This is a genomic window from Acinetobacter johnsonii CIP 64.6 (assembly GCF_000368045.1).
GTDB classification, from domain to species: Bacteria; Pseudomonadota; Gammaproteobacteria; order Pseudomonadales; family Moraxellaceae; genus Acinetobacter; species Acinetobacter johnsonii.
In genome coordinates, this window is the sequence record NZ_KB849236.1 from 22,066 (window position 1) to 79,736 (window position 57,671).

Genomic DNA, 57,671 nt, shown 5'->3' on the forward strand with positions numbered 1-57,671 from the left:
ACGGTGAATGGCTTATACAAAACAGAGGTGATTGAATATTTAAAAGCAGATTGGCAAGGTTTAGCAGATGTACAACTTGCGACACTAAACTGGGTGGATTGGTTCAATAAAGAACGTGTACATAGTGCGCTAGATTATGTATCACCTTTTGATTTTGAAGCAATGTACTATGATAAAATTAACCAGTTAGGTCAGGTGGCCTAACTTAAATAAAAAGTCTCCGACAAACCCGGTACGGTTCAATTTGATTATTTACATCATCATTTTTGGTTTCACGAATCATTAAGAACGCACATAAAGACAGAAGCGATGCCGCTGTGAGGTAGTAACCTACTGCGTGTAAACCATAGGTGGTTGCAAGCTTGGTGGCAATGAGAGGTGCAAATGAAGCCCCAAAGATCCCCGCAAGGTTAAAGGTTAGTGCTGAACCTGTATAACGAACGGATATTGGAAAAATTTCAGAGAGCACAGTACCAATTGGTCCATAGGTTAAACCCATGATGGATAAACCAATACACAGGAACAAGAACACAACAAGGGTATTGCCTGATTCCAACATGCTTGAGAATACTAAACCAAATAATGCCGCAGCAATACAGACTGCAATAGAGGTGGTTTTACGACCAAATTTTTCCGCAAAAACCGCCGACAAGGGGATGAATGCAGCAAAGCAGAGGGTTGCGACCAGTTGAAGTTGTAAGAACTGTTCACGGGTGTAACCGAGCTGTTTGGTACCCCATTGTAAAGCGAATACGGTTGTGAGGTAGAACACCACAAAAGTGCAGATGGCTGCAATGGTACCTAAAATCAACATGCCCCAGTGCTTGGTGATCACTTCTTTAAATGGAATGTTAACTTCTTTTTGCTTGTCTAAAACTTTCTGGAACGCGGGGGTTTCATGGAGTTGTAAACGAATCCACAGACCTACAATCACCAGTAAAGCACTTGAGATAAAGGGAATACGCCAGCCCCAAGTCATGAACGCTTCTTCAGTCATAAAATGACCCAGCGTTAAGAATGAACCAGTTGCTAAGATAAAGCCAATCGGCGCGCCCAGTTGGGGAAACATGCCATACCAAGCACGTTTACCTTCAGGTGCATTTTCCGTGGCAAGCAATACAGCACCCGACCATTCACCACCTAAGCCGAGTCCTTGACCTAAACGACACAGCGCAAGCAGTAATGGCGCGGCAATTCCAATTTGTGCATAGGTGGGTAATAAGCCGATACACACGGTTGAAAGTCCCATGGTCAGCAAAGCTGCAACCAAGGTCGCCTTTCGGCCGATACGATCACCTAAATGTCCAAACAGTGCAGCACCAATCGGGCGTGCAATAAAGGCAATCGCAAAGGTTGCTAATGACTGAATTGTAGCGGTCATCGGGTCGGTACTTGCTGGAAAGAACAAATACGGAAAAATGATGACTGCAGCAGTCGCATAAATATAAAAATCGAAGAATTCGATTGTGGTACCTACGAGACTGGCTGTAAGTACGCGAAATTTTGAGTTTACAGGCTGCTGTTTTTCAGCAACAGCAGTATTTAATGACGCCATGGTAGACCTTACACTTAAAAAATAGTCGAACTGAGTTTTAAAAGCGTCATCTTTTTAAAAAAGGCGTAATTTTTTAAAAAAATACGAATGTTCCTCGGGCAGACTGCGGAATTAGGGTTACTAAAAAATGTAGTGTGCGCGGGTTATATCACGTAAAGATAGATGGACAGGAAATGTGATCCTGCACCAATCAATACAAAAATATGCCAGATAGCGTGCGTATATCTTACCTTTTTTAGCGCATAAAACAATGCACCGATGGTATAGGAAAGTCCACCAATGATTAAAAAAGTCAAAGCAGGTTTAGATAAAAAGCGTTGCATATCATCCATTACCAGCACAGCCAGCCATCCCATGAGCAGATAAGCAATCAGTGAAATTTTTTCAAAGCGATGAATGAAAACTAACTTGAATAGTGTACCAATGATTGCAATCACCCAAAGTGCAATGAGTAGGTAATGGGCTTTTTGTGTGGGCAGTGCAATAGACAAAAATGGAGTGTAGGTGCCCGCAATCAGATAATAAATGGCAGTGTGATCTAATTTTTTATACCAGCCGCGACGCTCTGGAGATTCGGCAAAATGATACAAGCTTGATGCGGCAAATAATAAAAATAGGCTCAAAGCATAGACCCACAGCCCGATCCACTGCGCTGTTTCTAAGTAAGATCCTTTGATAATCAATAAAATACCCGCTATGAGTGCAAGACCTGCACCAATAGCATGGCTAATAAAGTTGATTTTTTCTTCAACTGGATCGTAGTTTACAACAGGGCGAGCGCTCATAAGTCATGTGCATTTTTATAAAATATACAACTGTATCGTAATTCAAATTTGCATTTAGCGTAAGACGCTTTAAAATTTAATCGCAATTCTTTTTTTGGTTTCTATTATGACCGTTTCGGTATCGTCCTCTGCACAAGAGCAGCAATTCCTTCAAGCCTTTCAGCAAGCGCTTGAATCTCAAAGTTTTGATCGGATGATTCTGAGTCAATATCAGGGTGAACTTGAGCAACTCGAGAAGATGACTTTTCGAGTCGTCATGTTACAAGGACAGCCTGTATTGAGCTGTTTATATCGCCATAAAACCCAAGATGTCACCAAAAATTATTCATTAGACACAGCACTTGATACGGTAACTGCACTTTTGGCGCAGTGTAAACAAGCCAATCTGCTGACAACTGAACAAGAGTTGCAACTGAAGAAGAACAAGAAGAAAGCTATGCTGACGCAAAGTAAAAATAAAACGGTAACCAAAGCTGTTGAGCAGCAAGGTCATGACCGTGTCAAACAGCGTTTTGTCGATCAAGACAGTTATTTCTTACAGCCGCTTGGTATTACCGATGCAAAAGCGCACATCATTCCCAGTATGGCGCGTAAGTGGAAGCAGATTAATAAGTTTGTCGAAATTTTCTCAGGGGCATTAAGTCATATTCAACTGCCTGAACAACTGCGCGTGGTCGATTTTGGCTCAGGAAAGGGCTACTTAACCTTCGCTTTGTATGATTATTTGCTGAAGCAAGATATCAATCCTTTTGTGACTGGGGTTGAGCTAAACAGCAAGATGGTACAATTCTGTCAGGAGGTTGCGAACAAGTCAGATTTTCAGCAACTTGATTTTTTTCAGGGTGATGTTCGGACGTACCAACCTGAACGTCTCGATGTGATGATTGCGCTGCATGCATGTGATGTCGCGACTGACTTTGCGATTCATACCGGCATTCGTTTAAATGCCGAAATGATCATGTGCGCGCCGTGTTGTCATAAAGAATTACGCCCGCAACTGAAAGCTCCACTCGTGTTGCAACCGATGTTGCAGTTTGGCATTCATGCAGGACAGCAAGCTGAAATGCTGACGGATACTATTCGTGCCTTATTACTCAAAGCCTATGGCTATGAAACCAAAGTGTTTGAGTTTGTAGCACTTGAGCATACCAGTAAGAATAAAATGATTTTGGCAACCAAGCGTAAGGATTATCAAGCGCCCGATGTTGCAGTCTTGGCACAAATTCAAGCCTTGAAAGAGATGTATGGTATTCAAAAACACTCACTGGAATTGCTGTTGAATAATCAATGGGATCAGCAAGATGTAGGCTGTAAATGCTGATCTGAACATCACTTTTTAGTGCAATGACCAATATAGAGATGATTTATAGGGAAATGAAAATGCCAAGCTTGAGAATTACGCACGGAACATGGGATGAGTTGCAACAGGCTGCGAAAATGATTCGTGAGCAAGTCTTTATTCAAGAGCAAAACATTGCTGCTGAAGATGAATGGGATGAGCAAGATGAAATCGCAGTTCATTTTGTGGTCTATGAACAAGATCAAGCCATTGCAACTGGACGACTTTTGCAAAATCATAGTATTGGTCGTGTTGCAGTTTTGAAGTCACATCGTGGTTTGGGCGTAGGCAAAGTTCTGATGCAGGCGGTAATTGCATATGCTCAACAGCAACAGCATCCATTTTTAGTCTTATCCTCTCAAGTGCATGCGCAAGCGTTTTATCAGGCTTTGGGCTTTATGCAAGAGGGTGAGGAGTATTTGGATTGTGGTATTCCGCATATCCATATGCGTTTATCATCCATAAAAAAGCCCTGATCTTTCAGGGCTTTTTTATTAGTCACAGCATATTAGTGACCATGTTCAGTTGACATTTTCGCATGTTCATCGGCACTCATGTCGTGCTCATCAGCGGTTGCATGTTCTGTGGTATCTTCAGAAGCTGCTTGAGCTCTTGCTTCGCGCGCATCTTTATCCGCTTGTGCTTTGGCCATCGCTTCTTCAGACATTGCAGGCGCATTTTTAAAAGTATGTTGCTGAGAGTTTTGCTGCGTTTGCTGACTTGGCATATAGTCAGGCTCATTGGTAATCGCAAGGTAGAAGATACCTAAGAAAATTCCACTTAAAATGAAAGCAATAATCAGTGCTTTCCAACCCCATGGTGATTTTTCAGGAGAAGTATTGTCAGTCATGTGCAACAGCCCAATTGAATAAAAATAAATCTAAAACTATGTAACTTTATAACACAAAAAACTGCATCGGGCTTGAAAAGAATGCACTAAAATAAGTCAAAATTAGATGCTGAATCAGCAGGTTAATTTTGTTGTGTGCTGCGAGCGCAAAAAAGGATCTGCTGATCCCTTTTTTAAGATTGAAGTTTTAGCGAATCTGACCCGATGGCACCGATTCAACCAGACGTTGCGGTGCTTTGAAACGCTCACCGTATTTCGCTTCAAGTTCATTGGCACGTTGTACAGCTTGGTCTAAACCATATTGATTTAAGAACTGAATTGCACCACCTGTCCATGGCGCAAAACCAATCCCAAAAATCGAGCCTATATTGGCGTCAATCACAGACTCTAGGACGTTCTCTTCATAACAACGTAAAGTATCTAGCGCTTGCACAAACAGGAAACGGTCAATCATTTCTTGTTCAGAAATATCTACATCTTTTTTCCAATGACTCAAACCCTCCCAAAGATGCTTTTTACCACCTTCTGGATAATCATAGAACCCTGCACCAGCAGCTTTGCCTTTACGATCAAAAGTATGAATCATGGTTTGAATCACATCATCTGCACCTGAACGAGGTAAATCTTTACCCTCAGCCTGAAGTGCCTTACGGGTTTCATTGGCAACATGCTCAGAAAGCGTCAACGCAACTTCATCTTGAATGGCTAATGGGCCAACGGGCATACCTGCTTTGAGTGCTGCCATTTCAATACGAGCTGGATGTACACCTTCATGCAGTAAACGTAAACCTTCTTGAACAAAAGTACCAAATACACGACTGGTGAAGAAGCCACGGCTGTCATTGACAACAATCGGAATTTTGCCAATTTGCTGTACATAATCATATGCTTTTGCCAGAGTTTCAGTAGAGGTGTTTTTACCTTTAATGATTTCAACCAATTGCATTTTATCGACTGGACTAAAGAAATGCAGACCAATGAAGTTTGCTTGATCTTTCGATGCATTTGCCAAACCTGTGATCGGTAATGTCGAGGTGTTTGAAGCCATCACACCACCATTAACAAGGAATGCTTCAGCTTCTTGGGTGACTTTCGCTTTGAGTTCTTGATTTTCGAATACAGCTTCAATCATTAAATCACAGCCTTTCAGATCTTCCGCAGATGCTGTTGCAGTAATCAAGCTTAAAACCTGATCACGCTTTTCAGCGGTCATACGTCCTTGTGAAACACGCTTATCTAAAAGTTTTTGGCTATATGCCTTACCTTTTTCAGCATTTTCAACAGAGGTATCTTTCAGGATAACTTGAACACCTTTGATCGCTGTTGAATAAGCAATCCCTGCACCCATCATCCCCGCACCGAGCACACCGACTTTGGTCGCTTGCCATTTTGCAACATCTTTAGGACGGCTTGCACCAGCTTTAATGGCATTCAGCCCATGCCAAAAAGTACCGATCATATTTTTGGAAATTTGACCTGTCGCCAGATAAGTAAAATAGCGTGATTCAATAGTCAGTGCCGTGTCCACATCGACTTGCGCACCTTCAACCGCAGCCGCCATGATCGCTTCAGGTGCTGGATAACATCCTTTGGTTTTATCACGGAGCATTGCAGGAGCAAACGCCAGCATTTGCGCAACTGCAGGTGTTTTAGGATCACCACCCGGAATTTTATAGCCTTTAACATCAAACGGTTGTTGTGACTTTGGATTAGCTTTTACCCAAGCGATGGCCTTATCCATCAACTCTTCAGGTGTTCCCGCAGTATCTTGGATTAAACCAAGCGATTTTGCTTTATCCACCCCAAATTGCTTACCTTCCATTAAGAATGGAAAAGCATTTTGTAGACCTAAAAGGCGTACCATACGCACGATACCACCACCACCCGGCAGTAGACCTAAAGTGACTTCTGGAAGTCCAAATTTAGTCTTAGGATCATTCAATGCAATACGTGCATGACAACCTAAGGCGATTTCCCAACCGCCACCTAAAGCTGTACCGTTCAATGCTGCAACCACAGGAACACCTAAAGTTTCGATATAACGAAACTCTGCTTTCATTTTCTGAATCATTTCAAAAAATGGTGTGGCATCTTCCAAACGTGCTTGGATCAATTCATCCAAATCACCGCCTGCAAAAAAGGTTTTTTTCGCTGAACGGAAAATAATTCCCGTAATAGAAGTTTCAGATTTCAATTTAGAAACAATATTTTCTAAAGCTACACGGAAATCCGCATTCATGGTATTTGCAGATTGATTCGGTGAATCCAAGGTCAGAATAATAATGCCATCATCATTTTTTAGATATTGAATTGCGCTCATTGTTATTCTCCTTATACCAACTCAATAATGGTCGCAATACCCATGCCACCACCAACACACAATGTTGCCAAACCACGCTTTTTGCCCTGACGCTCTAATTCATCCAGTAATGTTCCGAGAATCATTGCACCTGTCGCACCCAATGGATGCCCCATCGCAATTGCACCACCATTCACATTCACCTTCTCAGCAGGCACTTTCAATTCCGTCATAAAGCGCATGACTACAGATGCAAAGGCTTCATTGACTTCAAATAGATCAATATCGTCAATGCTTAAACCCGCTTTTGCCAATGCTTTACGTGCGGCAGGTGCAGGCCCAGTGAGCATAATGGTTGGATCAGAACCCACCAATGCGGTCGCCAATACTTTGGCGCGTGGTTTTAAACCTTGTTCTTTGACCGCTTTCTCGGAAGCAAGTAATACAAGCGCTGCACCATCGACAATACCCGATGAATTACCTGCATGATGCACATGATTAATTTTTTGCGCTTCTGGATATTGTTGTAATGCAATCGCATCAAAACCCATTGCACCCATCATTTCAAAACTTGGATTGAGTTTTGCCAAACCTTCCGCTGTTGTTGACGGTTTGATAAATTCATCTTGATCTAAAATGGTCACTCCTGCTTTGTCTTTAATAGCAACCACTGATTGATTGAAATAACCCGCAGCTTGCGCAGCTGCTGCTTTGCGTTGCGAATTTGCTGCAAAGGCATCGACATCTGAACGTGTATAACCATCCAATGTTGCAATTAAATCTGCACCAATCCCTTGCGGAACAAAGTGTGATTTTAAATTTGTTTCAGGGTCTAATGCCCATGGCCCACCATCTGAACCCATTGCAATACGTGACATCGACTCGACACCACCTGCAACAACAATGTCTTCCCAACCTGAACGTACTTTTTGCGCAGCCATATTGACCGCTTCTAAACCTGATGCACAAAAACGGTTAATTTGCACACCTGCAACATCATTATCCCAACCCGCTGCGATTGCCGCAGTTTTAGCAATATCACCACCTTGGTCTGCAATAGGCGTGACACAACCCAAGACAATATCATCTACTTTAGAAGTATCTAAATGATGACGATCTTTCAATTCATTCAACAATGTGGTCAATAGCGTAATCGGTTTCACTTCATGCAGTGAACCATCTTTCTTTCCTTTTCCGCGTGGTGTGCGAATGGCGTCAATGATATAAGCCTCGCTCATAGCTGTTCCTTTTTATGACTTTTAAGTTGTTATGCATTTGAGTGTACAAATTAATGGCCGTGATGCAATGACTAGAACGGGTCAGGTCAGATGAGTCTTTTTGCCAATAGACTGAAGATTGGGGCATAAAAAACCCAAGATCGAAATCTTGGGTTTAGCAATGTGCCGAACCGTCGTCAAACTAAAAAATTAGTGATAGCCGTGTAGTTGGCGATATAAACCAGGTGTAACCCCAGTCCATTTTTTAAAGGCACGGTGGAATGTACTGGTTTCACTAAAGCCCACTTGTTGTGCCACATCTTCTAAAGTCAAACCTGGGTTCAATAGTAGGTGGATCGCGGCATCACGACGTAATGCATCTTTCACGCCTTGGTAACTTTTACCTTCAGCGGCTAAGCGGCGACGCAACGTTTGTGGAGATAAATACAGCATAGAAGCCACATCATTCAGAGTTGGCATTTCCTCACCAATTTGACTCTTCAATACATCACGAATACGTGAAGTGAGTGAGTTGGTGTTTTTAAATTTCACCAACAACTGTGCAGGCGCGGCTTTTAAGAACTCTTCTAATGTTTCTTCATTCTGACGAATTGGTAAGTCCAAATAATCTGCGGCAAAAGTGATTTCGGTACGCGGCATGTCGAACTGCATCACAGGTGCGAAGAATAGGGCATCATACTCATCTGCATGAGTCGGACGTTCATAACCAAAGTGTACACGTTCCAGTGGTAAACGACGTTCAATCAACCAAGATGCGAGACCATGCCAAATCATCAGCATACTTTCGGTAATGAAGTGATCTGGGTCCATCGATTTCGGAATCTGAGGAACAAGACGAGCTTCATGCTTGTCGCGTTCTAAGGTCACCGACCACTCATCACCAAACAATTTATAAAACTGTGAAGACAGTTCTAAAGCATCACCTAAGGTTTTGGCATGAATAATCAGCTGACACATGATGGCAAACGTACCTAAACGACGTGGTTGCTTATCGAAGCCAACATGTTCGTCTTGGGTCACCATCCATAACATTTTAACGAAGCGAGTATATTGTTCTGGAGAAATACGGGCTTTAGGTTGACGCAGCAGTTCTGCCTCAATCCCTACGTGAGAAAGTAATGTTTCGACATCCATGCCGAGACGTTTTACGCCAGTTAAAGCCGCATTGACGAAATGGATACTAATGGTATCGCGGCTCATATTTAATCCTTCAGTCTCTTTTATATTCACTTGCGTTTGACCTAAATGACGCTAAAAAAAGTATTTTAGGCAATTTACACTAAAGTTTTTTGCCTTTTTACATGTTAAATTGCCGAAATGATCAAGGTAAATGGCTGAACATGACATTGTTTTGTTGCTTTTATATTTCTAAAATAGCTAAAAAATCAACATAAAAAGAGAAAATAAACATGGATATGGCATTGAAAGGATTGAAAGTTCTCGATTTTTCTACACTTTTACCCGGACCTTTTGCAACAATGTACTTAGCAGACCTAGGTGCAGAAGTGATCCACATCGAGTCTCCAACCCGCCCCGATCTGATCCGTTTAATGCCACCTTATGCCAATGGACAGGCCACTGCACATAGTTATCTCAACCGAAATAAGCATGCAGTGGCATTGGATTTGAAAGATCCTGCCAATATTGAACTGATCAAATCGAAAATTTCAGACTATGACATTGTGATTGAACAATTCCGTCCAGGTGTGATGCAAAGATTAGGACTCGACTATCAGACCTTATCTGAAATTAATCCACGCTTGATCTATTGTTCCATTACGGGTTATGGGCAAACAGGGGGGTATCAAAATAAAGCAGGACACGATATCAACTATGTGGCTTTGTCAGGGATCGCGGGACATAGTGGGCGACAGCACAGTGGACCACCACCAATGGGGATTCAAATTGCGGATATTGCTGGAGGCTCTTTGCATAGCGTGATTGGAATTTTAGCGGCAGTAATTGAAAGGCAGCGGAGTGGTTTGGGGCAGTATATTGATATTTCTATGACCGACTGTGTGGTGGGGCTCAGTAGCATGGCCGCAGCTGCGAGCTTAGCAGGACAGGAAAAACAAGGGCCTGAGCAAAGCTATCTCAATGGTGCGACTTTTTATGACTATTATGAAACCCAAGATGGACGTTATTTATCGATTGGGAGTTTAGAGCCACAGTTTTTACATGGGTTGGCCCAGATTTTAGAATTGCCGATTGTGGCTGAAAAAGGAGCCTCACTGGCAACCGAAGACCGTCAGGTGGTGAAACAAGCAATAAAAGACAAAATTAAAACCCAAGATTTTGCCACGTGGAACGCAATTTTTCAGCAGCAAGATGTCTGCGTTGAGCCGGTATTAACGTTGGATGAAGCACTCGATTCGCAGTTGGCCAAAGATCGTACATGGGTGGTTTCTGTACCTTTACAAGAGGGGAGTACAAAAAGCGAACAACAATTAGCTTGTCCAATTAAGTTTTCACGTTCAAAAATAAGATATGAATTTATAGGCAAACCACTTGGTTTTGATTCTTTATAAATATCATATAGCGATAATCTGGATAGATTTAAAACAACAAAACGTCATAAAATGGGTTTTTTATACAAATAAAGCGTATCATATCGATTAGTTGTAATTTTGTAAGAAAGGTCACCAATTATGAATAAATGTAAAAGAAGTTGGTGTTTTAACCTCAGTCTCTTAGCACTCAGTTGCTGCTTTCAAAGTGTGTATGCTGCAAATGCCTTTGAGGCAGAAAGCCCTTGGATGCTGGGTGACTGGAATGGTCAGCGCAGCGCATTGCAGCAAAAAGGCTACGACTTTAGCTTTGGCTATACGGGTGAAATGGCAACATTGCTCGATGCCTCACATTCTTCAAGTCATGGTACCGAATATGCAGATCAGTTTGCATTTGGTACGCATTTCGATTTAGACAAGATTTTGGGTTGGCAGGATACTGAGGCTCAAATCACCATTACCGAACGCAATGGGCGTTCACTTTCTCAAACATCCGATGCTTTAGATGGACATTTAAGCTCCACTCAAGAAGTGTGGGGGCGTGGACAGACGTGGCGTTTAACCGATTTGTGGATTAAGAAAAAGTTCATGGATCAAAAGTTAGACATCAAAGTCGGTCGTTTTGGTGAGGGTGAAGACTTCAACAGTTTCGACTGTGATTTCCAAAACCTTGCGCTCTGTGGCTCTCAAGTTGGTAACTGGGTCGATGACCAGTGGTACAACTGGCCTGTCAGCCAATGGGCTGCGCGAGTCAAATATAACCTTCGGCCAGACCTGTATGCACAAGTTGGGGTGTATGAATATAACCCTGAAAACTTAGAACGTGGCAAAGGCTGGAACTTAAGTACCGACGGTTCGCAGGGTGCCATTATTCCTGCTGAAGTGGTGTGGCAACCTGCTGTAGGTATAAATAAGTTACCCGGCGAATATCGTGCGGGTTATTACTACAGTTCTGCAGATGCCACAGACATTCAAAACCCACAGCAAACCTCACATAAGCAAGGGGGGTGGGTGGTTGCTAAGCAGCAACTCACAGCACATCACGGTGATGCCGCGCGCGGTTTAACAGGCTTTGTGAATCTCACATTACATGATTCAGATACCAATACGGTTCGCGACATGCAGAATATTGGCTTGGTCTATAAAGGCGCTTTTGATGCTCGCCCTCAAGACGAAATCGCGATTGGCTTAGCCCGTATTAATATCAATGATGATGTCAATGACGCGAATATTGCCAATAACAGCATCGATGCCCGTGGCTTACAAAGTGAAGAATATGATGCCGAGATTTACTACGGTATACATGCAGCTAACTGGTTAACCATTCGTCCCAATATCCAATATATCCGCCATGTAGGCGCGTATAAAAATGGTGAAAATGCATGGGTCGGCGGAATTAAATTCCAGACCGCATTTTAGTTTCTAGATCGATAAGTATTTGTCCAACAAGGTTGATAAATACTTTTTACGGTTGTTCAAAGCATAAAACTGTTCGAAATAAGTCGTTTGGACAGATACTTAAAATCTAAAAACTGTCTAGGTGCTCATATCGATATTGAAACGATATGAGCTTTTAACAGAATCTAAGAAAAAGGTGGTCAATATGAGTACTCCGTCTTCAGGTTCAGGGCTTAAAACTTTTACAGCTGTGATTGCTGTGATCTTTGGTTTAGTCCTGCTGATAGGAGGGATTTATCTTGCAGTGCTTGGTGGGTCTTGGTACTACATCATTGCAGGTTTACTCTTCATCGCGACTGCAGTTCTACTGCAAAAATTAAAAAGTACGGCATTAATCGTTTATGCGTTGCTGGTCTTGGGTACAGTGGTTTGGGGCTTATGGGAAGTGGGTTCAGACTTCTTTGCCTTGGCGCCACGTTTAGATATCCTTGGTTTATTTGGCTTATGGTTACTCATTCCAGCGGTAACGCGTGGTTTTGACAACGTAAAAAGTGCAAAACTGGTTTTAACAGGTTCATTGGCAATTACCATTGCAGTGATGATCTATGCTGTGTTTAATGACCCTCAAGAAATTCGAGGTGAACTGAGCAGCAAGCAACCTGCAACCGCACAGTCCATTCCGGGTGTTGCTGATGGCGACTGGCCTGCTTATGGTCGTACTCAGTCTGGTTTGCGTTATTCTCCTTTAACGCAAATTAATTCTGAGAATGTTAAAGATTTAAAAGTGGCTTGGACCTATAACACAGGTGACTTTAAAACAGAAAATGACTCTGGTGAAACCACCAATCAGGTCACCCCAATTAAAGTTGGGGACAATATGTATATCTGTACCACGCACCAAAAACTGGTTGCCCTCGACCCAGCGACAGGTAAGGCGAAATGGACTTTTGATCCGAAGTTGAAATCGGACAATACTTTTCAGCATTTAACCTGTCGTGGCGTGTCTTATTATGATGCGAACAATACAGTTGGTTTTGAAGCCAGCTTGCAACATAAAAAGTCATCGTCTGAGTTGTGCCCACGTAAAGTAATCTTACCTGTCAATGATGGTCGTTTGGTTGCCATCAATGCTGATACTGGTGAGCGTTGTACGGACTTTGGTAAAAATGGTGAAGTCGACTTACAAAAAGATATGCCATTCCCTTATCCGGGTGGTTATATCCCAACTTCTCCACCTGTGGTCACAGGCACGACGATTATTATTGCGGGTTCAACCACAGATAACTATTCAACTGAAGAACCTTCAGGTGTGATCCGTGGTTATGATGTGAATACGGGTGCATTGTTGTGGGTGTTTGACACAGGTGCAGAAGATCCGAACGCGATTCCAGCTCCAGGTCAAAAGTATGTTCAAAACTCACCGAATGCATGGGCACCATTAGCCTATGATGCAGCCTTGGATATGGTTTACATTCCAACGGGTGTGGGCACGCCAGATATTTGGGGCGGTAACCGTACCGAGTTGCATGAGCGTTATGCTAACTCAATGCTGGCACTGAATGCCTCAACAGGTAAGTTGGTGTGGAACTTCCAAACCACGCATCATGATTTGTGGGATATGGATGTACCATCACAACCGACATTGACGGATATTAAAGATAAGTCAGGCAAAATGGTTCCTGCCATTTACGTGTTAACGAAAACAGGTAATGCCTTTGTTCTAGACCGTCGTACTGGTGCAGCCATTGTTCCAATTACGGAAAAACCTGTACCACAAACGGTGAAACGTGGGCCGCAAACCAAAGGTGAGCGTTACTCTGCGACACAACCTTTCTCTGACTTTGACCTTGCGCCAAAAGAGAAATTGACAGATAAGCAAATGTGGGGCGCAACCATGTTTGACCAGTTGATGTGCCGTGTGTCTTTCCACAAACTGAACTATGATGGTATTTATACCCCACCTTCAGAAAATGGAACTTTGGTTTTCCCAGGCAACTTAGGTGTATTTGAATGGGGCGGTATGTCCGTTAACCCTGATCGTCAAATTGCGGTGATGAATCCAATCGGTTTACCGTTTGTCTCTCGACTCATTCCAGCCGATCCAAACCGTCCGAAAACAGCCAAAGGTGCAGGCACCGAAGCGGGTGTACAACCGATGTATGGTGTGCCTTACGGTGTTGAGATCAGTGCGTTCTTGTCTCCATTTGGTTTGCCATGTAAACAGCCTGCTTGGGGCTTTGTGGCGGGCGTAGATTTAAATACCCACGAAGTTGCATGGAAACGTCGTATTGGTACAATCCGCGACAGTTTACCGGGGATTCAATTACCACCATTTAAAATGGGGGTTCCTATGCTTGGTGGTTCAATCTCAACTGCGGGTAATGTGATGTTTGTCGGTGGTACGCAGGATAATTATATCCGTGCCATCAACGTGACCAATGGTGATGAACTTTGGAAAGGTCGTCTACCAGCGGGTGGTCAAGCAACACCAATGACCTATGAAGCCAATGGTAAACAGTATGTAGTCATTATGGCGGGTGGTCATGGTTCATTTGGTACCAAGATGGGAGATGCCTTGGTGGCGTATGCCTTACCCGATGCCAAATAATCGTGTGTAGTCATTTAAACTTTCAAATAGCCTGATTCGTCAGGCTATTTTTATATACAGTCGGTTTAAAAGGGCAAAGTGATGAGGAGGAAAGAATAGAAAAATTGAGTTCTACCCAGATAAGCCGAGTTTAAAATTCACGTAGTAGCAATGGATGGGCTAGCGTGTATACGATAGATTGAAGGAAGTTAGCTGAATAATGTATAAGTATCTAATAAAAAATACTTTAATCAGAAAAAACCTTTAGGATTAGGGACAAACAGTACATCTACTTATCCTTATCAATAAAACAGCTATGAAATATGTAAAAAACGCATTTTGTTGATAGTTTAAATCTCGTTATGCTGTCAGCCGTTATAATGAAACTACTAGCTGTACGCCATGTATTTATATACTGATTTCGATCAGCAACTGATCAATGAACGTGTTGCACAGTTCCGTGACCAAACGGAACGTTATTTAGCTGGAAAACTCACTGAAGATGAGTACCGCCCATTACGTCTTCAAAACGGTCTCTATGTACAACGCTATGCGCCAATGTTACGTATTGCTGTGCCTTATGGCTTGATGAACTCAACGCAATTGCGCAAAGTTGCAGAACTTGCAACTGAGTTTGACCGTGGTTATGCACACGTTTCAACGCGTCAGAATATTCAGTTTAACTGGCCTGCGCTAGAAAATGTTCCAGACATGCTTCAAGAGCTAGCTTCTGTACAAATGCATGCGATCCAAACTTCGGGTAACTGTATTCGTAACACGACTACAGACCAATATGCAGGTGTGGTTGCTGGTGAAGTGGCTGACCCACGTCCAACGTGTGAATTGATCCGTCAATGGTCAACCTTCCACCCAGAATTTGCCTTCTTGCCACGTAAGTTCAAGATTGCTGTATCAGCACTTGAAGAAACTGATCGTGCAGCGACCTCATTCCATGATATTGGGGTGTATATCGTTAAAAATGAAGCGGGCGAAATTGGCTATAAAATTAAAGTCGGTGGCGGCTTAGGTCGTACCCCTGTGATTGGTAGTTTCATTCGTGACTTCTTGCCACGTGAAGACCTGATTGCTTACTTAGAAGCCGTACTGCGTGTTTATAACTTACACGGTCGCCGTGATAACAAATACAAAGCACGTATTAAGATTTTGGTGAAAGCGTTGACGCCTCAAGTTTTTGCTGAAAAAGTCGAAGCTGAGTTTGCGCACACCATTAAAACTTTAAAAATTCAGCCTGAAATTTTGCAGAAATTAGACGAAGAATTTATACCGTTTGATTATCAAGATTATGCAGATGAAGATTTTTCTGAACAGTTTGCTGCGCATCCAAAATTCAAACAGTGGTTCAATATCAACACCAATGCTCACAAAGTGAAGGGCTACCGTATTGTAACGATTTCGTTGAAACGTACGGGTATTGCACCGGGTGATGTGACCACTGAAGAGATGAATTTGATTGCAGACCTTGCAGACAAATACACCTTTGGTGAACTGCGGACCACGCATGAGCAAAATATTTCTTTGGTGGATGTGCCACAGAAAGATTTGTTTGAGCTTTGGACTATTCTTGAGAAAAACAATCTAGCACGTGCGCACATTGGTTTCTTAACCGACATTATTTGCTGCCCAGGTGGTGACTTCTGTTCACTGGCAAATGCGAAATCGATTCCTATTTCAGAAGCGATTTCACGCCGTTTTGATGACTTAGATACCATTTATAACCTTGGCAAACTGGATCTGAATATTTCAGGTTGTATGAATGCCTGTGGTCATCACCATGTGGGTAACATTGGTATTTTAGGTGTGGACAAAAAAGGCGCTGAATTCTACCAAATCACTTTGGGTGGTAATGCCGATCATGATGCTTCAATTGGTGACATCTTAGGCCCATCATTTGCAGCTGAAGTTGTGCCAGATATCGTTGAAGAAATTTTGAATACCTATCTTGACCTTCGTGCTGAGGGTGAAGAATTCATCGACACTTATCGCCGTGTGGGCATTCAACCCTTTAAGGAGCGTGCATATGCTTAATACAGCACGACAAGTCCTCTCTAAAGACGGCTCGATTGCAGACAACACTTACCAAGTGATTGGTGAAGAGGGCGTTTTACCGCAAGGTGATGTGGTTTTAACGGTTGAGCAGTTAGATCAATTGGCTCAAGTTTCAGGTAAAAAAGCACTCCTTGTTACAGTCGATGCTTCTCCTGAAACGCATGAGTTCCCTTTAGATCAGTTAGATGCCATCTTTATTGATTTTGCGGGCTTTAACGATGGTCGTGGCTATTCATTTGCAGCACTATTACGTCGCCAAGGTTTCCAAGGCGAACTACGCGCAACAGGTGATGTGTTTAAAGATGTCTTGAACTACATGAAACGTTCAGGCTTTGATACCTTTGTTATTAAAGAAGGTAAAGACATTCTTGAAGCTGCTGCGGGTTTAAATGATTTTAGAAATCCGTATCAAGCATCAACAGCCGTTGCACAAGCCAGTTATCAAACGGGTGCTTAAATTTTCAAGTGAATGTTCATCAAAAAAGCCAAACGAAAGTTTGGCTTTTTTGATGAAACACAATAAGTTTTATGCTAAAAGAAACTTTATTATTATTTTATAAGTTTTTCATATGAATCATTTGAGTGCTGATAATTTGATTATTGAAACTGTAGGCCAGGAGTTGGAACACAGAGGTGGATCAGGAAATTTGAACAACACTTATAAGTGATATTTTGCTCCCCAAATGATGTTATAAACATCAATATATGGAGTATTTTATGGCACGTAGACCAAGAAGAAATCATTCAAATGATTTTAAAGCTAAGGTAGCACTTGCTGCGATTAAAGCAGAAAAAACACTTGCTGAATTGAGTGCTGAATTTGATGTTCATCAAAACCAAATTATCGACTGGAAAAATCAATTAATTTCAGCTTCCTCGCAAGCTTTCGATCAATCAAAAGCTCCAACAGAACCACCCATCGATCTAAAAAAACTACATGCAAAAATTGGTGAGCAAGCATTAGAAATTGATTTTTTAGAAGGTGTGTTGAAGAAACTGGGCCGCTTCAACCACAAAAGTTAATCGACGACTCACTTCAGATTTCAGTATCTAAGCAAGCTAAGCTGCTGAAAGTCTCCCGTGGTTGTTATTATTATCGCCCAAAACCTGCGAGTGCATCAGATCTGAAGCTGATGCGGTGTATGGATGAATTACATATGCAATATCCTTTTGCAGGTAGCCGTATGATGCGTGATTTGTTGAATCGTCAAGGACATCATATAGGACGACGTCATACACGTACTTTAATGAAGAAAATGGGCATTAATGCGTTATATTGCAAACCAAATTTAAGCCAGGCTAATCAAGCTCACCGCAAATATCCATATCTGCTCAAAGGATTGGCTATTCAGCGCAGTAATCAAGTGTGGTCTACGGATATAACGTATATCCCTATGGCAAAAGGCTTTGTTTATTTATGTGCTGTGATTGATTGGCATAGCCGCAAGGTACTTGCGCATAGAGTATCGATTAGTATGGAGGTTACATTTTGCATAGAAACATTAAATGAAGCTATTGAAAAATATGGTCGACCTGAAATATTTAATACAGACCAAGGCAGTCAGTTTACCAGTGATGCATTTATTGATGTATTGAAATCAAATGGCATTCAAATCAGTATGGATGGTAAAGGTCGATGGGTTGATAATGTGATGGTTGAACGATTATGGCGGAGCGTTAAATATGAAGAGGTGTATCTCAAAGCCTACAGCAATGTTTTGGATGCGAAGAAGCAATTAAACGCATATTTTGAATTTTATAATTTGAAACGACCTCATTCGAGTCTGGACAAAATGACTCCAGATGAGTTTTACTATGACCAGCTACCACAACAAAATAAGGTAGCTTAACTAGAGCAGAGTATCACTTATAAATAAGCTTTTAGTTGTTCAAACATGTGGGACCACCTCTCACCTATCAGAAGATCAGTTAGTAGATCTCATAAATAAGTATAAAAGAGGGGATAGATTAGAAAAATTATTAGACGAATTTTCTATTAATATTAGACCAACAATGCTTGTTCGATCATTTCCTTTAGTTCGAGTAAGTAAATGTCCAAATTGCCCTGCTGATTTGGCATGTTCGATAGCTAATAAATCATCAAAGCTACTTTTGAATAATCACAAAGCAGAGTGCTGGAATTGTGGACATAAACCTTATATCTATAATTGTCCGTGTTCTGCGTGTATTGCAATTAGAAGAAAAGAAGAAGTCCAAACTGAAATTAAAATGAAAAATGATATAAAACTAAAAAAGGAAGCCATTGAAAAAGAGTATGGTTTTGAAAGGTATGAAAAAATTGAAGAGGATAGTCTAAGTATCAAAGAAAAAATTTTTCTATGTACGATTTTAAGGTGCTGTTTATCTGAAGATGGCCAATATATAAACCCAATTGGTTCCAGCCTAGAACCTGTTACTCCACATCAAGAATTAACAACTAAAATTATTAAGCATTTAATAAAAAATAAAATTTTAGTCCCATCAACTGATTCAGATATCGATGCTTTTGTATTCGATGAAAATAATAAGCCAAACAGTTACTATACTTATGATGTTAAATATGTGCTCAATATTAATGCGAATGACAAATTTAGTTTACTTATAGAGCGTTTATTATATTTAGAAATAGATGTACATGAAAGCTATGAGACATTATTGGATATTTGGAAAGACTTAGCTTTCTACGAAGTATTAAGTTATTTTTTGCATCAAATGAATGATGTGGGGTATGAGCCAAGTATTGGTGAGGTAACAAAGACAACCTTTAGTAAGCTACTTGAAAATTTTTCAGTGGGGCAAGTTTTTAATATAATTTTTAGAGCGGTAGCAAATAGTACAAGGGCTTATCAATCAGGAGAATATGCAAAGAAACATGCTATGAATATGGTTGTTACTTCATGCCGAAACCAAGGTGAGCGCGCTATTGCGGAACAATGGGATTTAAAGCTATACAATAGAATTAGACAGCTACCTGAAAGTGAATTGTCTAAAATGCTATTCACAGCTATCCTTCAGCAGCCTCATATAGGTTTTAGAGTATCTCCTACATTGGAAAACTTATTAGAAATAGCAAAGAGTAATAATTTGTGATGTCCTTAGTTACAAAAATTAATCCCGGTGTCATTTGGCTACTTATTGCTATTGCTACGGATGTGCTTTCGACTTTTTATTCCGCAAAAGGTAATGGCTTGGTCAATAAATTGGATCAAGGAATTGCACTGGTGCTTTATATGATTTCTTTTGCGTGTGCAGCCTATGCCTTGAAATTTATGCAAGCGGGAATTTTATATGTGCTGTGGTCTGGCATTGGTGTCATCGCCACAGCACTCCTTGCTAAAACATTCTTAGGACAGGACATTGATTTGGCTGGATGGCTCGGTATTGGTTTTATTACCGTGGGGCTCACTATTATTGCGCAATTTTCAAATATTGATGTTTAAAAAGAAGACGCTTTTATCCTTCTTCTAATTGACAATTTACCATCCACTTCACTCCAAATTGATCGGTAAATGCACCATAGAGTGCACCCCAAAAGGTTTTCTCTAGAGGCATCTCTATTTTTCCATTGACTGAAAGCGCATCAAATAAGCGTTTTGCATCAGCTTGTTCATGGGCATCTAAGTTAATCGAAATATAGTGGTTGTTGCCTACAGTAAAGACAGTATTGCTTTGGGCGCAAAACTGATCATTGGTATCCGAAGCCATCAGAATCGTGCTGGCATTGATGGGAAGTGAAACATGCATGATTTTTTGTTGGTCAGCTTCAGAAAGGGCGACTGAACTTTCATCAGAAGGTAAATCTCCATAACGCATGAACGTTGCAAACTCTCCACCAAAGACAGATTTGTAAAAATTAAAAGCGGCTTCAGATTGACCATCAAAGTTGAGGTAGTGATTCAGTTGCATTGTCTTATCCTTGTTGTTTTTTTCGTCGTTATTTTAACAAGTCGTTGAGATCGACCCTAATACAATCTTGTAATAAAAAACCCCTCGCAGTCGAGGGGTTTTCATAAATATCGCTTTTATATCAGCTAATCATCCAATCTTTTATTGTATAAAATATGTCAATAAAAGAGGCTTACTTGCATCTTAAAGTAATTCAATCGCTACAGCAGTCGCTTCACCACCGCCGATGCATAGTGCTGCAATCCCTTTTTTACCACCCGTACGTTTAAGCGCATGAATTAAAGTGAGGATAATACGAGAACCGGTTGAACCGACAGGGTGACCCAGTGCGCAAGCTCCACCATTGATGTTCACTTTTGCAGGATCAAGTTTGAAGTCATCGATTGGACACATAGTTACCATCGCAAAAGCTTCATTGATTTCCCAAAGATCTACGTCCTGTGCATTCCAACCTGTTTTCTTAAGTACTTTTTCAATTGCACCGACTGGTGCAATGGTAAACTCTGATGGATGTTGTGAGTTCGATGCATAAGCTACAATTTTGGCTAATGGTGCTAAACCTTTGTTTGATGCATTTTCTGCTGACGTTAAAACCAGTGCGGATGCGCCATCCGAGATTGAGCTTGCATTTGCCGCAGTGATGGTGCCGTCTTTAGCAAAAGCAGGGCGAAGGCTTGGAATTTTTGCAATATTGGCGTTAAACGGTTGTTCATCTTTATCAACGACAACATCACCTTTACGGGTTGATACTGTCACAGGCACGATTTCATCGGCAAAGTAACCTCCGTTGACCGCTGTTTGTGCACGTTCCAAAGAGCGAATCGCGAATGCATCCATTTGCTCACGCGTATAGCCACGGGTATTGGCCATATCTTGTGCAAAAGAACCCATCAATCGACCTGTTTCTGCATCTTCTAAGCCATCAAGGAACATGTGGTCTTTGACATCGCCATGCCCCATACGGTAGCCGGCGCGTGCTTTGGTTAAAATATAAGGTGCATTGGTCATCGACTCCATGCCACCTGCAACCACGATATTTGCCGAACCTGCTTTGATCATATCCGCAGCTTGCATTACCGCTTTCATGCCAGAACCACATAATTTATTGATGGTCACGGCACCTGTTGAATCAGGTAAACCTGCTTGGCGCATAGCTTGACGTGCTGGACCTTGCTTTAATCCTGCAGGTAGAACACAGCCCATGATTACTTCTTCTACATCGTTTGCGTGTAGGCCAGCACGAGCAATCGCTTCTTTAATCGTCACAGCACCGAGTTCTGGAGCGGTTACACTGGCTAAACTGCCTTGAAAACCGCCCATTGCCGTACGAGCACCATTTACAATCACGATGTCTGTCATTTTCTTCTCCGAATCACTTATGCGTTTTGTTGGAAACTTAAGCAGTATATGCAAATTTGCTAGCGAGAAAAGCTGAAAACGTGATTATGGACTCATGGGTCTAGTTACAAGTATTGATGAGTTCTGTTCGGATCTGCCCCATTTTGCTCATGACCAGTTTAAAGTGATCCTGACTTTGTATAGAGCAGTAATAGAAGGTTCCATTTGAGCCAAGGGGGAGGCCATTTTCAGCTTTAAAGCTTAATGATGGAAGGTTGAGTGTGCCACGCCAATCAAGATTGCCATATTTGAGCTGCTGTTGTTCTGTCCGAATAATCGTTTCATTGGTATCTACTCGTCGGTTTTTATTATTATCGATAAATACAATAAAACCTGTGTTCCATTGATGATTTTGGCATTGAACGAGGTCTTGACTTGGACAAATGGTGATATTTTGACGTTGCAGGTTGGCCATGTTTTTGGCTGCCTGAATACTATTTCGTAATGTATTCAGTGTTTTGCTGCGCTCTTGTGAGGCCATATACTGATGAAAGTGAGGAAGCGCGATTGTACAAATGATCATAATAATGCTAATAGTGATCATGAGTTCAAATAAGGTGAACCCTTTTTTATTGATAAAAAACATATGGTTATCCAGTTTTATTGTTGTGGGCTATTTTTTATTTATTAAAGCTTTGTTTATCAAACAAATTTTATACATAATTAGTAGTACTCAACTTGTTTAAAAAGCTGTTAAAATGTAATACAAGTGAAAATAAGCTATTCGCAAGTAAAAATTGAGTAAAAAATTACCGAATTACAACGGAAATTGTAAGTAATTTTGTCAATAATTTACTTGATTAAAGTTATCAAGCACTTGGAAAAAAAATAAAGTGTTTGTATGATTCATTGCGAATAGCTTAAAAATAAAACTGGGGTATAAAAAAGCCTATCTCAGAATGGTTAAATAATTTTAAGCTTAAGCTTGAAAAACAATTGTTATCTCTGGAGGATAAATCCATGAAAATGAGTCGTATTGCATTAGCAATGCTCGTAGCTGCTCCTTTAGCTGCTGCAAACGCGGGCGTAACTGTTACTCCATTAATGCTTGGTTACACTTGGCAAGACACTCAACATAATAATGGTGGTGATCATTTGACTGATTCAGCTCAAATGAATGATGACCTATTTGTTGGTGCTGCACTTGGTGTAGAGCTTACTCCTTGGTTAGGTTTTGAAGTGGAATACAACCAAGTTAAAGGTGACATGGTTGACCAAGCGAATGCTGAATACAAGCAAACGCAAATCAACGGTAATTTCTATGCTACTTCTGACTTGATTACTAAAAACTACGACAGCAAAATCAAGCCATATGTACTTTTAGGTGCTGGTCACTACAAATACGAGTTTGATAACGATCTAGGTCGTGCTGGTCGTGGCCTTAAAGAAGAAGGTACTTTAGGTAATGCTGGTTTCGGTGCTTTCTGGCGCTTGAACGATGCTTTATCTCTACGTACTGAAGCTCGTGCTACTTACAACATCGATGAAGATTTCTGGAACTACACAGCACTTGCTGGTCTTAACGTAGTTCTTGGCGGTCACTTGAAACCTGCTGCTCCAGTAGTAGCAGTTGCTCCAGTTGAGCCAGTTGCTCCAGTTCAACCACAAGAGTTAACTGAAGACCTTAACATGGAACTTCGTGTGTTCTTTGATACAAACAAATCAAACATCAAAGACCAATACAAGCCAGAAATCGCTAAAGTTGCTGAGAAGTTAGTTGAATATCCAAACGCTACTGCTCGCATCGAAGGTCACACAGACAACACTGGTCCACGTGCATTGAACGAACGTTTATCTTTAGCTCGTGCTAACTCTGTTAAATCGTCTCTAGTAAACGAATACAACGTTGACCCAGCTCGTTTGTCTACTCAAGGTTTCGCTTGGGACCAACCGATTGCTGACAACAACACTAAAGAAGGTCGTGCTATGAACCGTCGTGTATTCGCGACAATTTCTGGCAGCCGTACAGTTCAAGCTCAATAATCTGAGTTTTAACTAAAAAACGACTCTTCGGAGTCGTTTTTTTATGTCTAAAATAATGAAATTTATGTTAACTCACATCGTTGAAAATAAACTCAAGCTCAATGTAAAAGTCTTTAAGGCTTACGTTGGTCATGGTTATTTACGCATAGGACATAAGACACAGTTAGAAGTATTTCATTTTAGAGGATGAATATAAGAAGAATGAAGAGTAGATTTTATTCACTCATGCTTCACGACATCGATCATAACTTTTGCCTTTAGAATGAATTGATATTTATATTTATTTTTATAAAGATTTGTTTGCCAGCGAGATAATGTTTCTGGCTTGATATTTAGGGGCTAGGAATTTGATAGAGATCAGTACTCAATGAACCGTAACATTTAGTTATTGCTGTGCGAATTGAGAGGCTAAATTTTTACAACCTAGATATGTAAATTGTTAATCGTATAAGTGAGCGGATGCTGGTTGCAGAATATTAACTAAGTTTAGGATGGATCCGAGTCATAGGTATCGCTTTTATGTGAAGTCAATAATTGAACTGTCTTATTGAAAATTGCGTTATTAATTTATGCTTTACGGCTTTAGCAAATGGATAAATGATAATAAAAAACAGCCCGAAGGCTGTCTTTTATTATGAAAGGATTTTATTCGCGATCAGGACTCATTGGACTGACATCCATTTCTTGGTAAGAAACCAGTTTGGTTTTGTATTTCCATTTATAGCCTAGCCAAATCGCCAAGAATAAGAAAATACCAATATAGGTCGATAACACAGAGAGCCATTCGCCATCAAGCACTGCTTGGTAGTTTTGACCTAAAACAACAATCGCACACAGGATAAAGGCGAACCACGGAGCAAATGGGAAGAATTTTGCACGATAAGCTAAGTCTTCAACCTTATGCCCTTGGGCAACATAGCCTTTACGGAAACGATAGTGTGAAACAGCAATCCCTAACCAAACAATAAAGCCACACATACCCGACATGTTAAGCAACCAGTTGAAAACTTGTTCTTCACCAATGAAGGTGGTTAAGAAGCAAAGTGCAGCAATTGCTGTTGTCGCATAAAGCGCATTCATAGGTACGCCGCGAGGGTCTAATTTGGCAAATGCTTTAGGTGCACTGCCATTTTGAGCCATATTGAACAGCATACGCGTTGATGAATACATCCCAGAGTTACCTGCCGATAGAATCGCGGTTAAAATCACGGCATTCATCACGCTGGCTGCAAAGGCAAAACCCGCTTTTTCATAGAGTAAGGTAAATGGAGAGAGTGCAATATTCTCTGATGAAGCTGCTTGTAGCAGAAGTGGATCATCATATGAAATGAGCGTGCCGATAATGAAAATACACACCACATAAAACAGTAGAATACGCCAAAAAATCTGTTTGATGGCAATCGGAATCGTCTTTTGCGGATCTTTCGATTCACCTGCAGCAACACCGACCATTTCGGTACCTTGAAACGAGAACCCTGCAATCATCGCTACACCAATCAGTGCAGATAAGCCACCAACGAAGGGCGCTTCACCTTTGGTCCAGTTGGCAAAAGTTGCGACACCAGGCGTCATCATGATTTTAGCAATCATGAAAATACCAATGATGATAAATACAATGATGGCAAGGACTTTGACCAAGGAGAAGAAGAATTCACTTTCACCAAAGCCTTTGACTGTCAGTGCATTGATCCCAAAGACAACAGCTAAGAAGAGAGTACTCCAGTAGAAACCGGGCAGGTCGGGAAACCAGAATTTCATGATGAATTGAACTGCAACCAATTCAAATGCAACCGTAATGGCCCAGTTATACCAATAGTTCCAGCCAAGGGCGAAACCAAAACCGCCTTCAACATACTTGGTGCCATAGGTGAAAAATGCACCGGATGTTGGGTTGTGTGTTGCCAACTCACCCAGACTGGTCATGAGAAAGTAAATCATCACACCAATTAAGCAGTAGGCCAATAACGCCCCGCCAGGGCCAGCATTTGCAATGGTTGCACCTGAGGCAAGGAATAAACCTGTACCAATTGAACCACCAATGGCGATCATATTCAGATGGCGAGCTCCAAGCTTACGCTTGAGTTGAGCTGGTTGAGTCGTTTCGCTCATCATTATTCCTTAAGATTTCTTTTGTGTGCTGGCAAACAGCACTTTAAAGCCTTGTTGATCGGCTTTGGTTGTACATTGGCCAAAACTTTGCTCAATGAGTAATGGATAATTCAGAAAGCGGTTGGCAACAATCCACAACTCGCCATCCGATTTAAGATGGCGACGGGATGTTTTGCATAAATTTTCGCTGGCATTGTAATCTGTATGAATGCCTTGATGGAATGGGGGATTGCTGACGATTGCGTGTAAAAACAGAGGAGCATCCTCAATTCCGTGTACCGCTTTAATCTCAAGTTGTTCTGGTAAAAGGTTATTTTTCTCAAAAGTCATTTTTGTTGAAGCGAGTGCAAAGGCATCGACATCCAGTGCAAAAATGCGATTTTTCGGATTTAACTTGGCCAAATAAGCACTGATCACGCCTGCACCACAGCCAAAGTCTGCAATTTTTCCAGAAGTGACCTGTGAAAGGTGAGGCAATAACACTGCTGTGCCCACGTCTAGACGATTTTGACTAAATACACCCGGTAATGCACAAATCTGTAATTCACCTTTCGGGGTTGGCACTGTATAGAGTTGAGCCCAATCGGCCAAAGGTTTTGCGGTTACGGTTTTTTCGGTGATTAACTGCCACATTTGACAATGTCGAGCGCTGTCTAATTTGAGGGTTTTACCAAAAGGTTGCAGCTGTTTAGAGGCGCGTTCTACACCGCCTTTCTTTTCACCAACTAAAAAGATCGATGCGCCTACGGCCAAGCGACTCACCAGTTGGTGTAGGACATAATTGAGTAGTTCTTTTGACTTTGGAACAAATACGATGGCTTGATCAAAAGCGACATCAGGCAAATCTGTACCAAAATGCACATCACTTTGTTGGTTTTGGAAATATTGTAATTCGTTAAAATTCCATGTCCAAAAATGTGGCTCTACAGCAGCAATCAGCTGTGTGTTTAATTCGTCACACGGTGCATTGACCAGTAAAACTGAACCAGAGAGAAATTCCTGCTGGCGAAGAACAACTTCACTTCGTGGATCCATTTTATATACTCCATTGTAAAAACGATGCCCAGACAGTGCTGGGCAAAGTGCATACTGAAATGAACAATTATTTCTTCGTTTCAGGAAGAATAATATTTAATAACAAGGCTGCAATACCACCTGTCGCAACACCCGAGCTAAAGATGTTACGGAATAATTCAGGTAAGTGTTCCAAAATTTGTGGAACTTGTGCAACACCCAAGCCGAGTGCCAATGAAATGGCAATAATCAGTAGTGCGCGGCGGTCAAGATGAATACCTGACAGAATGTTAATTCCAGAAGCTGCTACAGCTCCAAACATCACCATTACAGCGCCACCTAAAACAGCTTGAGGGACCGCCTGAATCACACCTGCAACAGCAGGGAGTAAACCTAGAATCACTAATAATGCGGCAATCCAGATGCCGACATAACGGCTCGCAACGCCAGTAAGTTGAATTACACCATTGTTTTGCGCAAAGACTGAACTAGGAAAGGTGTTGAAAATACCAGCAAGGAAAGAGTTTGCACCATTCACCAAGACACCGCCTTTAATACGTTCCATCCAAGTGGCACCATCCACAGGCTGGTTGGAAAGTTTTGAAGTCGCGGTGATATCACCAATTGCTTCTAAAGACGTCACTAAATAGATGAAGGCCATTGGAATAAACAAGCTCCAAGAGAAGCTGAGTCCAAAATGCATTGGCGTCGGAACTTGTACTAAAGGCGCATCTTTTAAACCTGAAAAATCCAGATGCCCCATAAAGCCTGCAAGAGTGTACCCTGCAATTAAGGCAATTAAGATAGCAGAACTTTTTACCCATGTAATACGGATGCGATTCAGCAAGATAATTAAGCCTAAAACCGTACACGACATGATTAGGTTGTCTGCATTGGCAAAGGTATTGTTTGACATGGCTTGATAGCCACCACCCATGCTGATCAGACCTTCTTTAATGAGGGTCAAACCAATCAATAACACCACAATGCCTGTTACCAATGGGGTAATGAGCATTTTCACCCAAGGCAGAATACGTGACACGCCCATTTCAATAAATGAACCTGCGATTACCACACCAAAAATTGCAGCCATGACGGATTCTACTGGAGTACCTGCAGCAACCATGGCAGAGCCGATTCCAATAATCGGGCCGATAAAGTTAAAACTGGTGCCCTGAACAATCAATAAGCCTGCACCAAAAGGTCCAACTTTTTTACATTGTAAGAAGGTTGCAATCCCTGAAATGACCAAAGACATGGATAAAATCATGTTGGTGTCTTCTTTCGACACACCAAGCGCTAGGCAGATGAGTAAGCCTGGAGTAACAATTGGGACAATAATTGCAAGGAGATGTTGAAAGGCAGCAAGAAAAGCAATGATTGGGCGAGGGCGGTCGTTTAAACCATAGACCAAATCGAGTTGATCTGTTTGATTGGGAGAGAGATTTTGATCAGACATATGTCAAAGGGTGTTAGCAAGGTGGCGCTATTCTAATCGCTTTACACAGCTTTACAAAATTAATTACACACTACTTATCAAAAAAAATGAGTCTGTCAATAAACTGTCACTACTAAATTCTATTATTTTTCTGTATAATTTGCCCTCAAACTTTAGGCGTATCGAATTTACATGTCAGATATCAAAACTCTCCGCAACATTGCCATCATTGCGCACGTTGACCACGGTAAAACCACTCTAGTAGACAAACTTTTACAGCAATCAGGTGCACTTGGCGATCGTGCAGGCGAGATTGAGCGTGTCATGGATTCCGGCGCGATTGAAAGTGAACGTGGTATTACCATTCTTGCAAAAAACACTGCAATCAAATGGTTAGATGCACGTACGAATACAGAATACCGTATTAACATCGTCGACACCCCAGGGCACGCGGACTTCGGTGGTGAAGTTGAACGTGTAATGTCGATGGTTGACTGTGTACTTCTTCTTGTTGACTCTCAAGAAGGCCCAATGCCACAAACTCGTTTCGTAACGCAAAAAGCGTTCGCACGTGGTTTGAAGCCAATCGTAATTATCAACAAAGTCGACAAGCCAAGCGCGCGTCCAGATTGGGTTATTGACCAAGTATTTGATTTGTTTGATAACCTTGGTGGTTCTGACGAACAGTTAGACTTCCCAGTTGTTTACGCTTCAGGTCTTCGTGGTGTTGCTGGTCCATCTCCAGAAGAACTTGCTGAAGATATGACTCCATTGTTCCAAACCATCGTAGACATTGTTGAGCCACCAGCAGTTGATGTTGATGGTCCATTCCAAATGCAGATTTCTTCACTTGACTATAACAGCTTCGTAGGTGTTATTGGTGTTGGTCGTATTCAACGTGGTTCAGTTGGTCTGAACACTCAAGTTACTGTAATTGATAAAGAAGGTAAGACTCGTAATGGTCGTATCTTAAAAATCATGGGTTACCACGGTTTAGAACGTGTTGATGTTGATTCTGCTCAAGCAGGCGATATCGTATGTATCACAGGTATTGATGAGCTTCATATCTCTGACACAATTTGTGATCCGAAAAATGTTGAAGCTTTACCACCATTGTCTGTAGATGAACCTACAGTAACGATGACTTTCCAAGTAAACAACTCACCGTTTGCTGGTAAAGAAGGTAAATTCGTAACTTCACGTAACATCCGTGAGCGTTTAGACCGCGAATTGATTCATAACGTAGCGTTACGTGTTGAAGACACTGACAGTCCAGACCGTTTCAAAGTATCTGGTCGTGGTGAACTTCACCTTTCAGTTCTTATTGAAAACATGCGTCGTGAAGGCTTCGAGATGGGCGTATCTCGTCCACAAGTAATCTTGAAAGAAGTTGATGGCGAAAAGCAAGAGCCATACGAAAACGTAACATTTGACGTTGAAGAACAGCACCAAGGTTCTGTAATGGAACAAATGGGTCACCGTAAAGGCGAAATGACGAATATGGAAGTTGACGGTAAAGGCCGTATCCGTATTGAAGCAACTGTTCCTTCACGTGGCTTAATTGGTTTCCGTTCAGAATTCTTGACCATGACTTCTGGTACAGGAATCATGACTTCAAGCTTCTCGCACTACGGTCCAATGAAACAAGGTACTGTTGCGAAACGTCAAAACGGTGTGTTGATTTCTATGGTTCAAGGTACTTGCCTGGGCTATGCATTGTTCACATTGCAGGACCGTGGTCGTCTATTTGCTAAACCTCAGTTAGAAGTTTACGAAGGTATGATCATTGGTATTAACTCTCGTTCAGATGACATGACAGTTAACCCAACTAAAGCAAAACAGTTAACAAACGTACGTGCTTCTGGTACTGATGATGCGTTGACTCTTGTTCCTGCTGTTGAATATACGCTTGAACAAGCGCTTGAATTCATTGAAGATGATGAATTAGTTGAAGTAACACCTAAGTCAATCCGTATCCGTAAGCGTTACTTGACTGAAAACGAACGTAAACGTAACCGTTCTGGTAAATAAGTTTTAAAAATGATGTTGCCCTATGCGGGGCCGTGACATTTAAAAATGCCATCAATTTATTGATGGCATTTTTTTGTTTAAAATTAGCAAACCAATATATAAAAGCAGATGATTTCCGAGTAAATTACATGGAAATGAAGCTATAAAATTAATGTATACTTCGTCACATAAATTAAAGTCAAAAAATAACTGGAGATTTAGATGAGTATTGTTCAAGAGTTCCGCGAATTTGCGGTAAAAGGCAACATGATTGATTTGGCTGTCGGTGTAATCATCGGTGGTGCATTTGGTAAAATTGTCGATTCATTGGTGAAAGACATCATCATGCCATTGATCACGGTTGTGACTGGTGGTGGTGTAGATTTCACACAGAAATTCTTTGTTTTAGGGGATAACCCAAACAATTTACAGTCTTTAGATGAGTTAACCAAAGCTGGGGTGAACGTCCTGACTTATGGTAACTTCCTTACGATTTTAATTAACTTCATCATTTTGGCATGGGTGGTGTTCTTAATGGTGAAAATGATTAATCGTATGCGCCGTAAACAAGAAGAAGCAGCGCCAGAACCAGCAGCAACGCCAGAAGATATCGAGTTGCTACGTGAAATTCGTGATGAATTGAAAAAACGTCAGTAATCGAATGGTTAAAATAAAACGGCACATCAAGTGCCGTTTTTTATGTCTGAGACTTATCCAAAGACTGGTTTTTGTACAATTTTGACTTTATGATGCGCGCTGATTGAATAGCTATGGGGATGCCGAATGAACCAATTATTTGTCTATGGGACACTTCGTCCAAATCATGAAAATGCCCATCTTTTAGAGCACATAGGTGGGACATGGCAAAAAGGCTATGTGCATGGCGTGGTACATATTTTGGATTGGGGACCCGACAAAGGCTTATTCGCCATCGTCTTAGATCCGCAAGCAGCAGCAGTTGAAGGATATTTTTTTAGCAGTGAAAAATTAACCGAACATTGGGATGCGTTGGATGAATTTGAAGGGATACAGTATCAACGGGTGAGTGTGCAAGGGATGCTAGAATTTGGCGAACGTGTTGATGCTTGGACATATGAGATGAAAGAGGCTTAATCAAATACGGTGTTTGTGATGTGCTTAGACTCAAACACATCACATACCGCGCAAACTTTTAAAAATCCATACGGAATTTAATTTCTAGTAAATGAAAACCAAATTGGCTCTTGATGGGGCCATGTAGTACTTTTTCAGCTGCGCTAAAGACCAATTTATCAATCACAGGCACCAGTTGGCCTTTTTTGACTTCACCCAGTTCACCACCGCGTTTAGCTGAATTACAGGTGGAATACTGCTTGGCAATTTTGGCGAAATCGGCACCATCGTGGATTTTCTTTTTCAGTTGTTCAGCGAGGTCTTTGTCTTTGACCAAAATATGACGAACAATAGCAGTTTTCATTTGGTTTTTCCTCGAACTGTGGCTTTGGGCTTAGATTGCACTTTTTTCAGCGGTTGGCATTCGGGACAAAACACAGAAGCACGCTGTCCCAGTTTGATGTTTTCAAGCGTAGTCTCGCAGTTCACACACATTTCACCTGCTCGACCATAAGCCAATAAGGTTTGTTGAAAGTAACCATTTTCACCCATCGCATTGGAATAGTCCCGCAGGGTAGAACCACCTAAATCTATGGCCTGCTGCAAAATACGTTTAATCTCGACCACCAATTTTTCAATTTGGCTGGGTGTTAAACTAGACGCCACTTGCGCAGGGTGTATGCCCAAATTAAACAAACTCTCTGTGGCATAGATATTTCCGACACCAACCACTACATGATTATCCATGATTGCAACTTTTATGCCGACCTGTTTGTTTTTCAACTTTTGACTTAAATATTCAGCGTTAAAATCAGCACTCAGTGGTTCAGGCCCAAGTGTATCGATTAACTTGGTTTGCGAATATTCATCCAGCCATAAAATACAGCCGAAGCGGCGCGGGTCATGGTAGCGTAGTTCGACATCTTCAAAATGAATAATCAAATGATCGTGTTTACGCAGCGTCTCACCCACCTCACAAATACGGAAACTCCCTGACATGCCCAAATGCCAAAGCATCGTGTCTTGTTCAAAAACGGCCAAAATGTATTTAGAACGGCGTTTGAGTTGAATTAAACGCTGTCCCACCAGTTTGCTGAGATCGGTGGGAATTGGCCAGCGCAGGCTCGACTGGCGAACTTCAATACTGAGTACTTGTTGATCTAATAACGGCGCTAAACTGGCTTTGGTGGTTTCAACTTCGGGTAATTCTGGCATGGCAACATGAGCTGATAAAACTTGAGGCTAATATTGCGGTGTACACGTAAGATTGCAAGTGATTTCAGCGAGAGGCTTGGCTTTAGCACATTTTTAGAAAGCTAAACTGCGGGATTGCTTGCTGTGATCAGGAATTATCCTCTTTAAATTGCGTTCTCGAATCGTGTGAAAACTGCCATGAATCACCCAAATCCAATCTTCTATTTATAGCTGTGGATGATATTGATAACTTTTTTTTGACTTAATGATAAAAAATTTGCTGAGATCTTTGTTTAAAAATTATGTACTTTTCATTAAATTTTTCATTTAAATGAAATGGATTGTTCTTCATTTTAGTTTGGGGCTTAGGTTTTATGCGACAGTTTTCTTTCTCTTTATTTGCAACAGCAATGTGTGCCTGGGCAACAGTGAGTCATGCGGAGCAGATGTTGGATGCACATGGTCAGTATTTGTTTGGTGACTGGCAGGGAAAACGAACTGAATTGGCGCAAAAAGGCATTAAGTTTGAAGCCAATGCTTTAATAGACACCAACTATTTGGCGGATGGCGGTCGCAATGCAGGTGCAAGCCCAAGTACTGCTTCGCAGTTTTGGCTAGGAACACAATTTGATTTAGAAAAGCTAGCGGGCTGGGAAGGGGTCACTGTTCGTTTTGTTGCGACTGCGCGTCAAGGACAAAGTACCTCAATTCGAGATTTGCAAGATCCTTCTGCACCGCAATTAGCCAATGTGCAAGCCACCTATGGCCGTGGAAACCAAGACAGCCGTTTATCTGAGCTTTCGATTGAAAAGCGTTTTAAAGAACAAGGGCTCAGTGTCAAAGTTGGGCGACTGGGTTTGGGTTCTGATTTTGATGTGATGGCCTGTGATTTTGTTAGTAATGCCTTTTGTGCCGCGCAAATGGGGAAATGGCAGGGCAATATCTGGATGAATACGCCGGTTTCACAATGGGGCGGTCGCATTAAATATCAAGTGACTCCTGAAGTGACAACTCAAGTGGGTGTTTATGAATTCAATCCAGATAATGGCAATGGAAAAGCCGAAGGACAAGGTTGGAGCCTAGACACAGAGCATGCCGACGGTGTGACTATTCCAGTAGAAGTGATTTGGACACCAAAAGCACTGTTCAATGGTTTGGCGGGGAGTTATCGGGTTGGTGGGATTTATAACACCGCAGATGATCCGAATAACCAATATGACGTGGCTTATGGCAAAGGTGTGGTTGGCGAAGATCGGACATTTGCAGGATGGATTGCCATCGAACAGCAACTGACTTCAACGGGTGCAGGGCGCCAAGGTTTGCATAGTTTTGCCAACTTTACATGGCATGACCGCATCACCAATAAAGTAGACAACTCACAACAAGTGGGGCTGAAATATATTGGGGTATTTAAGCAGCATCCAACGGATATTTTAGGTTTTGGAGTGAATCGTGTACATCTGAATGAGCGATTTACTGCGGGTAAAGAAGAACAGTATGATGCGAGCGCAGAATACAATATTGAATTGAACTATAGCTATAACGCTACGCCGTGGTTAATGTTACGTCCCAACATTCAGTATGTGATCAACTCAGGTTCAAGCCATGTGGTGGATAATGCACTGGTCTTGGGGCTCGGAAGCCGCATTATTTTCTAAATGGATAGCCATAAAAGTGCAAAGGTTTGACAGCAGATTTGCACTTTTAGCGTTGAATGCAAGGCACTTTATTTGTTATAGATCATAGTGAGTACAGGGAGAGCGGTGATGCCATTATTATTTCAACCCATTCAATTTGGGGATCTAAACTTAACAAATAAAATCGTGATTGCACCGATGTGCCAATACTCAGCCAATGATGCGGGTGAGCTGAGCTATTGGCATGAGCAACAATGGGCCAATTATGCATTGTCAGGTGCGGGCTTATGTATTGTTGAAGCGACAGCCGTACAAGCGGTAGGACGGATCAGTTTTGCGGATTTAGGACTGTGGAATGATTTGCAACGTGCACAAATGAAGGCCTTGCTTCAAAAAGTCAAAACACTTTCACCAATGCCTTTTGCCATTCAACTGGCACATGCGGGGCGTAAAGCATCGACCGATCGTCCTTGGTCGGGAAAAGGTCAAATCAAACCGAATGAACCGCATGGTTGGCAAACGGTGTCTGCCAGTGATGTCCCCTTTAAGCCCGAAGAGCACGCACCACATGCTTTGAGTGTGCAGGAGATGCAAGACATCATTGATGACTTTGCTAGCGCCGCTGTACGTGCAGTAGATGCAGGTTTTGAGCTGATTGAGCTACATGCAGCCCATGGTTATTTGTTGCATCAGTTCATGTCACCCCTTTCGAACCGACGTACCGATGAATATGGTGGAAGTTTTGAAAATCGTATTCGATTTACCTTAGAAGTCTTCCAAGCCATTAAACAAGCTGTTCCTGAAAACTATCCTGTTGGTATACGTTTATCTGCGACCGATTGGATGGAGTCGACCGCAACAGAAAGTTGGGATATTGATTCAACAGTGGGGCTATCGAAAGCGTTGGAGCAACTCGGTGCGGCTTATATTCATGTTTCAAGTGGTGGCTTGCATGTGGAACAAGACATTCAGATTAAGGCCAAGTATCAAGTGCCTTTTGCCCATGCAGTGAAACAAGCGGTGAAAATTCCAGTCATTGCGGTGGGCTTGATTACAGAAGCTAAGCAGGCTGAACATATTTTAGAAGCGCAAGAAGCCGATGCAATTGGTCTGGCGCGCGCCATGTTGTATGACCCACGATGGCCGTGGCATGCCGCTGCAGAACTGGGTGGAAAAGTCTCTATTGCACCGCAGTATTTACGGTGTCAGCCACACGGGATCAAAGATTTGTTTTCTGCATTCTAATCGCATAAGCATTTGGCTTTGCCATTGGTCTTTTAAAATATTTCAACTGAGTAAAGGTGTATTCTAGGATAGGTCTTTACTTACATCATCTGGAAAAGGAACAACTTGAATGATTTTTTCGGTAATTTTTCCAGTTTTTTTCCTGCTCTTTTTCGGTTTTGCCTCTGTCAAAATCCAGTTGCTCGCTAAAGAGCAAATGACTGCAATCAGTGCTTTTGTCATCAAAATTGCGTTACCTGCTTTATTGTTGCACGCCTTAGCTTCAAAAGATTTGCATGAAATTTGGTATCCCTCTTATTTTTATGTTTATGCAGCTGTGACCTTTGGCTTATTTATTACGGCTTTTATTTTAGGTCAAAAGCTGTTTAAAAATCACTTTACCCATGCTGCAGTGTTTTCACTGGGTGCATCCATGTCCAATACGGGGTTATTGGGAGCAGCAATTTTGACACTTCTGATGGGAAGCGAAGCGATGATTTACATTTCATTGGTGGTGATCATTGAAAGTGTATTTCTTGTACCGCTGATGCTCACTCTGGCAGAAATAGGGCGACAAAGGCAAGCCAATTTAGCCTCCATTTTAAAAACTACATTTCTCACGCTACTCAAAAATCCACTGTTCTTGTCGGTAATGCTTGGCATGAGTTGTGCGATTTTCGAACTTCAAATTCCACATTTAATCGACCAAGTATTTGCGATGCTAGGTCAGACTGCTGCACCTTTAGCGCTCTTTATTATTGGTGGGGGAATGGTGGGGCTCACTATTCAGTCTTTTAACCTGCAAACGGTTTATCTGGTGGTGTCTAAAAATATTTGTATGCCACTCTTGGTTTATTTAGGGCTGACCTATTTGACTGAATTGGACCCAAAGATGATTTATGCAGGGACCTTGATTGCGGCTTTACCAATGCCGTCTCTATTTGGAATTTTTGGGCAAGTGTATGGATTGAATGAAAAAGCACTCACTCCATTGATGATCAGCACGTTATTGAGTTTTGTGGTGGTCAGTGTCTTGATTGGTCTTTGGTGGTAAAAAAATACTCTCGCTTGAGAGTATTTTTTGGAAGAAGAGATTTATTTTTTGACCGCAGCTGTTGCAGCAGGGGCTTTAGCTTGATCGGCAATCATTTTATCAACCATCGCCAAAGATTCTTTGGCTTGCGGTACATTTTGTTTAGCTAAAGCGGTGAAAATTTTCTTCGCTTCAGGCAAGTTCTGCGGAATGATATTGCCATTGGCAAACATATTGCCTACGGCCATCAGGGCAGGAATGTAACCTTTTTTGGCTAAGTCTTGAATGCTGTTGAGACCTTTTTGAATGGGTGCTTCTTGTTTGTTTTTAAAGCCTGTGCTGATGTCATACAGGGCTTGTGCATGAATGGCTTGATAGTTGCCTTTTTTCACCAAAGGCTCAAGTTTCTTAAGGGCTAACTTTTCAGACTCTGGTTTATTTTCGGAAAATAACAGCACGGCATATTCAACGGTTGCATCATCAAAGCCTAATTTAGACGCGGCTTCAAAGTGTTGTTTGGCTTTGTTAATGTCTTGAGGCAAGCCTAAAGTACCAGTGACATAGTTTTTCGCAAGCACATAATGCGCAACAGGGTAGCCTTTGTTTGCAGCATCTTGATAGAGCTGAATGGCTTTCTTCTCATTCTTCGTTGTGCCTTGGCCAGTCTGAGTCAAATAAGCCAAGTTATACATGGCTTGTGAGTTGCCAGACTTTGCCAGTTTTTCTAAAGCCTGATATGCCCCCGTCATATTGTTGGCTTTGACCATTTCCTCTATCTTGGCAAATTCGGGGTTAATGGTATCTTGAGTGGTGGCTGCAAGTGCAAGCTGGCCAGTGAGTGCAATTAAGCTTGCAAGTACGATTTTCTTCATGTTTTATAAACCTTTTTCTTACACATAAGTCCATCTATGTGTGTATTTGTTTTGAGTCATTTCACATCATAAGTTGAATTGTGTGAATGTAAATATCTGAATTGTGTCTTGGTCTTACAAATTTCCGTTGATTGTGTTGATCGGTATATCTTTTTCCAATACAAACCGCGTGCTGTGCAGTGGAAACGTCTGAAACGTGTTATTGGTATTTGTAGCTGATGAGCTTCGGGATTTATTAGGATTCTGGCTTAGATTCTGTTTAAATAGCGCTGAAAATGAGTAGTGAGTTCAGCATGTTTATTAAGTCAATTAAGCGAAATTATTTAAAAGTTTTGGCCGATGAGTCGATTCCAGATGGCGAAAAAATTGATGCCTTATTGATGAAATTGGGTGGTGAGTTTTTAGTGAGCAAAGATGACCGTGTATATATCTTTGAAAAAGATGGTGTGACCGCAAAATTTGATGCTAAACATGCACGAGATTTTTCATTTAAAGACTATCTCTGCAAAGACATGAATAAACTGTTTCATGATTTTTAATGTTTAATATTCATTGTAAATGAGTGAACTATTAAATAAGGCTCTAAAAATAGTTTAAGTCCTTGGATGAGCCTTTTACCCAAGTACTGATGCTTGGTATAGAGTTCTAAAGCAATAATTTTTTTATGTTTTGTTTATACCTGAAGAACGAGTGTGAATGTCTTTACACACTGCAAAGATACTTGCAGTGGTCAGGCTAAAAGATAATATAAAATAATAGTTTGTATAGAAGAGCCTATACGTTTTTCTAGCAAAAGCGTTTGATTATGCACTCATCATTCAAGTTATATCCTATAAAAAAGAAGGTTACTTTTCACAAGATGAATCGAGACGCCTCTAAAATGATAAAAGTATTCTCAATCTTATTCATATGTTTAATTAGTTCAATGGCAGTTTTAGCGGGGCAGCCAAATCTTGTGCCTCATCAAATCAACTTGAAAGATGGGAAGCGTTTTTCTCTCAATCTTCCAGTAAATTACGACATCATTCCTGCAGCTGAGGGCTTAAAACGCGTTCGTTTTTTTAGCAAAGCACCTAACGGTAGAATGTTTGTAACGGACATGCACGATTTGACCGACAATAAAAAAGGCATCGTTTATATTTTGGATGAATGGAATGCTGAAACTGGTAAATTCGGCAAAATTATTCCTTATATGACAGGTCTGAAAAATCCAAATTCAGTTCAATTTTATACCGATTCTTCAGGGCAAGACTGGTTATATTTGGCTGAAACGCATCAGCTCACCCGACGAAAATTCACCCAAGGTGAAATAAAACCCACGGCTAAAGCTGAAGTTTTAGCGACTTTTCCTGATTATGGTTTAAGTTATAAATATGGTGGCTGGCATTTAACACGAACCATTGCAGTAGGTGGGAACGGTAAAATTTATGTTTCAGTCGGCTCAAGTTGTAATGCTTGTGCCGAGAAAGAAAAAGTTCGAGCAACAGTTTTAGAAATGAATCCCGATGGTTCGGAACAAAAGATTTTCGCCAAAGGCTTACGCAATGCCGTCGGTTTGAAATGGGTGGGTAAATTTTTATTTGCCACCAATCAAGGTGCAGACCATCTGGGTAAACACAAACCTGACGAAACTTTTTATGCACTCAAGAGTGATGCAGATTATGGTTGGCCATCTTGCTATTCGTCGAATGGTAAAATTTTTGCAGACCCAAAATTTAAACGTCCAGCAGGATGTAAAAATGTACCATCTCCTTACGCTTATTTTCCTGCGCATTCATCTGCACTAGGATTTGACTATTTTGATGATCCAAATACGGATGACACCATTAAAAATTCTTTTTTAGTGGCTTTACATGGTTCTACGGATGCCACGATTGGTCATGGTTATAAAATTGTGATTATGCGAAAAGGGCAAAAATTACAGAACTTTATGGATGGTTTTTTAGTGGGTAAAAATGTGTATGGTCGACCTGCGGATATTTACCGTATAGATGCAAATTCATTTTATTTTTCAGACGATAAGGGTGGTGTGATTTACTATGTGAGGAAGAAAGATCCCTCATCGCTCTAAGTTAAAAAAAGCCCCCAAAACTAAGAATAAGTTTTAGAGGCTCATTTATCATAACAGCATAAAATTTAAAGACTTACTGCGGTCGTGCCACATCACCATTTAAGCGTTCTGGTAAGTCTAAAACTGTCACATCCAGTTCACTCAAAGACTCAGGACGTGCCACCACCAACGCGACATAACCGCCATCAATCGCAGCGCTATTCACGACTTGAATACCTTTATTCAACTGTTCAGCTTGTGCAGGCGCACTGCCTGTACCCTGAATTAAATGCAACCATGCTTTGGGTTTGGCTTTAAACCATAAACGTGCAATCACTTCCTGACCCAAGTAACATCCTTTGTCATAGTGCACGCCTTCACGTTGGTGTAAACGAAGCTCTTGAGGTTGAAACACATGCTCAATGGCTTGGTCGATATACGCTTCACCATGAGTAATGGCTTGTACTTGCCATGCTGCAATATCGGTAGGCTCAGCAGAGAAGGTGGTACGGTCTTGCGTGAAGGTTGGAAAAACTGAACCCGTAGGTTCAAGTTTCATTTTAGAGAAAGCACCAAACTTTTTAATGTGCTTAGCAAATTCTTCCGACTGGTCTTGAGTGGTGACAATTTCAAAATGTTCAGGGTTACGTTTTGTCAGCCACAAACCAAAGTGGATACGGCCTTTCAAGTCACAAATGGCGGTATATTGCGTTGTATTTTCAGCCAAAGCTTCAACGTTGACCGTCACTTGGCCTTGTAAAAATTTGAGTGCATCTACACCAATTAAAGTGAAAGAGGAGAAAGCTAGATCGCTCATGAATTGCTCGCCTACCTTAAAATCTAATACTAAAGAATTAGGGCTATTTTCCGCTATTTTTCAGAAAAAATCATATTTAGAGTAAATATTTAAAAGTTAATGTAACTAAATATTTCAAAAACCCCTGTTTTTATATCTAAGCTTATGAAATATAAACGATTTGGGGAATGGGTTTTCGACAGTGTAGTATGCCTAGCAGACAAAGATGAATTGTCTCGTAAAGACAGTGAAGAAAAATGAAACACCAAAGGCAGGAACGCTATGAACAATAATCACCGCAAACCACTGCAAGGCACCCAGCTAGAATACTTTGATGTGCGAGAAGCCGTTGAACAGATTCAGCCAGGCGCTTATGCAAAACTTCCATACACTTCAAAAGTATTGGCTGAACAGTTAGTGCGTCGTTGTGATCCTGCCATTTTGGAGCAGTCACTAAAAGAACTGATTTTTTCAAAACAAGATCACGATTTCCCTTGGTATCCAGCGCGTGTCGTTTGTCATGACATTCTTGGACAAACGGCATTGGTAGACCTTGCTGGTTTACGTGATGCGATTGCAGACCAAGGCGGTGACCCATCGAAAGTGAATCCTGTGGTGCCGACTCAGTTGATTGTCGATCACTCTTTAGCTGTGGAATTCGGTGGTTTTGATCCAGAGGCGTTTGAGAAAAACCGTGCTATTGAAGACCGTCGTAATGAAGACCGTTTCCACTTCATTGAATGGACCAAGACCGCTTTTGAAAATGTTGATGTGATTCCTGCGGGGAATGGCATCATGCACCAAATCAACTTGGAGAAAATGTCTCCAGTGGTACAAAGTCGTGAAGGCGTAGCATTCCCAGATACTTGCGTCGGTACAGACTCACATACGCCGCATACCGATGCGCTCGGTGTGATCTCAATTGGTGTGGGTGGTTTAGAAGCTGAAAATGTAATGCTCGGTCGTGCTTCTTGGATGCGTCTTCCAGACATTATCGGGGTTGAATTTGTTGGACAACGTCAAGCGGGGATCACTGCAACCGATATCGTTTTAGCATTGACTGAATTCTTACGTAAAGAACGTGTAGTCGGTGCGTACCTTGAGTTCTTCGGTGAAGGTGCGGACAGCATGTCTGTGGGGGATCGTGCCACGATTTCCAATATGACACCTGAATATGGCGCAACTGCGGCAATGTTCTATATTGACCAAAACACGATTGATTATTTAACCCTGACAGGTCGTGAAGCCGAGCAAGTTGTACTGGTTGAAAATTATGCCAAAGAAATTGGTCTTTGGGCATCAGATATGAAACAAGCGGAATATCCACGTGTACTTCGCTTCGATCTTGCAACAGTAACACGTAATATTGCAGGCCCATCAAACCCACATGCTCGTGTTTCTACGGCTGATTTAAAAGAAAAAGGCATTGCAGGTGTTGTTGAAAATCGTACCGATGGTTTAATGCCTGATGGTGCTGTGATTATTGCTGCAATTACTTCTTGTACCAATACATCAAACCCACGTAACACAGTTGCAGCAGGTTTATTGGCACGTAAAGCCAATGAATTGGGCTTAACCCGTAAACCGTGGGTGAAATCGTCTTTTGCACCGGGTTCGAAAGCAGCTGCGCTTTATCTTGAAGAAGCAGGCGTATTGGATGACTTGGAAAAACTCGGTTTTGGCATTGTCGCGTATGCATGCACCACCTGTAACGGTATGTCAGGTGCTTTAGATCCTAAACTACAACAAGAAATTATTGACCGTGACTTGTATGCAACTGCAGTACTTTCAGGTAACCGTAACTTTGATGGTCGTATCCATCCTTATGCAAAACAAGCGTTCTTGGCTTCTCCTCCGCTGGTTGTTGCGTATGCGATTGCAGGAACCATTCGTTTTGACATTGAAAAAGATGCATTAGGAAACGACAAAGAGGGTCATCCAATTTACCTGAAAGACATTTGGCCATCAGATGAAGAAATCGATGCTTTGGTCAAACAAGCGGTGAAACCAGAACAGTTCCGTAAAGTGTATATTCCAATGTTTGATTTGGGTGTCACTGAGAAAGCGGCAAGTCCATTATATGATTGGCGTCCACAAAGTACCTATATCCGCCGTCCGCCATATTGGGAAGGGGCTTTGGCTGCGCCACGTACACTGGCAAATATGCGTCCGCTTGCAATCTTGCCCGATAATATTACGACGGATCATTTGTCTCCATCGAATGCAATTATGATGGATTCGGCAGCAGGTGAGTACCTACACAAAATGGGTGTACCTGAGGAAGACTTTAACTCCTATGCAACGCACCGTGGTGATCACTTGACTGCACAACGTGCAACGTTTGCGAATCCGAAATTGTTTAATGAAATGGTGGTTCGTGCGGACGGTACGATTAAGCAAGGTTCGAAAGCACGTGTTGAACCTGAAGGCGAAGTGATGCGTATGTGGGAAGCGATTGAAACTTATATGAACCGTAAGCAACCGTTGATCATTATTGCAGGGAAAGACTATGGTCAGGGTTCTAGCCGTGACTGGGCTGCAAAAGGTGTACGTCTTGCAGGTGTTGAAGCGATTGTGGCAGAAGGTTTTGAGCGTATTCACCGTACTAACTTAGTCGGTATGGGCGTGTTACCGCTTGAGTTTAAATCGGGTGTTGACCGTAAAACCTTGAAGCTAGATGGTACTGAGCTGTATAGCGTGATTGGTAATATTGCGCCACGTTCGACGTTAACTTTAGTGATTGAGCGTGCGACGGAAGATGGTAAGAGTGAAATCGTTGAAGTGCCTGTCACATGTCGTCTAGATACTGAAGAAGAAGTGTCTGTATATGAAGCGGGTGGTGTATTACAACGTTTTGCGCAGGACTTTTTAGAAAGTCAGTCAGATAAAGAGCAATTAAGAGCTTAATTAAAATTATTTGAAATACCCTTGCTATTTAGAAGCAGGGGTATTTTCTATGGTTAGAAAACTTTTTAGATTCTCATAACGATGGTATTGCAGTATTAATAAAGGGATACCACTAAGTAAATGAAATTTTTCATTTTGTATTAACTGGTATTCAAGTAAATCCTTTTGAGTGATATCTGTATTATTACTTGGATAAATAAGTTGGTTATTTAATAAATTATTGGCCTTTAATATAGTATTTAGAATTACTATCTTCATTGTGGTCTGACAGTCCATTCTATCAATTTCTGGAAACTGGCTTGAAACGTGACTTTTGTATCGAGAAAGCCCATTTATTGGTAGAGGGCAGGTTTCTTGAAAAAAATTAAATTTTGCTTTTGTAATTTTATAGCAATGTCTAAAAACCTCTATCATTGGATAGTTAATGAATAATTTTCCATTTTCATTTTCATTATCGAAGAAACTACATAAGGTTTGTATTTTTTCTTTAGAAAAATTAGTGGCATGTGGATCGAAGTCAAATAGTAAATAAATTTCAGAAACATTTTCTCTAGCTAACCCATTTAAAATAGAAGGGCCAAACTTCATATCTTTTTGCAATAGAATTGGCAACAAATCAAAATCTAATTCATTTGAAATATATTCTTCAATCTCTTTATATAATCCATAAATTGTTGTGCTATAAATTATATGCCTCCCATTAGGTAAAATTTTGAAATTATTATTGTCATTGAATGTTTGAATCAGTTGGTTCGTAACAGACACTTCTTTTTGACCTTCAACTAAGTATAGAATTATGTCTGTACTCATTCAAAACTTCCTGCTCGATACATCTTTTCAAGGTTGTGTGCCAATCTGATATCTTTACTTGTGCTGTTATGTAATGACGTTATTCCTGACTCTGAAATTTTAAAGCCACAGTCAGGTCTTATCAGATCATTATCTAAAAGCGTGGTATTGTGTGTAGTTAAAACTACTTGGCTACTAACTTCTTTTAGTCTTTTTACTATTTGGCGTGAAAGTTTGAAGTGATAAGACGAGTCAAATTCATCGATGAATAAGAAACTAATTTTCCCATCTCTAATTTCTTGCCACCAAAAATAAAATAGAGCCAAGCTTTTTGTACCTGTTGAGCCAATTGATGAGATAGGAATTATTTTATTTTTAAACTTAAATCCTATGGTAGGCTCACTATCACTGAAAGTTTCTGCTAATTCGCATTGAATTTCACAATCATTCAAAAATACTTCAAAGTCCTTAAGGTTTCCTTTCTTTAAAATATCTCTATAAATATGATCTGATCCGTTTTTATAGCCAATATAGCTGAATGAGTCGAAAAGAGTTCGGAACATTAACATGCCATTTATAAACTCTATAAACTGAGAAAAAGCTTTATTTTGAGTGTTTCTTCTATCTAATTGACTGTTATTAAAAATATATTTAACAGCAGATATTTTGTTATCTTTATCAAGGGTTTTATTAAGATTTTCTGTTCCTTTTAGATTGCATGTAAATTGTGACCCAATTTTTGAGCTGATATATTCAATATTATCAATTTTTAAATTTTCAGAAATTAATATAGCATCGCTATTTTTTTTATAAGAATAGTGGATAACTGAATTTTCAAATAAAAATTCATATTCAAATGTAGCAAATTCAATATCAGAGTTTGCATTTAAGTAATTATTTTTGGGTAGAGCATTACAGTTATTATCAGTAATGTGAGATACAATATCGAAGATTGCCCAAGCAAAATTAGTTTTCCCTGTACCATTTTTACCATAAATCAAAGCGGTTTTTACATAATTTTTTTTAATACATTCTTGATTAAATTCGTAATTCGCAGCTTTCCAATCAAGAGTAATTGGTTTTTCGAATCGTCTAAAATTATGTACAGTAAATTTAGTAAGCATTGTTGCCAACCATAAATTTTATAGGAACTAGATATTGTAATGTAGCATTACTTTGCCGTAAAAAAAATACGGCATATCAAAATAGTACAAATCGTAAGAAATCTTTGAGTAAAATTGAATCTTTTAGATGGACTTTCGCCCAAATGCCTTGGCCATCAATTTAACAACAAGATTGCCTAAGCGGCACACTGCAAACAGTTATCCACTGTTTTGAATCAAGCCCTGTCATTAGATAGGGCTTTTTATTTGTTGGAAGAAGTGTTTTGGATAAGCTAAAAATGGATGCCATGACTCAAACGCATCTCAGCTTAAACGAATGCACTTATGATTCAACGCTCTAAAGACAACAATATAAGCTACTGACAGCACTTTCATGACTAAATTTTATTTAGCTTAGCTATTTTTGAAATACATCATTTCTTACATTTATGACGTCATCATTTGTCAAAATGATCAATAGACATTCATCATAAAATGCATATACTAGTAAGACCATTTTCTAAACACATGGAGAACAAAAATGGTTACTGCTGGCGAAAAACCTGGAACAGGCTTCTATTTTTGTGTTCAATGCGGACACCGCGTCTACTTAGAAATTGGTACAGATCGTTTACCCCCGTGTACCAAATGCCAAGGCAATCAATTTAACAATAAGAATGCCTAAGCCAAAGATTTAACAGTTACCCACTGTTTAAAAGAAAAGCCCTATCACCCGATAGGGCTTTTTGCTAAGTTATAAAAAAGATAAAAACATCCCAACTTAGGCGATATAGGAAAAGTACATGGAAACCATATTAGGACTTTGTATCGGTATTGGCTTAAGTGCGGCCTGTGGCTTTCGTGTCTTTGTCCCACTCTTGGTCATGAGCCTTGCATCTATTCTGGGATGGTTCGAACCCATGCAAGGTTTTGAATGGTTAACCATGCCATCGGTGTGTATCGCCTTAGCTATTGCCACTGTTTGTGAAATCACAGCCTATTACATACCATGGGTCGACAATGCTTTAGACACCATTGCAACGCCAGCCGCAATGGTCGCAGGAACACTCACTACTATGGCGGTTAGCAGTGGGGAAATGTCGCAGTTTGCCAGTTGGGCTGCGGCAATTATTGTGGGTGGCGGTACAGCAGGCGCTGTGCAAATGAGTACCGTTGCTGTTCGAGGCGTTTCAACCGCGACGACAGGCGGGATTGCCAACCCATTGGTGTCTACAGTGGAATGGATCGGAGCCGTTTTACTATCCGTACTTTCACTACTAGTTCCTATCTTGGTGGTGATCGTAGTTATCATTTTGGCGATTTGGGCCGTACGTTGGTTTAAACGTAAAAAACAACAAAGTATCAGCACACCTTTATAGTTTCAGTCGTTTTCTTATGGTATTGCTGGGCCTCTAAATTTAAAGATAGCATGGCTAATTTTTCCCTTATGCGGACATCAATTCTTTTAACTTGATATGACTTAGAGCTCAGTTTCACTTTTAAAAAAAGTGATTGATTTTTATACGAAATCCGTTTAATTTTATAAATACATACTTTTTGTATGGGTTTGTTTGTAGTTGAACTTTATAAAAATTATTCGGGGAACTGTAAATGATAAAATTTATTGTAAATGAACAGCCTAGTGAAAAAGGCATCCATCATATTCATAATGCATCCTTAGGCTGTGCAGACTTACCCAGCTCGGAGGATCAAATTCTGATTGGTTATTTTGCCAATTACGAGCTGGCTTATAAGCGGGCAAGAATGAACTGGCCCAGAGAAAAAGTCGAAGGTTGTGACAAGTGTTGTTTCAAATAATCAAAATCAAAAAAGCTCTGCAATTTATGCAGAGCTTTTCATTGTTGGATATGGAGGTTCTATTTTTTAAGCATTACAACATTAATGGATTTCAATTCGGGTCGCGACCTTAATTTTTCGACACTCACGGTCAGCTTCGACTAAAGCGTGAATTTTAAAGTCAGAAAATCGAACCACTCTGTTTTGCATGGCAAACTGTTCAGGTGTTTTAATTTCTAAGCACTGAAAGGGACGCAGGTTTTTTAGGATGTGCTTTTGTTTTTCCGTCATGTTCTGTGTCGATAAGTACACATAGCCTTTGGTGGTTTTTAATAACACTTCATTTGGCTGTGCTTCGGTTGAGCTAGTGACTTTAACGATATGTGTTTTTAACACTTTGCATGCACTCAGAGAAAGCGCAAGGCACAGCATCAGCAGGGCAGTTTTAGTTTGTATGATGAAACGTATTTGAATGGTCTTTCGTCACTTTAGCCGAAAGTTTTCAACGGCAGCAATCAAAATATGACACTGATACAGTCATCTGTTTTTAATTGTAGAGCATCCTATAAATAGGCTTCTGATAAATGCTAATCTGTAGTACAGATGCCAAAAATGAAGCATTCATTAGCGTGCGCTTTTACCTACTTTATTTAAAAAATTAACAAAACTATGAAAAATCAGTGCATTCTCACTTCTCTAATGTACGCTGCAATGTTGGGTATATCCGCCAATCTCTGTGCTGAAAACTTAAGTACTGAGAACATTCAGCGACAAAAAGCCACCAGCAAATACCAAGCTTACCTTCCTGCAGAATATACGGTGTTTGAGGTCGTGCAAGGGGACTTAAACAAAGATGGCTTAAAAGATGTAGTTTTAATCGTCAAAGGTATAGATCCGAAACAGTGGGTCACCGATGAATACCGCGGAAAACTAGATCGCAACCGCCGTGGTGTGATTGTGCTGTTGAATGCAAAAGGGCAGTACAAAAAAGTCGTTCAGAACCTGTCACTGTTTTCTTCAGAAAATGAAGATGGCGGTGTGTACTTTGCGCCTGAGTTGGTGCCCTCTATCGAAAAAGGCCTGTTAAAACTGCATCATGCACATGGCCGTTATGGATATTGGGCCTATCAGTTCCGTTTAGAGGGGCGTGATATGCGTCTGATTGGCTATGACAGCTCCGATAATTTCGGCCCTTATGTGAACAGCGAAACCAGTGTCAATTTTCTCACCGCTAAGAAGCTGGTCAGAGAAAATCTCAATAAAGACCCGGATAGTGACCCTAAATTTAAAGAAACATGGAGCAAAGTGAATGTTGCTCCAATGTATTTGAGCAAAATTCAGGACATCGACGATCTGAGTTTTGAATAGTCTTGGCTTAGTTTTTGCTAACTTATATTTCAAAATACACTTTTATGAGTGACTTGAGTCTGATGCATCAGTCACATGACTACTTGATCATGTATAGGGGGGAAAGAGATGGAAAATAAAGAACTACTCTTGAGTGTTGAAGAGAAACCTAAGCTGAGTACGGCTGCTCATTTGATGGCAGGCTGGCCTTTGTTTTTAGTGATGATTGGTGGTGCAATCGGTGGAGCCTTAGCTGTGGTTGCGTATGTAATTAACCGAAAAATCTATCTGTCTCAGCTCAGCAATATGCAGAAGGTTTTAGCTAATTTACTCTGTGGTATGTCCGCGATTAGCTTATGGTGGTTTATTGCAACGTGGCTGCAAGGCTATATGGGGACTTAAGCGTTCTGAAATGATGGTGTAAAAAATGATAGAAGTTCATTTTTATGCGATGAAATAGATGATTCAACTGTCGTTATGAATATTTTTATCAAGTCTGGTTTTATTTATGGAAATATTTTTCATCATCGCTTGAAATTAGCTAATCTTCGGAAATTCATCCCGCACCAATTTGCTTAATATAGCGTTTAAGGGCACAGGAATCGAAAAGAGTAGTTTGCGACTCGTTATCTATCAGATCAGCGTCGTACTTACCCACAAGGTCTCGATTCAGCTTAGGACGCTATAGATTATCCATTTATAGGCAAAAGTTTAGAACTTACCCAGTTTTAACCGTTGAAGTTATCTCCTGATCCCTAGAAACCACATGATAAAAACAACACGATAAAAGACACGTCCATTCAAATATTTTCTTCCATTTTAAACGTCTATATTGCCCCGAATTTATCCAAATATTTGCTCTAACTGTGACCAAACAAATTGGCGCTTTGGTTTGCGAAAACGGCTTTAAAAAAATTGCGATTTGATAACATTGGAACGCTTTGAGTTCTGCTATAACCATTAAAAGTCTGATAAAAATATGGAACAACAATGAAAATATATGTCACCAGTATCATGGTCGATAGCCAAGAAAAAGCCTGTCAGTTTTATACAGAAAAACTCGGTTTTAAAATCAAACATGATGTACCTGTGGGGGAGTATCGTTGGCTGACCTTGGTTTCACCCGAAAGTCCAGAGGGTGTTGAACTGCTACTGGAGCCTGATGCACATCCCGCGGCACAGCCGTTTAAGGCCGCAATTAAAGCAGATCTAATTCCCTATACTTCTTTTCAAGTAGATGACCTTGATGCGGAATATGAGCGACTCAAAAACTTAGGGGTGCGCTTTACTAGTGAACCGATGCGGGCCGGAAAAGTCAAAGTTGCAGTCTTTGATGATACCTGCGGGAATCTCATTCAGCTGATGCAGGTCTGTGCAGGAAGTTGAATTTCTCATCTGTGATGCAGCAAAGAAATAAAATCCTGAGAAAAGCGCTTTTATGTGAGAAAAAAATCATAAATACGCTGCATTTGGGAAAATATTTTTTAGATAACCTGAAAGCCAAGATTTTTTTCCAAAAATAGCTAAAAAGACTTTATCTTCGGGAAACAATCCCGCCCTTGGATTGTTAAATTATATCTCAAGGGTGTGACGGGATCGAAAAGAGTAGCATGCTACCAGTGGCGCAAAACGCGTGAGTAGTACTTACCCAAAAGGTCTTGATTCGGCTTAGGACGCTATAAATCAAAAGTTTATAGGCTATAAGATCATCACTTACAAAGTTATGATAGTTGAAGTAAACAACATGTTTTCCCAGACACCCTAAAAAATTTGAACTCGAATAAAATATAAATCAAAAAAATAAATTTTAATATTTCCCGCGAAAACCGAAAAATCCTGCTGTTGTAGTTTCACTTACATCATTTTATTTTAAACTTTCAATCGAATTAGCCTTGCTAAAAAGCTGGCTTTATATAGGGTGATGGACGCCTAAGATTAATGCTTTTTTCTATATTTTTTGAATGATTGACAGCTGAAACACAGCTTGCTATTTTTCGCGCTCGCTTTTGTATGCTGTTATTCCCATGGCTCTAAATGACAACTTTATTTATGCACCGCCCCAAGAAGACTTGGTGATCGTTTATGAAGACGATGATTTGGTGGTGATTGAAAAGCCTGCGGGCTTGTTGTCGGTGCCGGGGCGTTTACCAGAACACCAAGACAGTGCCTATTTAAGGGTTTTAGCGCAGTACCCACATGCCAAAATTACCCATCGTTTAGATATGGCGACCTCAGGGATTTTAATGTTTGCCAAACACCGCGATGCTGAAGTTGCCGTCAGCAAAATGTTCCAAGCCCGCACGGTGGATAAACACTATATTGCTTTAGTTCAAGGCCAGTTGGATGCTGAAGGCAGTGTTGAAGTACCGCTGATTACTGACTGGGAAAATCGACCACGGCAGATTGTGCATTTTGAACTGGGTAAGCCTGCAAAAACACTTTATCAAGCTCTTAGCTATGATACTGAGACCGATATTACGCGAGTTTTACTGACCCCGATTACGGGGCGTTCGCATCAGCTCCGTGTGCATATGCAATATATTGGACATCCAATTACAGGGGATAAGTTGTATCACCCTGAGCCGACACGGAGTCCATTAAAACGTATGGCTTTACATGCCAGTTTTCTCGCCTTTCAGCAGCCTTTAAGTGGAAAAGCGGTCGCGATTTATGGAAGTGTGCCATTTTAACTGCATCACACTTTATTTTCATTTTGAGAAATACTTAAAATTTGGGATATCAGGCCGTTTAAAAAACCGTTAGCGTAAGTTGTATAAGTGCACTTTTATCCAGTGTGCTTATCTTTGTTGAAATTAACATTTGAGTTTGGCTTTTTGGCCATGGTCACGACTGATTGAAATTGAATGAAAATATGTTTGTCTGTTCCAAGGCTTACTGTTCGAGTTTCATGTGTTCTTACAGCTGAGTCTTTACAAGAAAAATGACATTCCCGTAGGGAGATAGGCCATGCTTTATGTACTCGCTGTCGTTCTTGTCCTGCTGTGTGCTGTTATATGCGGGCAAAAAATACACAGCCTTGCCCAAAAAAAGAAGATTGAATCCTTAGAATACAATTTAGAACGCAGTCGAAACAGTTTAGAGGTTTATGAACAGCAGCAAAGTGAATTACAACATCGGCTGACCAGTTTAAGAATTGAGCTTGGAACACTCAGACAACGTAACGAAACTTTGAGTCCTTACCAAGAAATTATTGATGTCGAACACTATGTCATTGAACGACACAACCAAGTTGAATTGTTTGCTGAAACAGTCAAATTTGATGCTGAACAAATGCTTAAACAATGTCGGCAGCGCATTGAAAAAGTACATCACTTCTTAACGGAGTATGAGCGTAAAGCCAAAGAAGTTACCATGCAGCGCGCCAGAGAAAAACTGGGTGCTTTTTTTCACATGGCTGAAGAGCGACAACATCTGGCTGAAATATCAAAGGCCTTACACCATAAAATTGAAACCTACAGCCAAAGTTATCAACTGCCTTCGGAGCAGTTATTAGATGAACTCATCGAAGGCTATGGGAAAACGGATGCGGCCGGCCATTTATTGAAAATCCGGCAACAGGTGATTCGTGCGGTTGAGCAAAATGACGTTGTGACCTGTGCTTTTATGGATGAACATCGGCGATTATCGATGATGGTTTTGGTTTCACAGTTGTTTAATACGAAAGCAGACTTTTATTTACAACGTGTGAGCAAAGACAATCTTGGCCTTTTGATTCAAGCTTTGCAGGATGACTTTACCCTGATCAATCACTATGGTGTGGCTTTCGGTCATACTCAGATACAAGAGCGTTATCTAGCTTTACGCTTAGAAGAACTTAAGTTTTCAGCCTTATTAGAAAGCCTAAAAAGCAGTGATTTACAGTTTCAAGCGGACATTTTAGTTGAAGATCGGGTTTTACAATAACGCGGCAAAGTCTACGTGCAATAAAGTCCAAACAACCTTCGAAAAATCAGATGTAACTGCTATAAAAATGAGCAAAATATGCTATGTTGAAGTCACTATTTTGTCACTTGCCAACGATATATTGGCTAAAAAGATAACAAGGACATACGCATGACACGTGATTATGAATTATATCCAGATGATGATAACGGAAATGTACTTTGGCAAATGGCTGAGGATGGCGACGACCTATCTGAACCGCATGAAATAGAATATTCGATTGCCTTTCAAGAGCAGTCACAAGCAGAAAAGTGTGCGTTGTATTTATTACAAGAAGAGCAAAAAATCACTTTGTTTGTCGATGAAGAAAGCGACGTATCTGAGTGGATTATTACCATCTATGTGTATATGGAACCTGAGTATTCAGACATTGTTGACTTAGAACAATGGTTTACTAAAATTGCAGAACAGTTTGGTGGTGAATATGACGGCTGGGGCTGTATGGCCTATGTCTATGACGACGAAGATGATGAGGACTATGAGCAAGGTCAAGCCTAAGAAATGGTCAAAGTTAAAGCATGTTGAAAAACATGCTTTTTTTGTTGGTGGGTAGAAAAAGACAGCAGGCCACGTTTGGCTATTTAAAAAAAAGATGCACAAAAAAAATACAGTATGTGGGTTTGAGCGTTTTAAAATAAATCTGAATATTTGAAAAGAACGAGAAAAATCATGTCAAATAGCGTCCAATTACACCGCGTATTTAGTGCGCCCGTCGAGCGTGTCTATCGTGCTTTTACCACCGCAGATGCTTTAGTGAAGTGGATGGCACCACACGGTTTTACCGCACATGTAGATCAGTTTGATTTGCGAGAAGGTGGTCAATATCGCATGTTCTTTACCAACTTCAGTACAGGCATGCAGCATTCATTTCATGGCACTTATCATGAAATTGTTGAAAACTGTTTATTACGCTATACCGATGAGTTCGATGTACCTGAACTAGCAGGAAAAATTGAAGTGCGTGTTGAGTTTAAAGAAGTATCTGTCGGTACAGAGGTTCATATTACGCAGTCTGGTTTACCCGATGTGATTCCTGTCGATGGCTGTTATCTGGGCTGGCAAGAGTCATTGCAACTCTTGGCTTTTTTAGTGAATCCAGACATTCCCGATGAATAGTGCATTGTCATCGTTGAACAATAGAATAAGTTGCATAAAAGAATAAAAGGAGTTTTGCATGCCAATACGCATGAAGCGGATTTATGCGCCTATTGAGGCCGAGGATGGTAAACGGGTTTTGGTCGATCGGTTGTGGCCACGAGGGGTATCAAAACTTGAGGCCAAAATAGATGAATGGCCAAAAATTCTCACGCCATCCAATGAACTACGGAAATGGTATCACCAAGACATGGTGGCACACTGGGATGAGTTTAAAGTCCGTTATATGAAAGAACTGGCAGCACATCCCACCGAGTTGAATGATTTGCGCCAATTGGCAGTGCGTGAGCAGATCACGTTACTCACCGCAGCCAAAGAAGAACAGCATAACCATGTGGTGATTTTGAAGCAGTGCTTGGAACAAAAATAAGAGTTGAGCTGATGCTAATACAGGGAAAATTTATATTTTCCTAGGCTTTATTTTATTCATCCCATGACAATACTAAAGCCTTAAAATAAATATGTGATTCGCATCGTTTTCATCTGAAAAATGCTATATTGGCGCTTTGAGCAATGTGAATTGCTTATTTTTTTATTTTTGAGGTTTTTATGTCTTTACCCAACTGCCCAAAATGCCAGTCCGAATATACCTATGAAGATGGTGACTTGCTGATCTGTCCTGAATGTTCAAACGAATGGAAAGAGGGAGAAGCAACAGAAGAAGTGGTAGCAATCAAAGATGCCAACGGCAACTTACTTGCTGATGGTGACACGGTAACGGTGATTAAAGATTTAAAAATTAAAGGTTCGTCATCGGTGGTGAAAGTCGGAACCAAAGTGAAAAATATTCGTTTATTGCCAGATGCCGCAGATGGTCATGACATTGACTGTAAGATCGACGGTGTCGGTGCGATGAAACTAAAGTCTGAGTATGTGAAAAAAGCCTAATCCGCTGAGTTTGCAGTTCGAGATTAAAACGGAGTCAATTAGACTCCGTTTTTGTTTTTTAGCCATTTTGAAAAGATATTAAGCGTTGAAACACCAGCACAGCATGCTATAAAGATAAAAACCTGTTGAAGAATACGCTATGCCACATATCCACCTTGAATATTCAGACAATATCGACACCCTTGAAGTTAAGCCGATGTTATTGGCGTTAAACCAAGCTTTGCTAGATGGTCAGTTTGTACAATCGGGCAATGACATCAAAAGTCGTGCCATTCGACAGTCCGATTTTGTGATTGGGGTAGAAGGCGATGCGCAGGCTTATTTGCATGCTAAAGTGTCTTTATTAAGTGGACGAGATGAAGTCACTAAGTGTGCCATTTCGAGCAAATTACTTAAAACATTGCAGCAAAACTTTACCGCTCCTCAGGATTTAACGGTACAAATTTGTGTAGAAATTATTGAAATGCCAAAAAGCAGTTATAGCAAATTGGTATTAAAAGCATAAAATTATGAAGAGTGCCAAACCGTTTATTGGGCCGAGCTAGTGTGTCATTTAAACGGTTTGAGGCTGTCATGCGTTATTCATATAGCGCTGTTATTTTAAAAAAATAAAATCTGGGCTGGTAGTAAATGCACTTTTTTTTATAAAAGAAGTCATTTATATTTTATGAAATTGGATGATTTTTTATTCGGTTTTGGTGGATTTACAATCACTTTAAAATAACAATAGGTGAGCTTATGTCAGGATGGTACGAAGTAAGTCAGGCAAATGATGGCCAATATCGCTTTGTTTTAAAAGCGGGAAATGGTGAGGTCATTTTGACCAGTGAACTGTATAAAGCAAAAGCGTCAGCACATAATGGAATTGAGTCGGTGCAAAAAAACAGCCCCGATGATACGCGTTATGAACGCTTGGAAGCCAAAAATGGTAAACCTTATTTTAACTTAAAGGCTGCCAATCATCAGATTATTGGTACCAGTCAGTTTTATGCCAGTGAGCAATCCCGAGACAAAGGCATTGAATCGGTCAAAAACAATGGTTCAAGTACCACGATTAAGGATTTGACGACTTAAGATCAGATTACATATTTTGCTTGTTTTAAGAATTAAAGAAAACCGCGTGTTTGCTATGGATGGCGCACGCGTTTTTTTATGCGGTTTGATTTGTAGTGTGGGAGTGCGATGTGGATTTTCGATTAGTTGGAGATGAGCATGCAGGGCATGAAATTATCTTCAAACTCAAACAATGGGATGATGCCATTTGTAAAATGGATGTACAAAATATCATTCGTCTTTGTCAGAGTGATGTCAGCTTGTTTGATATTGGGTTTGAGCTGCAAGGTGTGCAAGCCTATCAAGAATTGTGGAGACGATATGCCCCATTTTTTCAGGGGGAAATCAAAGTGTTTAGGCGTAACATCAATATTTTTAGTCGTGACGGTTTAGCTTTTTTACATTGTTATTCTAAATTGGATCATGCCAGTGGTGTTGCAACTCCAGAGATTCCTTGGTGCAGAATCACCCTATGTTTTCAAAAAACGGCAGGTGAGTGGTTGGTTGCCCATCAGCATATTTCGGTGCCTGTGGACTTTGAAACTAAAATGTCAAAGCCGATTTATTTTCCAGACTGAGTTCGACTAAAGCTTTGGCTTGGGTACAGATCGAGCCACCTCAGTTTTAGTGAGTTATGTTTGAATGACAACATGAACAACTTAAGAATAAGGTATATATGGCATTTCAAGACTTTTACCGACTGAGTTCTCATGCGGTGCTAACCAATGATGCAGGACAGGTTTTATTACTGAAAGCCAATTATGCCGATCAGGCTTGGGGGCTGCCCGGTGGAGCCTTGGATATGGGAGAAACCATTCATCAGGCTTTGCAGCGTGAGTGCCAAGAAGAACTCGGTTGTCAGGTTCAGATAGAGTATTTGTCGGGTGTGTATTTTCATTCGGCAGTGACCTCACATGCATTTATTTTTAGATGTCATTTGGCTGCATCGACCGAGATTAAGCTGAGCGATGAACATACGGCCTATGCATGGTTTGATTTAGATCAACTGTCTAAAGTGCAACGGATTCGTGTTGAAGACTGTTTAAATTATACAGGTACGGTACAGAGCCGAAGTTTTTAAGCACAGGGTTAATATTCCACGCAAGCGGAGTGAAGTCATATGTTGAATAAAGCGTTAGGAACGCTAAGCCATTCACTCTTGGGCGCTGTTTTGATCAGCACCTTATGTCAACTGGCTTATGCAGATACGGGGAGTTACTTTATACATAAAGACTGGGAACTTGCCTGTGATAATACGGGCATGTGCCGTGCGGTGGGATATCAAAGTGATGCTCAGTTTGGTCATCCAGTTTCATTACTGATTTCTCGTCCTGCAGGTGCAGGCAGCGCGGTGCTCACCCAAGTTCAAGTGGCTGAGGAGTTTACGCAGGATACTGAAGCCAGTTTAAATGTAGGAGGAACATCTCTGGGGAGCCTGACCATCGATGCCAAGAAAAGTACTGCGAAACTGTCCAGTGCTCAAAGTGCGCAGTTGCTAAAAGCTTTGGTGGGTGCGGAAGATATTCGTCTCACGACCCAAGCACAGCAATGGCAAATTTCAACCGCAGGGGCAAATGCTGTTTTGCTCAAAATGGATGATATACAAAAGCGGGTAAATACACCGAATGCCATCTATCAAAAAGGCAATCAGTCTGAGCAAAATGTTTTACAACCCAAAGCCATCACTAAAATTGGCATCACGGGATATCGCCCTGCGGTTGCCAGCCACTTTGCCGTGGACAGTAAAAATGCCAATCAACTCTTTAAAAAGCTAAAAGCAACAACAGATGAACAAGACTGTCCAAATCTCTATGAGGCACGGTTTTTTGAGGAAGATCGGGTTTCAGTCTATCCGCTGAATGCAGAGCAAGTGGTGGTACAAGTGCCATGTTGGCGTGGAGCGTACAATGAAGGTCTAGGCTACTGGGTCATGGACAAAGCATTGCAAAAGATTCAGCAGCAAGTCACCACATCAGGCTCAAGTTTTAGTGAGGCGCAAATTTTCTCAGAGCAAAAAGGTCGGGGTATTGCTGACTGTGGTATTCGTTCCGAGTGGGCTTGGAATGGAAAGGCTTTTGTCCTCAGTTATCAGGCACAATCGCAGCAATGTAAAGGCTTTGCAGGTGGTGCGTGGAACTTACCCACTTTTGTCGCGATCGTTGCGCGAACGGATTAAGTCGCGCTTGCATTTAGTTTAAGAATAATGTCATCCAGCGGCTTGATACGTTTGACTTCATCCCAGAGGGCTTTGGCTTCAGGATAGTGTTTAGACATCATGCCCAACCATT

58 protein-coding genes (1 of these 58 running past the window's edge) are annotated in these 57,671 nt (G+C 40.9%); 38 read left to right on the forward strand and 20 right to left on the reverse strand.

Annotated features, from left to right (window positions below; genetic code table 11):
* A partial coding sequence (locus F986_RS11160; protein ID WP_004695124.1) for an integrase core domain-containing protein occupies positions 1 to 204 on the forward strand: 204 nt, incomplete at its 5' end.
* A 1-nt stretch (position 205) separates the two neighbouring features.
* Here the strand turns inward: F986_RS11160 and F986_RS11165 are convergent.
* The gene (locus F986_RS11165; protein WP_004695125.1) at positions 206 to 1,555 is read right to left on the reverse strand and encodes an MFS transporter; all 1,350 of its coding nucleotides are present in this window, start codon (positions 1,553 to 1,555) and stop codon (positions 206 to 208) included.
* A 143-nt stretch (positions 1,556 to 1,698) separates the two neighbouring features.
* Complete coding sequence (gene trhA / locus F986_RS11170) at positions 1,699 to 2,340, reverse strand: PAQR family membrane homeostasis protein TrhA (RefSeq protein WP_004695126.1); 642 nt, start codon at positions 2,338 to 2,340, stop codon at positions 1,699 to 1,701.
* 106 nt (positions 2,341 to 2,446) lie between these two features.
* On the opposite strand from trhA, the gene F986_RS11175 reads away from it, so the two are divergent.
* Together F986_RS11175 and F986_RS11180 are read left to right on the forward strand one after the other, a co-directional pair.
* On the forward strand, positions 2,447 to 3,661 hold the full coding sequence (locus F986_RS11175) for a class I SAM-dependent methyltransferase (protein ID WP_004695127.1): 1,215 nt from the start codon (positions 2,447 to 2,449) through the stop codon (positions 3,659 to 3,661).
* A gap of 59 nt (positions 3,662 to 3,720) precedes the next feature.
* On the forward strand, positions 3,721 to 4,155 hold the full coding sequence (locus F986_RS11180; protein WP_004695129.1) for a GNAT family N-acetyltransferase: 435 nt from the start codon (positions 3,721 to 3,723) through the stop codon (positions 4,153 to 4,155).
* A gap of 32 nt (positions 4,156 to 4,187) precedes the next feature.
* Here F986_RS11180 and F986_RS11185 read toward each other — a convergent pair whose 3' ends face one another.
* From F986_RS11185 to F986_RS11200, 4 genes are all read right to left on the reverse strand, one after another.
* Positions 4,188 to 4,529 (reverse strand): hypothetical protein, encoded by a 342-nt coding sequence (locus F986_RS11185; protein WP_004695130.1) that lies wholly within the window; start codon positions 4,527 to 4,529, stop codon positions 4,188 to 4,190.
* 187 nt (positions 4,530 to 4,716) lie between these two features.
* A complete protein-coding gene (locus F986_RS11190) occupies positions 4,717 to 6,849 on the reverse strand; it encodes a 3-hydroxyacyl-CoA dehydrogenase NAD-binding domain-containing protein (protein ID WP_004695132.1) in 2,133 nt (710 codons plus the stop codon).
* Positions 6,850 to 6,860: 11 nt separating this feature from the next.
* Entirely contained in the window at positions 6,861 to 8,066 is a 1,206-nt protein-coding gene (locus F986_RS11195; protein WP_004695133.1) for an acetyl-CoA C-acetyltransferase, read from the reverse strand.
* 189 nt (positions 8,067 to 8,255) lie between these two features.
* Positions 8,256 to 9,266, reverse strand: a complete 1,011-nt coding sequence (locus F986_RS11200) for an AraC family transcriptional regulator (RefSeq protein WP_004695134.1) — start codon at positions 9,264 to 9,266, stop codon at positions 8,256 to 8,258.
* 209 nt (positions 9,267 to 9,475) lie between these two features.
* Between F986_RS11200 and F986_RS11205 the strand changes: the two genes are divergently transcribed.
* The 8 genes from F986_RS11205 to F986_RS11245 all read left to right on the forward strand — a co-directional run bounded on the left by F986_RS11205 (position 9,476) and on the right by F986_RS11245 (position 20,065).
* Complete coding sequence (locus tag F986_RS11205; RefSeq protein WP_004695137.1) at positions 9,476 to 10,594, forward strand: CaiB/BaiF CoA transferase family protein; 1,119 nt, start codon at positions 9,476 to 9,478, stop codon at positions 10,592 to 10,594.
* Positions 10,595 to 10,714: 120 nt separating this feature from the next.
* Entirely contained in the window at positions 10,715 to 11,992 is a 1,278-nt protein-coding gene (locus F986_RS11210) for a carbohydrate porin (RefSeq protein WP_004695139.1), read from the forward strand.
* Positions 11,993 to 12,176: 184 nt separating this feature from the next.
* Positions 12,177 to 14,579, forward strand: a complete 2,403-nt coding sequence (locus F986_RS11215) for a glucose/quinate/shikimate family membrane-bound PQQ-dependent dehydrogenase (protein ID WP_004695140.1) — start codon at positions 12,177 to 12,179, stop codon at positions 14,577 to 14,579.
* Between the two features lie 381 nt (positions 14,580 to 14,960).
* Complete coding sequence (locus F986_RS11220) at positions 14,961 to 16,604, forward strand: nitrite/sulfite reductase (protein WP_004695142.1); 1,644 nt, start codon at positions 14,961 to 14,963, stop codon at positions 16,602 to 16,604.
* Positions 16,597 to 17,082: a DUF934 domain-containing protein gene (locus tag F986_RS11225; RefSeq protein ID WP_004695144.1), complete on the forward strand. Its 486-nt coding sequence runs from the start codon at positions 16,597 to 16,599 to the stop codon at positions 17,080 to 17,082. The genes F986_RS11220 and F986_RS11225 overlap by 8 nt, the downstream gene beginning before the upstream one ends.
* 248 nt (positions 17,083 to 17,330) lie before the next feature.
* Positions 17,331 to 18,475, forward strand: a protein-coding gene (locus F986_RS17945; RefSeq protein ID WP_115613877.1) for an IS3 family transposase whose coding sequence is annotated in 2 segments (ribosomal slippage) — positions 17,331 to 17,595 and positions 17,595 to 18,475 — 1,146 coding nt in all. Because the reading frame shifts where the segments join, the coding sequence is not laid out codon by codon here.
* A 379-nt stretch (positions 18,476 to 18,854) separates the two neighbouring features.
* Positions 18,855 to 19,715 carry a hypothetical protein gene (locus tag F986_RS11240; RefSeq protein ID WP_017396939.1) on the forward strand — a complete coding sequence of 287 codons (861 nt, stop codon included), beginning with the start codon at positions 18,855 to 18,857 and terminating at the stop codon, positions 19,713 to 19,715.
* Positions 19,715 to 20,065 (forward strand): DMT family transporter, encoded by a 351-nt coding sequence (locus F986_RS11245; protein ID WP_004695152.1) that lies wholly within the window; start codon positions 19,715 to 19,717, stop codon positions 20,063 to 20,065. Before F986_RS11240 ends, F986_RS11245 begins: the two co-directional genes overlap by 1 nt.
* 13 nt (positions 20,066 to 20,078) lie before the next feature.
* On the opposite strand, the gene F986_RS11250 is transcribed toward F986_RS11245, so the two are convergent.
* The 3 genes from F986_RS11250 to F986_RS11260 all read right to left on the reverse strand — a co-directional run bounded on the left by F986_RS11250 (position 20,079) and on the right by F986_RS11260 (position 22,515).
* Entirely contained in the window at positions 20,079 to 20,531 is a 453-nt protein-coding gene (locus F986_RS11250; RefSeq protein WP_004695154.1) for a VOC family protein, read from the reverse strand.
* A 183-nt stretch (positions 20,532 to 20,714) separates the two neighbouring features.
* Positions 20,715 to 21,890 carry a thiolase family protein gene (locus tag F986_RS11255; protein ID WP_004695156.1) on the reverse strand — a complete coding sequence of 392 codons (1,176 nt, stop codon included), beginning with the start codon at positions 21,888 to 21,890 and terminating at the stop codon, positions 20,715 to 20,717.
* 100 nt (positions 21,891 to 21,990) lie between these two features.
* Positions 21,991 to 22,515 (reverse strand): GspH/FimT family pseudopilin, encoded by a 525-nt coding sequence (locus F986_RS11260; protein ID WP_004695157.1) that lies wholly within the window; start codon positions 22,513 to 22,515, stop codon positions 21,991 to 21,993.
* Between the two features lie 374 nt (positions 22,516 to 22,889).
* On the opposite strand from F986_RS11260, the gene omp38 reads away from it, so the two are divergent.
* Complete coding sequence (gene omp38 / locus F986_RS11265) at positions 22,890 to 23,912, forward strand: outer membrane protein Omp38 (RefSeq protein ID WP_004695159.1); 1,023 nt, start codon at positions 22,890 to 22,892, stop codon at positions 23,910 to 23,912.
* A gap of 645 nt (positions 23,913 to 24,557) precedes the next feature.
* Here omp38 and F986_RS11270 read toward each other — a convergent pair.
* The 3 genes from F986_RS11270 to F986_RS11280 form a co-directional block, all read right to left on the reverse strand.
* The gene (locus F986_RS11270) at positions 24,558 to 26,021 is read right to left on the reverse strand and encodes an amino acid permease (RefSeq protein WP_004695164.1); all 1,464 of its coding nucleotides are present in this window, start codon (positions 26,019 to 26,021) and stop codon (positions 24,558 to 24,560) included.
* A gap of 9 nt (positions 26,022 to 26,030) precedes the next feature.
* The gene (locus F986_RS11275) at positions 26,031 to 27,056 is read right to left on the reverse strand and encodes a class I SAM-dependent methyltransferase (RefSeq protein WP_004695165.1); all 1,026 of its coding nucleotides are present in this window, start codon (positions 27,054 to 27,056) and stop codon (positions 26,031 to 26,033) included.
* A 67-nt stretch (positions 27,057 to 27,123) separates the two neighbouring features.
* Complete coding sequence (locus F986_RS11280; protein WP_004695168.1) at positions 27,124 to 28,494, reverse strand: uracil-xanthine permease family protein; 1,371 nt, start codon at positions 28,492 to 28,494, stop codon at positions 27,124 to 27,126.
* A 171-nt stretch (positions 28,495 to 28,665) separates the two neighbouring features.
* Between F986_RS11280 and typA the strand changes: the two genes are divergently transcribed.
* From typA to F986_RS11295, 3 genes are all read left to right on the forward strand, one after another.
* Positions 28,666 to 30,504 carry a translational GTPase TypA gene (gene typA / locus F986_RS11285; protein WP_004695169.1) on the forward strand — a complete coding sequence of 613 codons (1,839 nt, stop codon included), beginning with the start codon at positions 28,666 to 28,668 and terminating at the stop codon, positions 30,502 to 30,504.
* A 201-nt stretch (positions 30,505 to 30,705) separates the two neighbouring features.
* On the forward strand, positions 30,706 to 31,140 hold the full coding sequence (mscL, locus tag F986_RS11290) for a large conductance mechanosensitive channel protein MscL (protein ID WP_004695171.1): 435 nt from the start codon (positions 30,706 to 30,708) through the stop codon (positions 31,138 to 31,140).
* 126 nt (positions 31,141 to 31,266) lie between these two features.
* A complete protein-coding gene (locus F986_RS11295) occupies positions 31,267 to 31,596 on the forward strand; it encodes a gamma-glutamylcyclotransferase family protein (protein ID WP_004695175.1) in 330 nt (109 codons plus the stop codon).
* A gap of 58 nt (positions 31,597 to 31,654) precedes the next feature.
* Here the strand turns inward: F986_RS11295 and F986_RS11300 are convergent, their stop codons facing one another.
* On the reverse strand, positions 31,655 to 31,939 hold the full coding sequence (locus tag F986_RS11300) for a peptidylprolyl isomerase (RefSeq protein ID WP_004695176.1): 285 nt from the start codon (positions 31,937 to 31,939) through the stop codon (positions 31,655 to 31,657).
* On the reverse strand, positions 31,936 to 32,790 hold the full coding sequence (mutM, locus tag F986_RS11305) for a bifunctional DNA-formamidopyrimidine glycosylase/DNA-(apurinic or apyrimidinic site) lyase (RefSeq protein WP_004695179.1): 855 nt from the start codon (positions 32,788 to 32,790) through the stop codon (positions 31,936 to 31,938). Before mutM ends, F986_RS11300 begins: the two co-directional genes overlap by 4 nt.
* A gap of 353 nt (positions 32,791 to 33,143) precedes the next feature.
* Between mutM and F986_RS11310 the strand changes: the two genes are divergently transcribed.
* From F986_RS11310 to F986_RS11320, 3 genes are all read left to right on the forward strand, one after another.
* Positions 33,144 to 34,427, forward strand: coding sequence for a carbohydrate porin (locus tag F986_RS11310; protein WP_004695180.1), 1,284 nt, complete (start codon positions 33,144 to 33,146; stop codon positions 34,425 to 34,427).
* Between the two features lie 108 nt (positions 34,428 to 34,535).
* A complete protein-coding gene (locus F986_RS11315) occupies positions 34,536 to 35,651 on the forward strand; it encodes an NADH:flavin oxidoreductase/NADH oxidase (RefSeq protein ID WP_004695183.1) in 1,116 nt (371 codons plus the stop codon).
* 109 nt (positions 35,652 to 35,760) lie between these two features.
* Entirely contained in the window at positions 35,761 to 36,684 is a 924-nt protein-coding gene (locus tag F986_RS11320; RefSeq protein ID WP_004695185.1) for an AEC family transporter, read from the forward strand.
* A gap of 41 nt (positions 36,685 to 36,725) precedes the next feature.
* Here F986_RS11320 and F986_RS11325 read toward each other — a convergent pair whose 3' ends face one another.
* Positions 36,726 to 37,535: a tetratricopeptide repeat protein gene (locus F986_RS11325; RefSeq protein WP_004695187.1), complete on the reverse strand. Its 810-nt coding sequence runs from the start codon at positions 37,533 to 37,535 to the stop codon at positions 36,726 to 36,728.
* A 293-nt stretch (positions 37,536 to 37,828) separates the two neighbouring features.
* Here F986_RS11325 and F986_RS11330 point away from each other — a divergent pair, with 293 nt between their 5' ends.
* Entirely contained in the window at positions 37,829 to 38,074 is a 246-nt protein-coding gene (locus tag F986_RS11330) for a hypothetical protein (protein ID WP_004695190.1), read from the forward strand.
* A 341-nt stretch (positions 38,075 to 38,415) separates the two neighbouring features.
* Positions 38,416 to 39,606 (forward strand): PQQ-dependent sugar dehydrogenase, encoded by a 1,191-nt coding sequence (locus tag F986_RS11335; protein ID WP_004695193.1) that lies wholly within the window; start codon positions 38,416 to 38,418, stop codon positions 39,604 to 39,606.
* Positions 39,607 to 39,679: 73 nt separating this feature from the next.
* On the opposite strand, the gene ygfZ is transcribed toward F986_RS11335, so the two are convergent.
* Positions 39,680 to 40,402, reverse strand: a complete 723-nt coding sequence (ygfZ, locus tag F986_RS11340; protein ID WP_004695194.1) for a CAF17-like 4Fe-4S cluster assembly/insertion protein YgfZ — start codon at positions 40,400 to 40,402, stop codon at positions 39,680 to 39,682.
* A gap of 261 nt (positions 40,403 to 40,663) precedes the next feature.
* On the opposite strand from ygfZ, the gene acnD reads away from it, so the two are divergent.
* Positions 40,664 to 43,288 carry a Fe/S-dependent 2-methylisocitrate dehydratase AcnD gene (gene acnD / locus F986_RS11345; RefSeq protein ID WP_004695196.1) on the forward strand — a complete coding sequence of 875 codons (2,625 nt, stop codon included), beginning with the start codon at positions 40,664 to 40,666 and terminating at the stop codon, positions 43,286 to 43,288.
* A gap of 24 nt (positions 43,289 to 43,312) precedes the next feature.
* Here the strand turns inward: acnD and F986_RS11350 are convergent, their stop codons facing one another.
* Both F986_RS11350 and F986_RS11355 read right to left on the reverse strand, forming a co-directional pair.
* Complete coding sequence (locus tag F986_RS11350) at positions 43,313 to 44,098, reverse strand: hypothetical protein (protein ID WP_004695198.1); 786 nt, start codon at positions 44,096 to 44,098, stop codon at positions 43,313 to 43,315.
* Positions 44,095 to 45,201: an AAA family ATPase gene (locus F986_RS11355; protein WP_004695200.1), complete on the reverse strand. Its 1,107-nt coding sequence runs from the start codon at positions 45,199 to 45,201 to the stop codon at positions 44,095 to 44,097. Before F986_RS11355 ends, F986_RS11350 begins: the two co-directional genes overlap by 4 nt.
* Positions 45,202 to 45,721: 520 nt before the next feature.
* On the opposite strand from F986_RS11355, the gene F986_RS17950 reads away from it, so the two are divergent.
* From F986_RS17950 to F986_RS11365, 3 genes are all read left to right on the forward strand, one after another.
* The gene (locus tag F986_RS17950) at positions 45,722 to 45,865 is read left to right on the forward strand and encodes a zinc ribbon-containing protein (RefSeq protein ID WP_004695201.1); all 144 of its coding nucleotides are present in this window, start codon (positions 45,722 to 45,724) and stop codon (positions 45,863 to 45,865) included.
* Positions 45,866 to 45,983: 118 nt separating this feature from the next.
* A complete protein-coding gene (locus F986_RS11360; protein WP_004695203.1) occupies positions 45,984 to 46,559 on the forward strand; it encodes a DUF4126 domain-containing protein in 576 nt (191 codons plus the stop codon).
* 232 nt (positions 46,560 to 46,791) lie between these two features.
* Positions 46,792 to 46,998: a hypothetical protein gene (locus F986_RS11365; RefSeq protein WP_004695205.1), complete on the forward strand. Its 207-nt coding sequence runs from the start codon at positions 46,792 to 46,794 to the stop codon at positions 46,996 to 46,998.
* A gap of 81 nt (positions 46,999 to 47,079) precedes the next feature.
* Here the strand turns inward: F986_RS11365 and F986_RS11370 are convergent, their stop codons facing one another.
* Complete coding sequence (locus F986_RS11370; RefSeq protein WP_026056392.1) at positions 47,080 to 47,433, reverse strand: hypothetical protein; 354 nt, start codon at positions 47,431 to 47,433, stop codon at positions 47,080 to 47,082.
* 255 nt (positions 47,434 to 47,688) lie between these two features.
* Between F986_RS11370 and F986_RS11375 the strand changes: the two genes are divergently transcribed.
* The 14 genes from F986_RS11375 to F986_RS11440 all read left to right on the forward strand — a co-directional run bounded on the left by F986_RS11375 (position 47,689) and on the right by F986_RS11440 (position 57,559).
* The gene (locus F986_RS11375; RefSeq protein ID WP_017396943.1) at positions 47,689 to 48,345 is read left to right on the forward strand and encodes a hypothetical protein; all 657 of its coding nucleotides are present in this window, start codon (positions 47,689 to 47,691) and stop codon (positions 48,343 to 48,345) included.
* 108 nt (positions 48,346 to 48,453) lie between these two features.
* A complete protein-coding gene (locus tag F986_RS11380; protein ID WP_004695211.1) occupies positions 48,454 to 48,726 on the forward strand; it encodes a hypothetical protein in 273 nt (90 codons plus the stop codon).
* A gap of 588 nt (positions 48,727 to 49,314) precedes the next feature.
* Positions 49,315 to 49,710: a VOC family protein gene (locus F986_RS11385; RefSeq protein ID WP_004695213.1), complete on the forward strand. Its 396-nt coding sequence runs from the start codon at positions 49,315 to 49,317 to the stop codon at positions 49,708 to 49,710.
* A 638-nt stretch (positions 49,711 to 50,348) separates the two neighbouring features.
* On the forward strand, positions 50,349 to 51,014 hold the full coding sequence (locus F986_RS11390; protein ID WP_004695215.1) for an RluA family pseudouridine synthase: 666 nt from the start codon (positions 50,349 to 50,351) through the stop codon (positions 51,012 to 51,014).
* 277 nt (positions 51,015 to 51,291) lie between these two features.
* On the forward strand, positions 51,292 to 52,248 hold the full coding sequence (locus F986_RS11395) for an SNIPE associated domain-containing protein (RefSeq protein WP_004695217.1): 957 nt from the start codon (positions 51,292 to 51,294) through the stop codon (positions 52,246 to 52,248).
* 150 nt (positions 52,249 to 52,398) lie between these two features.
* The gene (locus F986_RS11400; protein WP_004695219.1) at positions 52,399 to 52,785 is read left to right on the forward strand and encodes a ribonuclease E inhibitor RraB; all 387 of its coding nucleotides are present in this window, start codon (positions 52,399 to 52,401) and stop codon (positions 52,783 to 52,785) included.
* Between the two features lie 171 nt (positions 52,786 to 52,956).
* Entirely contained in the window at positions 52,957 to 53,403 is a 447-nt protein-coding gene (locus F986_RS11405; protein WP_004695222.1) for an SRPBCC family protein, read from the forward strand.
* Between the two features lie 58 nt (positions 53,404 to 53,461).
* Positions 53,462 to 53,812, forward strand: a complete 351-nt coding sequence (locus F986_RS11410; RefSeq protein ID WP_004695223.1) for a DUF488 domain-containing protein — start codon at positions 53,462 to 53,464, stop codon at positions 53,810 to 53,812.
* A gap of 179 nt (positions 53,813 to 53,991) precedes the next feature.
* Positions 53,992 to 54,330 (forward strand): zinc ribbon domain-containing protein YjdM, encoded by a 339-nt coding sequence (locus F986_RS11415; protein WP_004695225.1) that lies wholly within the window; start codon positions 53,992 to 53,994, stop codon positions 54,328 to 54,330.
* 139 nt (positions 54,331 to 54,469) lie between these two features.
* The gene (locus tag F986_RS11420; protein WP_004695226.1) at positions 54,470 to 54,835 is read left to right on the forward strand and encodes a 5-carboxymethyl-2-hydroxymuconate Delta-isomerase; all 366 of its coding nucleotides are present in this window, start codon (positions 54,470 to 54,472) and stop codon (positions 54,833 to 54,835) included.
* A gap of 233 nt (positions 54,836 to 55,068) precedes the next feature.
* Complete coding sequence (locus F986_RS11425; protein WP_004695228.1) at positions 55,069 to 55,404, forward strand: YegP family protein; 336 nt, start codon at positions 55,069 to 55,071, stop codon at positions 55,402 to 55,404.
* A 110-nt stretch (positions 55,405 to 55,514) separates the two neighbouring features.
* On the forward strand, positions 55,515 to 55,961 hold the full coding sequence (locus F986_RS11430) for a YybH family protein (protein WP_004695230.1): 447 nt from the start codon (positions 55,515 to 55,517) through the stop codon (positions 55,959 to 55,961).
* Between the two features lie 98 nt (positions 55,962 to 56,059).
* A complete protein-coding gene (locus F986_RS11435) occupies positions 56,060 to 56,464 on the forward strand; it encodes an NUDIX hydrolase (RefSeq protein WP_004695232.1) in 405 nt (134 codons plus the stop codon).
* Positions 56,465 to 56,503: 39 nt separating this feature from the next.
* Entirely contained in the window at positions 56,504 to 57,559 is a 1,056-nt protein-coding gene (locus tag F986_RS11440; protein ID WP_004695235.1) for a DUF1176 domain-containing protein, read from the forward strand.
* On the opposite strand, the gene F986_RS11445 is transcribed toward F986_RS11440, so the two are convergent.
* A protein-coding gene (locus F986_RS11445; protein ID WP_017396945.1) for a tRNA dihydrouridine synthase crosses the window boundary here: on the reverse strand, positions 57,556 to 57,671 show its 3' end. The gene runs 820 nt beyond the window's last position; only the last 116 of its 936 coding nucleotides appear in the window; the start codon falls outside the window, past its right edge; the stop codon is at positions 57,556 to 57,558. The two genes, F986_RS11440 and F986_RS11445, sit on opposite strands and share 4 nt — an antisense overlap.

Coding starts and splice junctions, on each gene's coding strand:
- F986_RS11385 (WP_004695213.1), top strand. CDS start 49,315: ATGAAAATATATGTCACCAGTATCATGGTCGATAGCCAAGAAAAAGCC.
- F986_RS11190 (WP_004695132.1), bottom strand. CDS start 6,849: ATGAGCGCAATTCAATATCTAAAAAATGATGATGGCATTATTATTCTG.
- F986_RS11320 (WP_004695185.1), top strand. CDS start 35,761: ATGATTTTTTCGGTAATTTTTCCAGTTTTTTTCCTGCTCTTTTTCGGT.
- trhA (WP_004695126.1), bottom strand. CDS start 2,340: ATGAGCGCTCGCCCTGTTGTAAACTACGATCCAGTTGAAGAAAAAATC.
- F986_RS11225 (WP_004695144.1), top strand. CDS start 16,597: ATGCTTAATACAGCACGACAAGTCCTCTCTAAAGACGGCTCGATTGCA.
- F986_RS11275 (WP_004695165.1), bottom strand. CDS start 27,056: ATGGATCCACGAAGTGAAGTTGTTCTTCGCCAGCAGGAATTTCTCTCT.
- acnD (WP_004695196.1), top strand. CDS start 40,664: ATGAACAATAATCACCGCAAACCACTGCAAGGCACCCAGCTAGAATAC.
- omp38 (WP_004695159.1), top strand. CDS start 22,890: ATGAAAATGAGTCGTATTGCATTAGCAATGCTCGTAGCTGCTCCTTTA.
- F986_RS11315 (WP_004695183.1), top strand. CDS start 34,536: ATGCCATTATTATTTCAACCCATTCAATTTGGGGATCTAAACTTAACA.
- F986_RS11330 (WP_004695190.1), top strand. CDS start 37,829: ATGTTTATTAAGTCAATTAAGCGAAATTATTTAAAAGTTTTGGCCGAT.
- F986_RS11325 (WP_004695187.1), bottom strand. CDS start 37,535: ATGAAGAAAATCGTACTTGCAAGCTTAATTGCACTCACTGGCCAGCTT.
- F986_RS11335 (WP_004695193.1), top strand. CDS start 38,416: ATGATAAAAGTATTCTCAATCTTATTCATATGTTTAATTAGTTCAATG.
- F986_RS11210 (WP_004695139.1), top strand. CDS start 10,715: ATGAATAAATGTAAAAGAAGTTGGTGTTTTAACCTCAGTCTCTTAGCA.
- F986_RS11400 (WP_004695219.1), top strand. CDS start 52,399: ATGACACGTGATTATGAATTATATCCAGATGATGATAACGGAAATGTA.
- F986_RS11375 (WP_017396943.1), top strand. CDS start 47,689: ATGTTGGGTATATCCGCCAATCTCTGTGCTGAAAACTTAAGTACTGAG.
- F986_RS11215 (WP_004695140.1), top strand. CDS start 12,177: ATGAGTACTCCGTCTTCAGGTTCAGGGCTTAAAACTTTTACAGCTGTG.
- F986_RS11440 (WP_004695235.1), top strand. CDS start 56,504: ATGTTGAATAAAGCGTTAGGAACGCTAAGCCATTCACTCTTGGGCGCT.
- F986_RS11220 (WP_004695142.1), top strand. CDS start 14,961: ATGTATTTATATACTGATTTCGATCAGCAACTGATCAATGAACGTGTT.
- F986_RS11310 (WP_004695180.1), top strand. CDS start 33,144: ATGCGACAGTTTTCTTTCTCTTTATTTGCAACAGCAATGTGTGCCTGG.
- F986_RS11200 (WP_004695134.1), bottom strand. CDS start 9,266: ATGAGCCGCGATACCATTAGTATCCATTTCGTCAATGCGGCTTTAACT.
- F986_RS11245 (WP_004695152.1), top strand. CDS start 19,715: ATGTCCTTAGTTACAAAAATTAATCCCGGTGTCATTTGGCTACTTATT.
- F986_RS11380 (WP_004695211.1), top strand. CDS start 48,454: ATGGAAAATAAAGAACTACTCTTGAGTGTTGAAGAGAAACCTAAGCTG.
- F986_RS11410 (WP_004695223.1), top strand. CDS start 53,462: ATGCCAATACGCATGAAGCGGATTTATGCGCCTATTGAGGCCGAGGAT.
- F986_RS11260 (WP_004695157.1), bottom strand. CDS start 22,515: ATGTTTTTTATCAATAAAAAAGGGTTCACCTTATTTGAACTCATGATC.
- F986_RS11255 (WP_004695156.1), bottom strand. CDS start 21,890: ATGACAGACATCGTGATTGTAAATGGTGCTCGTACGGCAATGGGCGGT.
- F986_RS11185 (WP_004695130.1), bottom strand. CDS start 4,529: ATGACTGACAATACTTCTCCTGAAAAATCACCATGGGGTTGGAAAGCA.
- F986_RS11280 (WP_004695168.1), bottom strand. CDS start 28,494: ATGTCTGATCAAAATCTCTCTCCCAATCAAACAGATCAACTCGATTTG.
- F986_RS11270 (WP_004695164.1), bottom strand. CDS start 26,021: ATGAGCGAAACGACTCAACCAGCTCAACTCAAGCGTAAGCTTGGAGCT.
- ygfZ (WP_004695194.1), bottom strand. CDS start 40,402: ATGAGCGATCTAGCTTTCTCCTCTTTCACTTTAATTGGTGTAGATGCA.
- F986_RS11250 (WP_004695154.1), bottom strand. CDS start 20,531: ATGCAACTGAATCACTACCTCAACTTTGATGGTCAATCTGAAGCCGCT.
- F986_RS11425 (WP_004695228.1), top strand. CDS start 55,069: ATGTCAGGATGGTACGAAGTAAGTCAGGCAAATGATGGCCAATATCGC.
- F986_RS11195 (WP_004695133.1), bottom strand. CDS start 8,066: ATGAGCGAGGCTTATATCATTGACGCCATTCGCACACCACGCGGAAAA.
- F986_RS11360 (WP_004695203.1), top strand. CDS start 45,984: ATGGAAACCATATTAGGACTTTGTATCGGTATTGGCTTAAGTGCGGCC.
- F986_RS11350 (WP_004695198.1), bottom strand. CDS start 44,098: ATGAGTACAGACATAATTCTATACTTAGTTGAAGGTCAAAAAGAAGTG.
- F986_RS11300 (WP_004695176.1), bottom strand. CDS start 31,939: ATGAAAACTGCTATTGTTCGTCATATTTTGGTCAAAGACAAAGACCTC.
- typA (WP_004695169.1), top strand. CDS start 28,666: ATGTCAGATATCAAAACTCTCCGCAACATTGCCATCATTGCGCACGTT.
- F986_RS11205 (WP_004695137.1), top strand. CDS start 9,476: ATGGATATGGCATTGAAAGGATTGAAAGTTCTCGATTTTTCTACACTT.
- F986_RS17950 (WP_004695201.1), top strand. CDS start 45,722: ATGGTTACTGCTGGCGAAAAACCTGGAACAGGCTTCTATTTTTGTGTT.
- F986_RS11405 (WP_004695222.1), top strand. CDS start 52,957: ATGTCAAATAGCGTCCAATTACACCGCGTATTTAGTGCGCCCGTCGAG.
- F986_RS11355 (WP_004695200.1), bottom strand. CDS start 45,201: ATGCTTACTAAATTTACTGTACATAATTTTAGACGATTCGAAAAACCA.
- F986_RS11240 (WP_017396939.1), top strand. CDS start 18,855: ATGAAAAATGATATAAAACTAAAAAAGGAAGCCATTGAAAAAGAGTAT.
- F986_RS11365 (WP_004695205.1), top strand. CDS start 46,792: ATGATAAAATTTATTGTAAATGAACAGCCTAGTGAAAAAGGCATCCAT.
- F986_RS11175 (WP_004695127.1), top strand. CDS start 2,447: ATGACCGTTTCGGTATCGTCCTCTGCACAAGAGCAGCAATTCCTTCAA.
- F986_RS11435 (WP_004695232.1), top strand. CDS start 56,060: ATGGCATTTCAAGACTTTTACCGACTGAGTTCTCATGCGGTGCTAACC.
- F986_RS11295 (WP_004695175.1), top strand. CDS start 31,267: ATGAACCAATTATTTGTCTATGGGACACTTCGTCCAAATCATGAAAAT.
- F986_RS11415 (WP_004695225.1), top strand. CDS start 53,992: ATGTCTTTACCCAACTGCCCAAAATGCCAGTCCGAATATACCTATGAA.
- F986_RS11420 (WP_004695226.1), top strand. CDS start 54,470: ATGCCACATATCCACCTTGAATATTCAGACAATATCGACACCCTTGAA.
- F986_RS11165 (WP_004695125.1), bottom strand. CDS start 1,555: ATGGCGTCATTAAATACTGCTGTTGCTGAAAAACAGCAGCCTGTAAAC.
- F986_RS11395 (WP_004695217.1), top strand. CDS start 51,292: ATGCTTTATGTACTCGCTGTCGTTCTTGTCCTGCTGTGTGCTGTTATA.
- F986_RS11390 (WP_004695215.1), top strand. CDS start 50,349: ATGGCTCTAAATGACAACTTTATTTATGCACCGCCCCAAGAAGACTTG.
- mutM (WP_004695179.1), bottom strand. CDS start 32,790: ATGCCAGAATTACCCGAAGTTGAAACCACCAAAGCCAGTTTAGCGCCG.
- mscL (WP_004695171.1), top strand. CDS start 30,706: ATGAGTATTGTTCAAGAGTTCCGCGAATTTGCGGTAAAAGGCAACATG.
- F986_RS11180 (WP_004695129.1), top strand. CDS start 3,721: ATGCCAAGCTTGAGAATTACGCACGGAACATGGGATGAGTTGCAACAG.